Origin of the sequence: Faecalibacterium sp. An58 (assembly GCF_002161515.1) — a bacterium.
Classification (GTDB): Bacteria; Bacillota; Clostridia; order Oscillospirales; family Ruminococcaceae; genus Faecalibacterium; species Faecalibacterium avium.
Genome location: NZ_NFHX01000007.1, coordinates 56630 through 109995 on the forward strand (window position 1 = coordinate 56630; position 53366 = coordinate 109995).

The following is a 53366-nucleotide window of genomic DNA, read 5'->3' on the forward strand; positions in this document are numbered from 1 at the left end:
AGCTGGGGCAGCAGCCACATCAAACGCCGCTGACCGTTCCAAGAAAGCCCCGTCAGACAGCCTGTACTGTCCGGCGGGGCTTTCCTTGTTTGCTTCGTTTATTTCAGATCCAGCTTGGGCGGTACGTCCAGTTCGTCCGGCGCATATTTGCCGTTTTTCTTGCGCTGGCGCACGCACTCGGTCAGCAGATATTCGATCTGTCCGTTCACCGACCGGAAGTCGTCCTCGGCCCAGGCGGCTATGGCGTCGTACAGCTTCGCGGACAGGCGCAGCGGAACCTGCTTTTTAGGCTCGGCCATCAGTACAGGCTGCCCGAATTGACCACAGGCTGGGCGTCATGGTTGCCGCACAGCACCACCAGCAGATTCGATACCATTGCCGCCTTCCGCTCGTCGTCCAGCTCCACTACGTTGTTCTCACTCAGACGCTCCAGGGCCATTTCCACCATGCCCACGGCGCCGTCCACGATCATCTTGCGGGCGTCGATGATGGCCGACGCCTGCTGCCGCTGCAGCATCACCGCAGCGATCTCAGGGGCATAGGCCAGGTAGGTGATCCGGGCGTCCACGATCTCCAGTCCGGCGTCCTCCACCTTTTCCTGGATCTCGGCGCGGATCCGCTGGGCCACCACCTCGCTGGAACCCCGCAGGCTGCCGTCGTCGGGCTTGCCGTCGCCGGTGGTATCGATGCCGGGGGCTACGTCATAGGGATAGATGCGGACCACGTTCCGCAACGCGCTGTCGCACTGCAGGGACAGGTATTCCTTATAGTTGTCCACATTGAAAACGGCCTTGGCGGTGTCTTTGACCCGCCAGATCACCGCAATGCCGATCTCCACCGGGTTGCCCAGACAGTCGTTGATCTTTTGGCGGGCGTTGTTGAGGGTCATCCGCTTGAGGGAGATCCGTTTGCCGCTGCCGTCGCCCCCGGCGTTGATCTGCACCTGCGCGCCGTTTTCTCCTTTTAACGATACCCCTGTCCCGATCTGGACGTCGTTGCTCTGGCCCAGACGGGTGCCGGCGGCCGGATTGACCGCGGTGCAGAAGGGGTTGACCCAGTAAAAACCTTCCCCTTTCAGGGTGCCGATGTAATTGCCGAACAGGGTCAGCACCAAAGCTTCCTGGGGCTTGAGGACCTTCAGGCCGCACAGCAGGATCCACCCCAGACAGAGGTATGTGATGGTCACCACCATGACCGCCCCGCCCAGCACCCCGTGCACGTCGGCCATGATATTCGCCACCAGCGCGGCCGCTGCGATGATGTAGCCCAGCAGGACCAGCAGCAGTACAAACATACCGTTCTTTTTGGTTTGCAAGATCGTCTCAGTCATATGCATCAACCTCCCAGTGATTTCCGGACTGTATCTTGTTGATATCAAAATTATATCACATTGCGGGAGAGATGTCAAGCGCGCACCCTCACTTTGCCCGGGTCAGCTCGTCCAGGTTCTGGGTGTAGCAGGGCAGGCAGTGCTGGATGAACCAGTCCGCCTCGGGGCAGTGCATCTGGCGAAGGGCTTCCTGCTGCTGGGCCAGCGCGGCGTCAAATTCATGGTTGCCGCTGCGGGCCTCCTCCATGCATTTGATGAGGGCGGACAGACGGTCGGCGGCCTTGAGCAGGGTGCGTTCGGTGTCGGTGAGCAGGTCCCCGGTGATGTAGGGGCTGATCTCCTCCTCCAGCTCAGGGGGCAGCATGGAGGCCATGGCGGCGGCGCTCTCCCGCTCGATGGCCTTGTAGGCGTCCCGCAAGGTGGCGCTGCGGTATTTTACCGGGGTGGGCATATCCCCGGTGACGATCTCGGGCGCGTCGTGATAGAGGGCCGCCACAGCCACCGTCTTGGGGCGGCAGGGGGTGCCGGTGTACCGCCGGGCGATCAGACAGAGGGTGTGGGCCAGCAGCGCGGTGTCGCAGGTGTGCTCGCTGAGGGACTCGGCCCGGGTGGAGTGCATCAGGCTCCAGCGGGTGATGTATTTCATCCGGGCCAGCAGTGCATTGAACGGATAGACCATCGAAACAACCTCCCAAACCGGCAAAGCCGGCGTTTTCCAGGGCGTATGGACAGAATGAAGCGGCCCTGGGTATGTTCAGATCCACTCTATCAACATACCCGTCTTGGGGCCGGTTGTCAAGGGCGGCCGGCGGGATGGCAAAGTTCGCCCTTTCCATGCGGGGCCGGGCATGGTATACTAGGGTGTATCTGAGAAGGGCGTTTCGCCCGGGCGCCGCGCCTGCGCGGCGAGAATACCAGACCAGCCTATTGGGCGGAGAAAAGAGGATATGATGGATGCAGTGAATCTGTCCCGGCGGCCGCAGCTGCGGCGGAAACGGGATCGCTTTTGGCTGACGGTGGGGCTGTGCGCCCTCACGGCGGCTTTGATCTTTCTGCCGTTCCAGATCATCGACGGCGGTTTTTTCCATTATGCCGGAGATTTCAACGGCCAGCAGATCGGCTTTTACCGGTATATGAACGGCTTTGTGAAGGGGATGGGCTATCCCGACGGACTGACCTCGGTCAACGGCCACAGCCTGCCCTCCAATACCTTCTCGTGGGCCACCGACCTGGGCAGCGGCGTCATGAACGCCTATTCGTTCTATCTGTACGGGTCGCCCTTTTTCTGGCTGTCCACCCTGTTTCCCCAGAGCTGGCTGCCCTATCTGATGTGCCCGCTGCTGGTGTTCAAGTTTGCCGTGGCGGGGGGCGGCGCCTACCTGTATATGCGCCGCTATGTGAAAAACCTGGACTATGCCGTCCTGGCGGCCTGCCTGTACACCTTTTCGGGGTTTGGCATCTACAACATCTTTTTCAACCACTTCATTGACGTGGTGGCCCTGTTCCCCTGGATGCTGTGGGCCCTGGACGAGTGCATCTACAACGGCCGGCGGGGCCTGTTCGCTTTCTTTGTGGCGCTCAACCTGCTCAACAACTATTTCTTTTTTGTGGGGCAGGTGGTGTTCCTCATCATCTACTTTGTCTGCAAACTGACCACCGGGGAGATCAAACTGACCCGGGGCCTGTTTGGCACCCTGGCTTTTGAAAGCCTGCTGGGAGTGGCCATGGGCTGCTTGCTGGTATGGCCGGCCTTTTTGTCCTTGCTGCAAAATCCGCGCACCACGGACATTTCCTCCGGGTGGGGCTTTTTGACCTACTCTGCGGTGCAGCAATACCTGGCCATCCTGGTCAGCTGGATCCTGCCCCCGGATTCCCCCTATATCGTCTCGATCTGGTCGGAGGGCACCATCAAGTGGACCAGCATGACCGCCTATCTGCCCCTGTGCAGTCTGGCGGGCGTAGTGGCCTACTGGCGGGCCCGGCGGGGGGACAGCCGCAAGCGGATCGTAGCGGTGTGCGCTGTCTTTGCCCTGGTGCCGGTCCTGAACAGCGCCTTTTATGCCTTCAATGCCAGCTACTATGCCCGGTGGTACTATATGCCCCTGCTGATTATGGCGGCCATGACCGTCAACGCCTGGGAGGACCCCGACACCGACCTGGAGCGCCCCACCGGAGCGATCGCCTGGGCCATGCTCGCCACCCTGGCGTTTGCCCTGGTGCCAGTGAGCGAAGGGGAGGACGGCTGGAGCCTGGGCGTGATGGAGAACCCAGAGCAATACCTGGCTGTGCTGGCTTTTGGACTTGGCGGGCTGATCCTGTACCAATGGCTGGCCCGGGGCCGGGCAGAGCAAAAGCAGTTCTGCCGCCGGATGCTGGCGGCGGTGCTGGCCTTCAGCTGCGTGTTTGGCATTGTGCACATCGGTATCGGCAAGTTTGGCCAGTGGAACTACGACAGTGACCTGGTGGAGCAGTACCAGGACTCCATCGCCCTGCAGGAAGCCTTCCCGGAAGGGGACTGGCGGGTGGACACCTACAACGCCCACGACAATCTGGGACTGTGGATGGACAAGAGCTGCCTGCAATTCTTTGACAGCACGGTAGCCCCCAGCATCCTCAGCTTTTATTCTTCCCTGGGCTTTGTGCGGGATGTGCGCAGCAATCCCGACGCCTCCTATTACGCCCTGCGGGGGCTGCTCAGCGTGCGGTTCACCATCATGCCCGAGGATGAGCGGCAGAACTTTGAGTCCGCGGTGGGCTCCGGATGGACCTACTACGACAGTGTAGGCGGGTTTGCCCTTTATGAGAACGACAACTATCTGCCTATGGGCTTTACCTATGAGTATTACGTCCCCGAGGACACAGTGGAGAGTATGTTCACCGGGGACGCCTGCGCTCTGCTGGTGCGGGCTCTGGGCCTGTCCGAGGAGGATATCGCGGCCTACGGCCAGTACCTGACCCCGTTGCCCGAGGAGATGCAGCAGGAGTTTACCTATGAGCAGTACGTCCAGGATCTGGCTCTCCGGCGCCAGAGCGCCTGCAGCAGCTTCCGGATGACCAACAACGGATTTGGCGCGGAGATCCAGCTGGAACGGCCCAACCTGGTCTTTTTCTCGGTGCCCTATGACGACGGCTTCACCGCCTATGTCAACGGGCAGGAGACCGAGATCCTGCGGGTGGACAACGGTCTGATGGCGGTGCTGTGCCCCGAAGGACAGAGCACCATCGACTTCGTCTATGTCCCGGCGGGCCTGTCCCTGAGCCGGACGGTCACCCTGGCCGCCCTGGTCGTATGGGCGGCGTATACCGGCTTCTTTGTCTGGCGCCGTCGCAGCCGGTAAGGCTGTGCCGCGGGACACAACAAAATAGAACGGCCGCTCCGAGCTCTGCGCCCGGGGCGGCCGTTTTAGCGTTAGGATGGGTCGGCTGCCCGGGCGGCGCCCAGGCGGGCCAGGCCGTATGCCAGGGCCAGTCCGGCCGGTGCGCTGACAAAAGCGGCCAGATAGAAGCCGTCGTATCCCAGCCAGGGGACCAGCAGCACGCAGGCGGTCAGGTCGATGAGGGTGGAGCCGATGTTGGATGCCAGATACAGCCCCATCCGCTGGCGGCCCCGCAGGCTGGCCTCCTGCAAATGGCGCATGGCGGTAAAGGCAAAGACCAGCGCCTGGCGGCTGAGCAGCAGGGCGCCATAGCGGATGGCGCCGCCGTCGGCAGTGAACAGCCGCAGCAGGGGCCCGGCAAACAGCACGCACCCTGCCGTCACCAGCAGGGCATAGGCCAGCAGGATGCTTCTGGCCTGGCGCGCCCCCTCCCGGACGCGGTCGGGCTGCCGGGCGGCGGTGTTCTGGGCCACGAAAAACACCAGAGCCTGCACCAGACCGGCCACCGGCATCAGCAGCAGGCTGTGCAGCTTGCTGGCGCAGGAAAAGCCTGCAATGGCCGTTACCCCGATGCCGCCCAGCAGCCCCTGCTTGACCATGCTGCTGACCGGGGCGCTGGCCTGCTGCACGGCGTTGGGGGCCGACAGACGAAAGACGTCCCAGACATACTGCCGCTTGAGTTCGGACAGGCGGAAAGGCCCGGTCAAGAGGCCGCGGCGCAGGTAACCCAGCATGAACAGGCAGCCCGCCGCCTGGGAAACGGAGGTGGCTGCGGCAGCTCCTGCCACCCCGAAAGGTCCCACCAAAGCCAGGTCCAGCACGACGTTGAGAAGTGAGGTGGCCAGGACCGCCAGCAGGGGGGTGCGGGAATCGCCGCAGGCCATGGCCAGCTGCTTGGACAGGTCGTACACCATTAGGAAGGGCAGGCCGATCAGGTAAAAACGGGCATAGGCCATGGCCTGAGGCTGGATCTCGGCAGGGGTCTGGATCAGGCGCAGCAGTCCGCCCATCCCGGCAAGGCCCGCCGCCGTCAAAGCCAGACTGAGGGCAGCGTCGATGAACAGCAGGTTGTAGATCAGGGCCGACCGTTCCTGCGGGGTGGCGGTGGGACGCCGGGAGGCCAGCAGCAGCCCGCCTCCAAGCTCCATCCCTCCCGACACGAACAGAAAGGCCAGCAGCACCGTGGAGGCGTTGGACACGGCCGCCAGGGCTCCGGCGTCCAGGCACAGGCCAATGATCATGGTATCCACCACCGTATAGAGCTGGGTGGCCACCATGCTGAGGATGACAGGCCCCGCAAAGCGCAGCAGCGCCGGACGCACCGGCCCCGCCAGCAGGGCGTTTTGGGTTTGGGATGGGGGTTGACGCATCTTGGTTCACCTTCCAGTTGCAAAGCGCAGTGTTTTTTGGTATCCTGTCTCTATCATAAAGTATCCAGCAGCTGGATAGTCAAGGGGGATTTTGCGTTGGAAATGCAGTATCTGACCACGGCAGCCTTTGCCAAACTGGCGGGGGTGAACAAAAAGACCCTGCACTACTATGACGAGATCGGCCTGTTTCGTCCGGCCAGGGTGAACGAAAAAGGCTATCGGTTTTACTCGCCCGTACAGCTGGACCGGCTGGCCCTCATCGTGACCCTGAAAGATCTGGGGGTGCCCCTGAAGGAGATCGGGGCATATCTCTGCTGCGGGGACCTGGCCCAGGTGGACGAGATCCTGGCCCGCCAGAGTCGGGAGCTGGACCGCCGCATTGCCCTGCTGGCCCGGCGCAGGGAGATGCTGGAGGCCCTGCGGCGCCAGAACCGGGCCTTCCTGGACGGGTGCGGCAAGGGTCCGCAGCGTCTGCTGCGGGAGCCGGAGCGGATCGCCGTCCTGATGGGGCGGGAGGAGATGGAGCGCAGCCATGTGGTCATCGTCAACTACCTCACCGACGGCCCGGGCACCGGACTGTGCGTGGAAGGGGAGGACCGCTTCCTCTACCAGAAACAGGCGGACGGGCCGATCCTGGTGCCCGGCGGGGCCTATTTGTGTCTGTACGAAATGGCCCGGGGCCACCATCCCTGGGACTGGCTGGCCAGCCGCCGCGAGCAGCTGCAAAGCTATGCCGGGACCCGCGGCTGGCGGCTGGATGGGCGTGCATTCGTTGAATTCGGAGAGCTTGCGGTGGGGGATACCAGTGAGGACGGCGCCGAACCGCGCTGCATCCGAATGCGCATTCTTGAAGAAAATTGAATGCACGATGCAGAAAGGTGAAAATTTGTATCTTGACTTTACAGCGTTAAAGTGTATAATGCAATCAAACCGATGAGGCGAAAGAGACTCTGTACCGCATACCTCCAGAGAGCCCGGCGCGATGGAAACGGGCGGTGTGCCGCAGCAGTTATGGGTCGCCGAGGGCCGGGCGAACGGGGGTTCCTCAGTAGCTTAGGACGGGTGTCTCCCGTTACAGGGCAGGGAAGTGTTGGCTTCCCGTGAGAGGCTCTGCAGAGAAGCAGGGCAAACAAGGTGGCACCGCAGAATCGAATTTCCGATCCTGTCCTTGTGGTAAAACACAGGGACGGGTCGTTTGATTGTATGGCCCGTTCCGCAAAGCAAGGCGGGGCGGGCCTTTTCTTCTGCCCCGCCCGCAAGAAAGGGGTTATACCATGAAACGTACCATGAACAGCTCGCGCATGATCTCCCGCCGCAATTTCCTGCAGGCAGCCGCCCTTTCCGCAGCGGCCCTTTCGGCCATGGCCCTGACCGGCTGCGGCTCCTCCGGTTCCGGCACCGCTTCCTCGGCGGCCGCCGGCAGCGGCGCAGCCTCGGGAGGCGCCACCTACAAAGTGGGCATCGTCAACTATGTGGACGACGCATCCCTGAACCAGATCGTGGCCTCGGTGGAGGCTCGCCTGGACGAGGTGGGGGCCGAGCGCGGCGTCACCTTCAACTACGCAGACTATTATTCCAACGCCCAGGCCGACCAGTCCAACCTGAACCAGATCGGCGCCGACCTGGTGGCCGACGATGTGGATGTGATCGTGGCGGTGGCCACCCCCTCCGCATCCACCATGCTGGCCGCTGTGGAGGATACCGATATCCCGGTCATTTACTCGGCGGTCACCGATCCGGTGGGTGCAGGCTTTGACACCCTGACCAATATGACCGGCACATCCGACGCTTTGAACACCGAGGCCATCATGAACATGATCCTGGCGGTCAACCCCGGCATCACCGAGATCGGCCTGCTGTACGATCTGGGCCAGGATTCCTCCACCCAGGCCATCGCGGATGCCAAGGCGTTCTGCGACGAGAACGGCATCTCCTATGTGGAGAAGAACGGCACCACCACCGCCGAGGTGCAGATGGCGGTGGAAGCCCTGGCCGCCAGCGGAGTCAAGGTGGTGTTCACCCCCACCGACAATACCATCATGACCGCCGAGCTGGCCATCTACGAGACGATGATCGAGTCGGGCATCCAGCACTTCACCGGGGCGGACAGCTTTGCGCTGAACGGCGCCTTCATCGGCTACGGCGTGGACTATGTCCAGCTGGGCGCGGCCACCGCCGACATGGTGGTGGAGCTGCTGTGCGACGGCAAGACCATCGCCGATATGCCCTACCGCACCTTCGACAATGGCATCGCCACCATCAACACCGAGACCTGCGCGGCCCTGGGTCTGGATCTGGAGACGGTGAAGGCCGCCATCCAGCCCTACTGCACCAGCGTCGAGGAGATCACCACCGCCGAGGAATTCGAATAACGGGCCGGGGCGCCGCCCTGCCGCCCAGTGACAAATAGGAGTTATGGTTTATGCTGGCTAGTATCTTTTCCATCAATGTGTTGCAGACCGCGCTGGAGCTCGGGTGTATCTACGGGCTGGTGGCGCTGGCCCTGTTCCTCAGCTACTCGGTGCTGAACATCGCAGACCTGTCCACCGACGGATGCTTCACCCTGGGGTGTGCGGTGTGCTGCCAGGTGGCGGTGGCCGGGCACCCGGTGCTGGCCCTCTTTGCGGCCATGGCAGCGGGGGTCGCTTCCGGTTTTATCACCGCCTTTTTGCAGACCAGGCTGGGGGTGGAGAGCATCATGGCCGGCATCATCGTCAACACCGGCTTGTACACCATCAACCTGGCGGCCATGGGCTTTTCGTCCAATATGAGCCTGGTCAAGGTGGACACCGTCTTTTCCCTCTCCAAGGACGCCCTGGCCTTTGCGGGCGGCTGGTATCAGCTGGTGGTGGCGGCCGTCATCATCCTGGCGGCCTGCGGGCTGATGGTGTGGTTCCTCGGCACCCGGCTGGGCCTGTCCATCCGGGCCACCGGCGACAACGCCGCCATGGTGCGGGCTTCCAGCATCAACCCGGCGTTCACCATCATGGTGGGGCTGTGCATCTCGGGCAGCCTGACCGCCCTGTCGGGCGGGCTGCTGGCCCAGTATCAGAAAAGCTGTGACATCAATGTGGGCACCGGCATGGTGACCATCGCCCTGGCCTCCCTGATCATCGGCGAGACGCTGCTGGGCAAGCGGACCATGGTGCTGCGGGTGCTGGGCGTGGTGTTCGGCAGCTGCCTGTACCGCTTCATCGTGGCGGTGGCCCTGCGGTTCGATGTGCCTGCCGCCGCCATGAAACTGGTGTCGGCCATCATTGTGGCCGTGGCCATCTCGATGCCCGCGATCCGTCAGAAGATCGCCTTTGAAAAGCGCAAACAGGAGGCCCGGATGCGTCACGCCCAGGTCCACGGCAAAAAGGAGGCAGTCTGATGCTGATGCTGGAAATGAAGGGGGTCCGCAAGACCTTCAACCCGGGCACCGTCAACGAGAAGGTGGCCCTGGCCGGGGTGGACCTGGCTCTGCAAGAGGGGGACTTCGCCACCATCGTCGGCTCCAACGGGGCGGGCAAATCCACCCTGTTCAACGCCATCACCGGCGGCTTTATTGCCGACGAAGGCTGCATCGTGCTGGGAGGCGAGGATATCACCTTCACCCCGGAATACCGCCGCAGCCGGGTGATCGGCCACCTGTTCCAGGACCCCCTCAAGGGCACCGCCCCCAACATGACCATCGAGGAAAATCTGGCCCTGGCCTATCTGCGGGCGGGCACAGCCCAGCGGGCCTACTTCTCCCGTATTTCCCGCAAGGACAAGGACTTTTTCCGTGAACGCCTGGCCCTGCTGGATATGGGCCTGGAGGACCGGATGAAGCAGCCGGTGGGGCTGTTGTCGGGCGGCCAGCGCCAGGCGCTGACCCTGCTGATGGCCACCCTGGTCACCCCCAAGCTGCTGCTGCTGGACGAGCACACCGCCGCTTTGGACCCTGCCACCGCCGACAAAGTGCTGGACCTGACCCGGCACATCGTGGCGGAGCAGCACATCACCTGCCTGATGGTCACCCACAATATGCACCAGGCCCTGGAACTGGGCAACCGCACCCTGATGATGAACGGGGGGCGCATCGTCTTTGACGTCCAGGGAGAGGAGCGGAGCAAGATGACGGTAGACGACCTGCTGGAGCGCTTCCGCCAGTCGGCCGGCGAGGAGCTGGACAACGACCGCATCCTGCTCAGCAAGGTGGAAAAACCGTAAAGGGACCTTATATCCAAACCAAAAACCGCCGTCGGCCTTTCATAGCCGGCGGCGGTTTTAGCGTGTCGAAAAACGACGTTACTTCACATACTCGATGGTATACTCGAAGCCATACTCCTCCTGGAGCTTCTTGACGGCGGGTTCGCAGTCCTCGATGAAGGTGGGGGAGTAGACCGAAGCGCCGTTGTGGGCTTTCTTGTAGTCCTCCACGATCTGAGTCAGCTTGTTCCAGCCCTCGCTGGCCTTGGCCTGATCCACGCTCTCGGGGAAATTGATGATAAATTCGCGATGCTGCGGAATACGAGCTTTCATAAAAACATTCTCCTTTTTTCTGACAATCTGAATCCTATCAGCAGCCCATGGGGGCTGCGGGTCAGCGGTTATGGTTCCAGATGGAAGACCCGGCGGGCGTTGGCGGCGGTCTGGGCAAAGACGGTTTCCGGGTCCAGCCCCTTGCGCTGGGCGATGTACTCGCCCACATAGGCGATCAGGGAACTGTCGCACCGGGTGCCCCGCACCGGCTCAGGGGCCATGTAAGGGCAGTCGGTCTCCAGCAGGATGGACTCCAGGGGGAGTGCATCGATGACCTTGGCGGCCCGCTTGGCCCCCTTGAAGGTGGCCGCGCCCCCAAACCCGATCAGGATACCCTGCCGGGCCAGCCAGACCGCATCCTCGGCACTGCCCGAATAGCAGTGCAGGATACCCTTGGGCTTGTACTTTTTCAAAAGGGCGTAGACGTCGGCGTGGGCCTCCCGGTCATGGACCACGATGGGCTTATCCAGCTCGAGGGCCAGACGGATCTCCGCCTCAAACAGGGCCTGCTGGGCCTCTTTGGGGACGGGCCAGTGATAGTCCAGGCCGCATTCTCCCACGGCCACCACCTTGGGATCGTCGTAGAAGGGGGCCAGGGCTTTCATCTCGGCGGCCCAGTCGCCGCCATACACCGAAATGGTGGGGGCGGGGGGCGCCGAGCCGCACTTGTCGGCGGGCAGCAGGCTTTCAGGGTGGATGCCAATGGCTGCCCAGACCCAGGGATAAGCATGGGCCAGAGCGAGGCAGCGAGGGGCGTCCCCCGAATGGGTGGCCTGTTCACAGACCCCCACCACTCCTTTGGCGGGAAGGTTATCCAGCACGGCCTCCCGGTCGGCGTTGAAGGCCCCCGAGGAATAGTGGGCGTGGGTGTCAAAAATAGGCCCCTGGGAAGGGTAGATGCTCATGCGCGGACCTCCTTGCCTCTGCGGTTGACCAGCCAGATGCCCACACACACCAGCGCCAGCGCGGCCAGGTACTGCCACTCAAAAAGGGGCTCTCCGTTCAGCAGGGCGGACAACAGGACGTTGACCACCGGGTTGACCAGCCCGAACACGCTGATCCGGCTGACGGGGTTGTTCTTCATCAGCAGGGCCCACAGCACATACCCGGCCCCCGATACGAAGGCCAGATACAGCAGCACCGGGATGCCCATGGGGCTCTGGGGCGCCAGGGAACCGCCCATGGCCAGCCCCAGGACCAGCAGCGCCAGGCCGCCCAGACCCAGGTTGATGCAGCAGACCATGAAGCTGTCCGCCTTGCGGGTGACCGATTTGTTCCACGGCCCGGAAATGGTAAAGATGACGGTGGCGGCCATCATGCAGAAGATGCCCCAGCCGCTGCCGCTGCCATGGTTGCCGATGGTGGCCACCAGCACCCCGCCGAACCCGACGGCGCAGCCCAGGGCCTTGGCGGGGGTCATCCGGTCGGAGCGGTAGAGGAAATGGGCCAGAATGACACCCAGGAAACTCTGGGTGCTGTTCAGGATGCCGCCGAACGCGCCGGTGAGCAGAGCAACGGCCGCGTAATAAAAAGCGTACTGGGTGGTGGTCTGCCACAGGCCCAGAGCGCAGCACTCGGCCAGCACTTTGCCCCGGGGCACAGCGGGCAGCCGCCCTTCCAGCAGGAGGCTGGCCAGCAGCACCAGCAGGCCCCCCAGCATGAACCGAACCCCTGCAAAGCAGAGGATGGAGGCGGTGTCGGCGGCGTCGATGGCGAACAGCCTGTACCCCAGCTTGATGAAGGGGAAGGCCGAGCCCCACAGGCAGTTGCAGATGACTGCAAAGGCCACTGCAAAGGCGGGCGTCCCGAACAGGGCGTCCAGCCGGGCCGTGCGCGGGGCGGGGTTGCTTGGATGCGGCACGGGTCTAGCCTCCCTTTCTCAGTGGATGCGGCTGCCGGCGGGGACGCTGTCGGGGTAGAATGCGATGGCGCAGCCGCCGTCGGCGGTGTCCGCTGCCACGATCATGCCCTCGCTGGTGTACTTGCCCTTCATCATGGGACGGGGGGCCAGGTTGGCCACGATGCCCACCTTTTTGCCGATCAGGTCCTCGGGCTTGTACCACTTGGCGATGCCGGAGAGGATGCACCGCTCCCGCTCACCGTCGAACACAGTGAGGTGCAGCAGCTTTTTGCTCTCCTTCAGGTTCTCGCAGGCACGCACCTCAGCGACCCGCATCTCCACTTTGCAGAAATCGTCAAAGTCGATCTCGGCCTCATGCTCGATCGCGGCGGCAGGCTGCTGGGGCTGTGCCTCGGCAGCCTCCTTGGCTTTCTGGGCGGCCAGAGCTTCGGCCCTGCGCTTTTCGTCCTCCGCCTTCAGGTGGGCGATCTCCTTGGCCACATCGATGCGGGGGAACAGGGGATCGCCCTTGTGGACGGTGTAGCTGTCCTGCTTGCCGTAGGCGGCCAGTTCCAGCTGGAGGCTGCCGGCATCCAGGCCCAGCTGCTCCATCATCTTGGGCGCAGTGGTGGGCAGGTAAGCGTTCAGCAGGATGGCGCAGACCCGCAGCGCCTCGCACAGATGGTAGAGCACGCAGGCCAGGCGGTCCTTGTTGGCCTCATCCTTGGCCAGAGCCCAGGGTGCGGTCTCGTCGATATACTTGTTGGCCCGCTGCACCACCGCAAAGATCTCGGTCAGGGCCTGGGGGATGGTCAGGTTATCCATATCCTCGGCCACCTTGGCGGGCAGGGCGGACAGCATCTGCTCCAGCTCGGCGTCGATGGCCTCGGTGCCGTCGGCTTTGGACACCGTGCCGCCGAAGTACTTTTCGCACATGGCCACTGTGCGGCTGAGCAGGTTGCCCAGGTCGTTGGCCAGGTCGCTGTTGATGCGGTTGATCAGGGCTTCGTTGGTGAACATACCGTCGTTGCCAAAGGGGATCTCACGCAGCAGGAAGTAGCGGATGGCGTCCACGCCGTAGCGGTCGCAGAGGATGACGGGATCCACCACGTTGCCCACCGATTTGGACATCTTGCCGCCGTTCATCAGCAGCCAGCCGTGGCCGAACACACGCTTGGGCAGGGGCAGATCCAGGGCCATCAGCATGGCGGGCCACAGGATGGTGTGGAACCGCAGGATCTCCTTGCCCACCATATGCAGGTCGGCGGGCCAGTATTTGTCGTAGTCGTGGTAGGTGTCGTTGCCGTAGCCCAGGGCGGTGATATAGTTGCTCAGGGCGTCCACCCAGACATACATGGTGTGCTTGGGGTCAAAGGGGACAGGGATGCCCCACTTGACCGAGGTGCGGGACACGCAGGTATCCTGCAGGCCCTGCTTGATGAAGGCAATCATCTCATTTTTACGGCTCTCGGGCTGGATGAACTGGGGGTTCTCCTCGTACAGCTTGAGCAGCCGGTCGGCGTATTTGCTGGTACGGAAGAAATAGGCCTCCTCATGGGCGTCATAGACCTCGCGGCCGCAGTCGGGGCATTTGCCGTCCACCAGCTGGCTGTCGGTCCAGAAGCTCTCGCAGGGCTTGCAGTAATGGCCCACATACTCGCCCTTGTAGATGTCGCCCTTCTCATACAGGGTGGTGAAGATCTTCTGGCAGGACTGGATGTGGTAGTCGTCGGTGGTGCGAATGAAGCGGTCGTAGCTGACATCCAGCAGCTTCCACAGGTCCTTGACGGTGGCCACGATGCGGTCCACATACTCTTTGGGCTGGACGCCGGCGGCGGCAGCCTTGTCCTCGATCTTCTGGCCGTGCTCGTCGGTGCCGGTCAGGAACATCACGTCGCAGCCCTGCATCCGCTTGAAGCGGGCCAGCGCATCACAGGCCACGGTGGTGTAGCTGTGGCCGATGTGCAGCTTGTCGCTGGGGTAGTAGATGGGGGTGGTGATGTAAAATTTCTTGCGCTCAGACATATTGAAACAAATCCTCCCTTTTCCCGAATGAAGAACTGTAAAGAAAGCAAAAGCTCCCGTCTTTGCCCGGGCATAGGCCCTGCAAGGACGGGAGCAGAATACTTCCGTGGTACCACCTTGGTTTGCCGCCCCTTTGCAGGGCACGGCCTCAAAGCTGCGGCAGGGGAGACCCGCTGCATACAGCCGGACGCGGTAACGGGCGCACCCGGCGCAGGCTTGGGGTGCGATGCCCTTCGCCTGCGCGGCTCCAAGACCATTTTCGGCGCCGCGATGCCTGCCTGCTTTCCACCACCGCAGGCTCTCTGCAAGGATCGTATGGCGCTTACTCTTCTCTTCACAGCCGGTTTGGATATCGTGACTATTATAGAGGAAGCCACCCGGTTTGTCAACCGCCCGGCGAAAGTTTTTGCCGCAAAGCGTCCGGGCCGGCCCGGGAGCCAAACCGGAAAAGGACAGGAGGACCCGGCGGCAAACAAAAAAACCTGGCGGATGAGAGCGGTTGCAAGCCTCTCATCCGCCAGGATGCTTACTTCTTCGGAGTCATTGCCTCATTACCTCGCATTACCTATTTTTCGGTCTTGACCTTGCCTTTCATAAGATTTGGCCTTTCCTTTAGGAAATGGTAGGGTAGTGGTTTGCTGATTTAACTAGTACATTGGTGTCAAGCCTCATCCGAATCGTTGGATTGCGTCTTACGAAGAACCTTCATAGGAAACACATTCTTTCGATTGAATCACTCCAGGGCACAAGCTACCTAAATCATTGGAGTACTCCCTCCGTGTTACTCAAATATCTGCATCCATACAGGGATTTTCATCGGAGATCATCCTTTCTGGCCTGCTCTTTATTTGAATGACCGTTGCGCGGACAAGTTGTGCTCGGAACATCTGCCTCTTGCTTTGGGGATCTTCTGATCTTGGGGAAGTGGTGCTTTGCAGCTCTTTCAGCTTCCGGTACATTGTACTTCGGTCCCGCCGATATTTGAGGAGGTACATCACCATCGCTCAAACCAATGGATCTTTCTTCTGTGTGCAATTTCCAGATATATGCAAAATCCGTACAGCAGTTCTCGTAAGAATTACCTTTTACAGCTTCTGGCTTATCCAAATCGACATCTTACAGAAGAACGATCTGCCATCTGCCCTTGGCATCTGGCCCTTTTGACCGATCGAATGCAGGTCCAGCTTACTGCTGCTGTCATCAGTTCCGATCCGATCCTGCCTCTGCTTGTGAGGCCGCGACTACTTAAATCATTGGAGTAGCTCCTTCCATGCTATTCAAATACTTGCATCCGTAACAAAGCTTTCATAAGGATCACTTCCTGCGGATCTATTTGAATCGCCTGAGGGGTATCTCGACAGACTGCTCGTTCATCGCTTATTTATCGCTAAAGACAACGCTTTTAAAATCTCTCAGATCATCTATACGGGGGAAACATCCCGTCCTGTTAAGCGGCTTTTCGCTTTCAGCGACTCCCGACAGTCTGTCCGAACTGTGCGGGTGTCATATCAACCATCGGTCTTCGCTCCTTTCTCCCTTTAAGTCAGCGGGATTGGATCTCCTTTGATCCTCTGCTGTACTTTCTTGGTTTCTGGCCTTATTATATACGAGAAATCGCCCGCTGTCCATTCGCAGAATCGCCAACGATTATCTTGTGATTTTGTATAGTTTTGAGCAGAGATGTGATGATTTATTGTGCTGAATGTGAACGAACTGTGGCAAAGGCCCCGCCGGTAAAAAATTCCCCGGCCCAAGGCCGGGGAGAGGGTCACATCTTGTTGGGGACGGTGATCTTGAACATGGTCAGTACATTGCGGATGACGTTGCGCACGCCGATGCACAGGGCGATGCGGGCCTGCTGCAGGGAAGGCTCCGCCTCCTGGATGCGGCAGCTGCCGTAGAACCGGTGGAAGGCGCTGGCCAGGTCGATGACAAAGCGGTTGATCCGGCTGGGATCGTACTTCTCGGCGGCCAGGACGATCTCCTGGGGGAAGGCGGCCAGCATGCGGATCAGGTCCTGCTCGGTGGGATCGGTCAGCAGGGTGGCGTCGGTGTTCTCCACCCCCAGGAAGTGGACCCCGGTGCCCTCCAGCTTGCGCAGGATCGAGCAGATGCGGGCGTGCGCATACTGCACATAATAGACGGGATTGTCGTTGTCGGTCTTGACGGCCTGGTCCAGGTCGAAGTCGATGCTGCTGCCCGACTCGTGCATATTGAACAGGAAACGTGCGCTGTCGATGGGCACTTCCTCCAGCAGGTCGGTGAGGGTGATGGCGTTGCCGGTGCGCTTGGACATCCGCACGGGCTGGCCGTTCTGCATCAGGTTGACCATCTGCATCAGCACGATGTCCAGGCGGCTGCCGTCCAGGCCGATGGCATCCATGGCGCCCTTCATGCGGGCCACATGGCCGTGGTGGTCGGCGCCCCAGACGTCGATGGCCTTGTCAAAGCCCCGGGTGGCCAGCTTATTGTAATGGTAGGCGATATCGGCGGCAAAGTAGGTGGGGATGCCGTTGGCGCGCACCAGGACCTCATCCTTGTCCTCCTCGGCGCCGTCCTCGCTCTTTTTCTTGTTGGCGGCGCCGTACTTGGCGGCGTACTGGGCGCTGCGGTACATGATGGCGCCGTCCTCTGCCTTGTAGCAGGCCCCCTTGGCCATCAGCTCATCCACGACGTGGCGCACCGCACCCGACTCATGCAGGGTGCTTTCGGGGAACCAGACGTCGTACTCGATGCGGTATTTGCCCAGGTCGGTCTTGAGGTTGGCGATGTTCTTGGGCAGGGCATAGGCCACCAGAGCGTCCTTCAAAGCGGCAAAGGCTTCGCTCTCGTACAGGGCGTCCTCCTGCAGGCCCTGGCAGGGCTTTGCGTATTGGTCGCCCTCTTTGGCGGCAAACTCCAGCGCCAGCAGGGTGATGTCCCCGCCCTGGTAGCACTCCTTGGGCAGGGGGTAGGTGCTCTCGTCGTAGTAGTGCTGCAAATAGCGGATGGCCAGGCTCTTGCCGAACTTCTGGATCTGGTTGCCCGCGTCGTTGATGTAGAACTCACGGGTGACGTCATAGCCGGCCCACTCCAGGACAGCGGACAGGCAGTCGCCCAGAGCGCCGCCCCGGGCGTTGCCCATGTGCATGGGGCCGGTGGGGTTGGCCGAAACAAATTCCACGTTGTACCGCTTGCCCTGGCCGTGATCGGTTTTGCCGTAGCGGCTGGAAGCGCAGGCGGCCATCACCACGCCGGCCCAGTAGGCCGGGGAGAGGAACAGGTTGATGAAACCGGGGCCGGCAGTCTCGGCCCGGGCAAAGCAGCTGCCCTCCAGGGCGGGCAGGTGGGCCAGGATGGCGTCGGCGATCATCTTGGGGGCCTTGCGCCAAGTGCGCGCACCAGCCATGGCGATGTTGGAGGCGATGTCGCCGTTTTTGGTGTCGGCGGGCACCTCCACGATGAAGGCGGGCAGCGGAGCCGCGGGCAGGTCCCCGGCGTCCATGGCGGCCTGGGCGGCCTGGCCCAGCAGGGCGCGGGCCTCGTTCAGGGCGGCCTGCCGGGGGTTGTAATTCTCAAATGCGGGATAGTTGGTGTTGCTCATTCTGATTCCTTTCTATTCTCTCTGCCATCGGGCCGCTGTCAGTTGACATGGGTCACGGTGACTTCCAGGGAGTTTTTGCTGATGACGGTGGACACGTCCCCGTCCAGCAGGTAGCTGAAGCGGGCGGTGCCTCCTTTGGGGCTGAGGCCGCACTGGATGCCGTCGGCGGTCACCCCGAGGGTCACCGAACCATAGCCGGTCTCATAGTGGCACAGGTTGCGCCGGCCCTTCTCAATGACCAGCTGGCTGGCCTGCGGGCCGAACCGCAGCATAGCCACCCGGCTGGAGTCGGCGGCGATCTTCAGGGTGGTCACGTTGCCCTCATAGCCGGTGGTCTCGGTCTCCCGGTAGGTGATGTAGTAGCTGCCGCCCCGCAGCGCAAAGCTGCCGCGGGTCATCAGCTCCACCTGTTCGGTCTCGCCGTCCTGCTCGATGCGGCTTTTGATGCGGATGATATAGTTTTCCTTTAAGGTTTTGTTCACAGTCTTTGATATCCTCAGTATTGGTCGATGCAGATCTGCTCGGCGGTGCCGCCCCGGTATTCCCCCAGGAACAGGTCTGCCGTCTGGATAAAGCTGTCGGGCACATCGCTGACGAAAAAGTGGGTCTGTCCCTGTTGGCGGTTGGCCCGCAGGCCCTTGCTGCTCAGCAGCTGGCCCAGGTCGTCGGCGGCGGCCCGTCCCGGGTCGATGAGGGTGACGCCGGGGCCCATATAGTCGCCGATCATGCCGGCCAGCAGGGGATAGTGGGTGCAGCCCAGGATCAGGGTATCGATGCCGGCGGCCCGCACTTCCTCCAGGTACTGGCCGATCACCAGCCGGGTCACCTGCTGCATCTGGGGCGGCGCGCCGTCCACATAGCCGTTCTCCACCAAAGACACGAACAGGGGGCAGGCTTTGGCGGTGATCTCGGCCCCCGGCACCAGCCGGCGCAGTGTCAGCTCATAGCTGTGGGAGCGGATGGTGGCGGAGGTGCCGATGACCCCGATCTTGCGGCTGCGGGTGGCGCGGGCCGCCCGCCGGGCCGCCGCGTTCACCACCCCCATGTAGGGCACCGGCAGCCGGGCGGCCTCCTCGGTGGGATAGGTGCTGGACACCGTGCCGCAGGCGGCCATGATGCACTTGACGTTCCGGGACAGCAGAAAAGCGATGTCCTGGCGGGCGTATTGCAGGATGGTCTCATGGCTGCGGCTGCCGTAGGGCACCCGGCCGGTGTCCCCAAAGTAGACGATGTCCTCCCCGGGCAGCTGCCTGCGCAGCTCCCGCACCCCGGTCAGGCCGCCCAGGCCGCTGTCAAAGACGCCGATGGGGCGGTTATCCATGGCGGGCCACCGGCCTTTCCATCGCCAGGGCGATCAGTCGGTCGATCAGCTGGGGCACAGGGGTGCCCTCGTGCTCCATCAGCTTGGGGTACATGCTGATGGGGGTGAAGCCGGGCAGGGTGTTGATCTCGTTGATGAGCACCCGGCCGGTGCCGCGCTCCACAAAGAAATCGCAGCGGGCCAGGCCCTGGCAGCCCAGGGCGGTATAGGCCCTGGCGGCCCAGTCGCGCACCTCGTCCAGTTTGGCCTCGGACAGACGGGCGGGGATGACGGTCTCGCTGATGCCGTTCTTGTATTTGTCGTCGTAGGTGTAGAATTCGGCCCCGGCCAGGATCTCGCCGGGACGGGTGGCGGCAGCGGGCTCGGAACCGATCACCGCGCACTCCACCTCCTGGCCATCTACAAAGGACTCGAACACCACTTTGCTGTCGTTCTGCAGGGCCAGCTGCACCGCCTGGTCCAGCTCCACCGGGGTGGAAGCCTTGCTTACCCCCACGCTGGAGCCGGCGTTGGCCGGCTTGACAAAGATGGGCCAGCCCAATTTCTCTGCCAGCAAGGCGTAGATGCCCGCGGGGTCGGCCTGCAGCTCGGCCCGGGTGTAGGAAGCCCAGGAACAGTGGGGGATGCCGTAGAACTGGAACAGCGCATTGGCCACCGCCTTGTCCATGCAGACGGCGCTGGCCAGCACGCCGCATCCCACATAGGGGATGCCTGCCAGCTCCAGCAGGCCCTGGACGGTGCCGTCCTCGCCCCAGAGCCCGTGCAGGGCGGGGATCACTACATCTATATATAGCTTTTCCACATGGCCGGCCGGGGTGAACAGGATGGCGCCGTGGTCCGACCGGTCAGGGCTGATGGCGCAGGGCATATTGCCGGGCAGGTCCTCCCAGCTGCCGTCCGCCATCTGGGCGGTGGTGGCCTCGGTGTACAGCCATCGGCCCTCCTTGGTGATGCCGATCTTGACCAGATCGTATTTCTCCGGGTCCATGTTGTCCGCAAAGGTGCCGGCGGATACCCGGCTGACCTCGTGTTCGCTGGACAGGCCGCCGAACAGCAGCGCCACGCAAAGCGGACGCTGGGCGGAAGTTCCATCGTGATTCATATGTGATTGCCACTCCCTCTATTGGATCTAAGCCCCCGGGCGGGGGCGTTCAATCATAATTACGACAATCATACCATAAAAATGCGCCGGTTTCCATACACAAAGGCAAAATGCCGGCCATGAAACATAAAAAATCGAAAAGAAAGCAAAATTGATGCTTGACGCGCAGGACAAAGCGTGATAGAATGATAGCACCTCTTTTGCGGGATTATTCAGTGCGCCCCTTTTTCGGGGGCCGGCCCGGCGAACGAGGGAGGTTCGATAACCGTTATATATGGAGGTGTCAACAAATGACAGTGAAAATCACTCTGGCCTGCACCGAGTGCAAGCAGCGCAACTACAACACCACGAAGAACAAGAAAAACAACCCTGACCGCCTGGAGATGAAGAAGTACTGCCGCTTCTGCAAGAAGCACACGGTCCATCGCGAGACCAAGTAAGAAAGGCGGAGCACAATGGCAGACAAAACCGATAAGAAGCCGGGCTTTGTGGCCAGAGCTAAGAACGCCGTGAAGAATTTTGCCGCAGGCGTGGCCAAGTTCTTCCGCGATACCAAAAGCGAGCTGAAGAAGGTCGTGTGGCCCAGCAAGGAAGACACCAGGAAGAATACCATCGTCGTGCTGGTGGTGGTGATCATCGCGGCAGCGGTGCTGTTCATCCTGGACGCCATTTTTGGCGGGATCCTGGGCCTTGTCATCGGAGGCTGACCAAATCTTGTATGGAAACGGAGGCTGACCATAGATGGAAGATCAGTCCAATGAGGCTTTGTGGTATGTGGTCCATACCTACTCCGGCTATGAGAACAAAGTGGCGACCGATCTTGCAAAGATGGTGGAGAACCGCCGCCTGCAGGATCTGATCTGCGAGATCAAGGTGCCCACCGAAATGGTGCCCGAGATCAAGGACGGCAAGGAAAAGATGGTGGAGCGCAAGCTCTTCCCCGGCTATGTTCTGGTCAAGATGGTCATGAACGACGATACCTGGTATGTGGTGCGCAATACCCGCGGCTGCACCGGATTCGTCGGGCCCGCATCCAAGCCGGTGCCCCTGACCGCCGAAGAAGTGGAAAAGATGGGCGTGGAAGCCAAAGCGCCCCTGACGGTGGATTTCGCCGTGGGAGACAGCGTGCAGATCACGTCCGGTCCTCTGGAAGGCTTTATGGGCGTTGTAGAGGAGATCAACACCGAGACCTTCAAAGTGAAGCTCAAGGTCAACATGTTCGGCCGGGAGACCCCCGCAGAGGTGGATATCGCCCAGGTCGAGCGGCTGTAACAAGCCGCGAAAGCAGACAAATCATCATCAAGGTAAGACCGCGTGCGGTTCTTATAGAGCGCGCCGGACAAAGGCGTGCTCGTGGGAGGTTCGCAGACAGCGGGCCGCAACTCACCACAGATTTTTGGAGGTGCATTTATCATGGCACAGAAAGTAACTGGCTACATCAAGCTGCAAATCGAGGCCGGCAAGGCAACCCCGGCTCCTCCTGTCGGCCCGGCCCTGGGCCAGAAGGGCGTCAACATCATGGCGTTCACCAAGGAGTTCAACGAGCGTACCAAGAACCAGATGGGCTATATCATCCCCGTCGTCATCACCGTGTATGCTGACCGTTCCTTTAGCTTTATCACCAAGACTCCCCCGGCTGCTGTTCTGATCAAGAAGGCTGCAGGTCTGACCACCGCTTCCGGCAAGCCCAACAAGGAAAAGGTCGGTTCCCTGACCGCCGCCCAGGTCGAAGAGATCGCAAAGACCAAGATGCCCGACCTGAACGCCGCTTCTCTCGAGGCTGCGTGCAGCATGATCCGCGGCACCTGCCGCAGCATGGGCGTCACAGTCGAAGGCTGAGACATAAACAGTGGGAGGGCGCAGCGCCCGCAAGACCACATAGGAGGATAAACAATGAAACACGGCAAGCATTATATCGACGCTGCCAAGCAGGTCGATTCCACCAAACTGTACGATGTGAACGAGGCGCTGGAGCTGGCCTGCAAGATCGCTTCCGCCAAGTTCGATGAGACCGTCGAGCTGCACGTCCGTCTGGGCGTTGACGGCCGTCACGCTGACCAGCAGGTCCGCGGCGCCGTCGTGCTGCCCAACGGCACCGGCAAGACCGTCCGTGTGTGCGCCATCGCCAAGGGCCCCGCTGCCTCCGCTGCTGAGGCCGCTGGCGCCGACATCGTGGGCGACGAGGAGCTGATCACCAAGATCCAGGGCGGCTTCATGGACTTTGACGTTGTGGTCACCACCCCCGACATGATGGGCAAGGTCGGCCGTCTGGGCAAGATCCTTGGCCCCCGCGGCCTGATGCCCAACCCCAAGGCCGGCACCGTGACCCCCGACCTGGGCAAGGCTGTCAAGGAAGCCAAGGCCGGTAAGATCGAGTACCGCCTGGACAAGCAGAACATCATCCATGTCCCCGTGGGCAAGGCATCCTTTGGCGCTGAGAAGCTGTACACCAACCTGGATACCGTCATGGACGCCATCGCCAAGGCAAAGCCCGCCGCCGCCAAGGGCACCTACTTCAAGAGCGCTACCATCGCCACCACCATGGGCCCTGGCATCCGCCTGAACACCCTGAAGTACGGCGTCTGATTTTCTGAAATATTTCAGAAAAACGCTTGACAAAGCCGCATCCGTGCGGTAAAATATTCATGCTGTTTTTAAGACAGCAGGCGCTGGAGTCCAGTGTAAAGTGTATCCGCCTGCCGAGAAACGCGTAACGTAGTTTTATGCCTCTCTCTCGGCCTGTGTGCGCGGGAGAGAGGCTTTTTCTATGGCTCCGGCTTCCGATGTAGTTTTGAAACGAGGTGAAACCGAAATGCCCAGTGCAAAGATTCTTTCTGAAAAGCAGGCTTATGTCGCTGATCTGAAGGCAAAGTTTGAGAATGCGGTTTCCGGCTGCGTGGTCGCTTACGGCGGCATCAACGTCGAGAACGACACCAAGCTGCGCAAGGAGCTGCGCGAGGCCGGCGTTGAGTATATGGTCGTCAAGAACACCATGCTGCGCCTGGCCGTCAAGGATACCTCTTTTGAGGGCCTGACCGCTATGTTCACCGGCGACACTGCCGTTGCTTTCGGCAACGAAGAGGACCCCATGGCTGCTGCCCGCATCCTGTGCAAGTACCAGGACGGCGACCGCTCCAAGAAGTTCGTCGTCAAGGGCGGCTTCCTGGAAGGCAAGGTGATGGACGCTGCTGAGACCAACGTCATCGCCAAGCTGCCCGGCCGCGAAGGCATGCTGTCCATGTTCGCAGGCGCGCTCACCAGCACCCTGTCCGGTCTGGCCGTTGCCATGCAGGCTTATGCCGACAAGCAGGAGGAGCCCGCTGCCTAATGGCAGGGCCGCCGCCTGACACAAACAGTTTTTCGACACAACTGCAACAAAATTTGATTGAAATTGGAGGGTTACTACCATGGCTTCTGAGAAGATTACTGCCATTATCGAGTCCGTCAAGGGCCTGTCCGTCCTGGAGCTGAAGGAGCTGATCGACGCTTACTGCGAGGAGTTCGGCGTTTCTGCTGTTGCTGCTGCTCCTGTTGCCGCTGCCGGCGCTGCTGCTCCCGCTGAGGAGGAGAAGACCGAGTTCGACGTCATCCTGACCGACGTGGGCGCTACCAAGATGCAGGTCATCAAGATCGTCAAGGAGATCACCGGTCTGGGCCTGAAGGAGGCCAAGGCTATCGTTGATGGCGCTCCCAAGGCCATCAAGGAGAAGGCTTCCAAGGCTGACGCCGAGGACATCAAGAAGAAGCTGGAAGAGGTCGGCGCTAAGGTCGAGATCAAGTAAGTTTCTGCCTCAACAACAAAACAAGAGCCAGGGGTTTCCCACAAGGGAGGCCCCTGGCTTTTTTGCTGCGCATGATCCTGCCTGCATCGGCCCGCCGCAGGCAGCCGTCATGCAGCGTCTCCTTCTCTCAGGAACACATCCGCCTGGGGCGGGACGGGGGAGCCCCGTTTTGGGAGGGCAGCAATTCCTCCAGCTTTTTGGCCAGCTCCTGGACAATGGCGTGGCAGGGGCGTTTATAGCCTGGAATTTCCAGACTTTGCAGCCCGGCGCATTGAAGGGTCTCATACTGACGCAGCATAAACAGGGTCAGTTCTGAGATGAGCCGGTATCCCTCTAGATTGTCCGCGTCGGTTTGGCCTTCCCGGGCGGTCATCAGGCCGATGACCCCCACTGCCACGGTGAAAGCCCCGCAGCAGGACTGTTCCGTCTGCATCCCAATGCCCATCACCGAGAACATCTTGCGGGTCTCCTCGGACAAATGGAGGCCGTAGTATTCGTTGCAGGCTCGGAACATAGCTTCGGCGCAGGTCAAATCGGTGTCGATGTGGTAAAAATTGACCAGTTCATAGAGTCTCATGATTCCTATACCGCACTCCAATCGCATAGCATTTCATTCTGTGTCACTCGGCGCAGCTCATCCCGCACCTCCATCAGTGCAAAGCCCAGCAGGTTCTGTCCCCGCCACTTTGCCGGGTCCCGGGCCTCGGGAGAGCTGGCCGCGAGGCGGATGCCCCAAATGTTGTCATAGGGACTGGCCTCCGCCAGCACGCTGTCCCCGGTGGAGAGAAGGAACTCCCGCAGGCCGCGGTTCTGGCTGAATTTGCACCAGTTGCCGTTCAATACAATGGCGTATTTGAACCGGTCCCACACTTTCTGGTCAAAGCCCCGCACCTTGCGGCCCAGGGCCTTGATCTGCTTGGGGTCGCTGCATTGCAGGATCTTTTCCCGGATCTCGCCATCACCAAAGAGTTCGGCTTTGCCCGCCATCATATACTGCTCCATGCAGAGATAGACGTCAGCCATAGCATGGAAGTCCTCCATCCACCACTGACTGAGGCAGCTCTGCGTCATCCTCCCATCAGGGGCGGGATGATGGCCCCAGAATAGGCAGAATTCCCGCTGCCGTCCGGCGGCAAACTCCTGCTGGAGCCACTGGCGGGTGTACCTGGGCCGGCCCTCCGGCTGCCACGCCTGGACGATGAAACCGCCGTGCTCCAGTGCCTCGCCCGTGTCGTTGTCGTCCCACCAGCCTTTCCAGGTCACCGGCTCGGGAAAGAGGCTGCGGTATTCCGTCCGCTCCTCCGGCGAGAGGGTGTCCAGCCAATGGCCGAACCGGTCTATGTAATCCTCCCCATAGCCCATCCGCCAGCCAATGGAGTATCGCTCGACCTCAGGGAAGGCCAGCCAGGGGGGAGGCATGATTTTCTTATGTTTCAGTGCCATAGAGCTCATCCTCATTTCTTTTCGTGGTTTTGGTGACGATTTCACATTTGCAGCTCCGTAAAATTCCAGACAACGTGCATTTTAGTCTGGAATGGCGATCTCGCTGACCGGTGCTGCTTTTCAAAAGTTGTACATTTCCTCAAACTGCGCCATCGCGGCAGCTTTCGAAAAGATGCTGCCCTGTATGATCCTATGATAGTAAAAACCGGGGCAAGTTGTCAACAGCAAGGGGCGCTTGGGACCGGCTTGGAAAGCGGGATCTTGGATGCAAGGTCGGGCGGCCGGGGCGCTTTTGGAAAGATAACGCAAGCGGATTGTAACAGACAGAAAAATATGTTATGATAACCTAAAATGGAACCGATCCATGGGGTGTATCCGGTATTTTGACGTACCCCAAGCTCCGTGCAAGCTGCCGGAGGGCTGCACAGCAGGCTCTTCGGTCAAGATGAACTGAGGTGACCGACATGAACAAGACGATCCTGCGCCCTACGGCGGAACAGCGTTATAAAGAGGAACTGGACGCACTGCGCCTGTGGGACCAAGACAACCGCAAGCCGGAAAACTGGCTGCTGTCTCCCAAGGCCGTGCGCCTTTTTATTTTAGGCAGCCGCACCCCGCTTGACTGCGGCGGGCAGAAAATCGCCATCCAGAAAAAATACCTGGGCAACGACGCTCTGGTGGAACGGTGCATCATCACCCTGGCGGGCAACCGCGGCCTGATGCTGGTGGGGGAGCCGGGCACCGCCAAGACCATGCTGTCCGAGCTGCTCAGTGCGGCCATCAGCGGGTGCAGCACCAACACGGTGCAGGGCACGGCGGGCACCACCGAGGAGATGATCAAATATGGCTGGAACTATGCGCTGCTGCTGGCCAAAGGCCCCAGCCGGGAGGCCCTGGTGCCGGCACCCCTCTATGTGGGGATGGAAAAGGGCATCCTGACCCGGTTTGAGGAGATCACCCGCACCCCTGCCGAAGTGCAGGACTGTCTGATCAGCGTCCTGAGCGACAAGGTGCTGAATATCCCCGAGCTGGGGGAGGAGGGACTGCTGTTTGCCCAGGCGGGGTTCAACGTCATCGGCACCGCCAACACCCGTGACAAGGGGGTCAACGAGATGTCCAGCGCCCTCAAGCGCCGCTTCAACTTTGAAACTGTGCAGCCGGTGCGGGATGTGGCCCTGGAAAAGCGGATCATCCTCAACGAAGTGGGTGCCCTGGCCGCCGCCGCGGGCATCGAAGCGCCCTTGGACGAGGACGCCGCCGGCCTGCTGGCCACCACCTATCACGAGCTGCGGGAAGGGATCTCGGCAGAGGGACTGCGGATCGAAAAGCCTGCCGCCGTGATGAGCACCGCCGAGGCCATCTCGGTGTACTATCAGACCATGATGAGCGCCTGGTACTACGGGGACGGCAGCGGCCGGCTGGACGAAGGCGCCCTGGTGGAAAACCTGGTGGGCGCCGTGGCCAAGGAATCGGACGAGGACCTGAAAAAGATAGCGGGGTATTTTTCCACCGTTGTGAGAGAGAAGGCCAGACGGGAGGGCGGCGCATGGACCAGATTTTACGAGGCAAAGAGCCGTCTGAAGTGATCCCGTTTGGCTGGGAAGACCCGGTGCTGTATTATCCCGTGCGCCATCACAGCCCGGCCTGCGCCTGGCATTTGCAGCGGGTCATCCGGCGCTATCGTCCGGACTGCATCCTGATCGAAGGACCGGAGGACGCCGGTCCTCTGCTGCCCCTGCTGGCAGACCCGCTGACCCAGGCTCCGGTGGCTCTCTACTGCTCCTACCGGGACGACACCCGGCTGCTCGAGACGCCGGAGGAAGGGAACGACGACCCTGCGGCCCCGGTGGGGACCTATGCCTGCTACTACCCGTTTTTGGACCAGTCCCCCGAGCTGGCGGCCATCCGGGCCGCGGCGGCGCTGGGAGTGCCGGCGCAGTTCATCGACCTGCCCTACGCAGAAAACCTGCTGGCCACCCGGGCGGGGCGGGCTTTGCGGCAGGAGGGACGGCCGGAGAACTATCTCAACGACCACTACCTGTGGCAGAATGCCTTTTGGCAGCGGGTATGCGAAAAGACCGGGATGCGCAGCTTTGAGGAGTTCTGGGAGAAATATTACGAGACCGCCGGCTTTGCCATGAGCGACGAGGCCTTTGTGCGGCAGATGAACGCCTGGTGCGTGCTGGCCCGTCAGGCCACCCCGCAGGAGGAGATGGAGGCCGACGGCTGTCTGGCCCGGGAGGCCCGGATGGCCGTCCGGATCGCCGCTGCTGCGGCCCGGTATCAGAGGGTTCTGGTGGTGGCGGGCGGCTTCCATCTGTGGGGGCTTATGCATCCCCGGCCGGAGCAGACGCGCCCTGCCGTCCCGGCGGACAGCCAGGCCGTATACCCGGTCCGCTTTTCCTTTGAGGCGGCGGACGCCCTCTCGGGCTATGCCAGCGGGATGCCCGCCCCGGCCTTTTACACCGCAGTATGGCAGGCGGCGCAGGCCGCTCCGGCAGATGCCTTTGACCCTGCGGCCCTGTGGGACCAGACCGTGCTGGGATTTCTGGTCAAGTGCGGACGCCGCCTGCGTCGGGAAGGGGAGGTGCTGTCCGCTTTCGATGAGATGTGCGCCATGCAGCAGGCCCGGGGCCTGGCGGCCCTGCGGGACAAAAAGGCCCCCGGCCTGTATGAGATGCAGGACGCGGTGCTGAGCAGCTTTGTCAAAGGGGAGGCGAACCTCTCGGGCTGCCAGCCTTTGCGGGTGCTGCGGCAGCTGACCACCGGCAATGGGGTGGGCCAACTGGCTCCCAACAGCCTGGTGCCGCCCCTGGTACAGGACTTCCAGGCCCAGTGCCGGCGTTACCGTATCCGTTCGGACAAGACCAGCCTCCAGGAACTGACCCTGGAGATCTTCGCAAAACCCGCCCACCGGGGGGCCAGCCGCTTTCTCTACCAGACCGAATTTCTGGGCTGCGGCTTTGCCCGCCGAACCAAAGGCCCCGACCTGCGCCGGAACAAGGACAAGAACCTGATCCGGGAAAGCTGGGAGTACCGCTGGACGGCCTCGGTGGAGGCCGCGCTGGTGGAGCGCTCGGTCGCCGGGTCCACGGTGCGGGAGGCCTGCGCCCGGGAACTGCGCCAGCGGATGGCCAGGGCAGGCCGGGCCGGGGAAGGAGCGGACCTGCTGCTGCAGGGCTTTCTGATGGGCATCGGAGAAGACGCCGGCAGCTTTGCCCGCCGGCTGGAGGAACTGCTGCTGGGGGACGGGGATTTTTCCTCCCTCTGTCAGGCGTGCCGGGCCCTGGCCAGCCTGGAGGAATGGCAGGTCCAGTATGGCGAGGCGGGCCGCTGCGACGCCGCCGGGCTGCTGGGCCGGTGCTTTGACCGCATTTTGCAGCTGCTGCCCGCCATGGGCGCAGCGGATGACCGGGGCGCGCCGGAGGTGCAGCGCTGCTGTTTGCTGCTGTACCAAATCACCCAGCGGGATGCCTTTGCCGGGATGCGGCCCCGGCTGCTGGCCGCCCTGGAGGAACTGGCCGGGCAAAATCCGGTCCAGCCCGCGCTGCATGGGACTGCGCTGGGCCTGCTCTATGGTGCGGACCCCGGCTGGAAGGCCCGGATCGACACCGCGCTGCGGGGCTATCTCCAGGGCACCCGGGGAATGATGCTGGCTTCGGCGGCCTTTTTGCAGGGCCTGTTCTATACGGCAAAGGACCTTTTGCTGGTGGACCCGGGCTTTCTGAAACAGGTGGACGGGCTGCTGTGCGCCCTGTCCGACCAGGATTTTGACGCTTTGCTGCCCGAGCTGCGGCTGGCGTTCAGCTACTTTGTGCCCATGGAGACCGACCGCATTGCCCGGCAGGCGGCGGCCCTGCACAGAGGAGCGGCCGGTACGCTGCGGCAGGCCGGGATCAGCCCGGCGGAATACAGCCGCAATGAGCAGGTGGATGCCTGGGCGGCAGCCCGGCTGGCAGAGGAGGCGATACCATGAACGGACCGCAGCGGAGCGACGGCGCCGCCCTCAACCGGTGGAGGCTGGTGCTGGGCAAAAACGCCCAGGACCAGATGCCTCTGGAGGGCGGACCCAAGCTGGCGCGGATGGACGACGCGCTGGACTTTCTTTACAGCAGGGAGGCGGGCCCCGATGTGCGGGACGATATCCCCCGGGAACGCCAGGGCGGCAGCGGCGCCAGCCAGCTGACGGTGGCCCGCTGGCTCAGTGAGGTGCGCCAGCTGTTCCCGCAGGAGACGGCCGAGGTCCTCCAGCGCCACGCTTTGGACCGCTACCATCTCACCGAACTGCTCACCGACCGGGAAGTGCTGGAAAAGATGGAACCGGACCAGGCACTGCTGGAGACCATCCTCAGTCTGAAAGGGATGATGAAGGGGGACGTGCTGGAAGCCGCCCGCCGCATCGTGCGCCGGGTGGTGGAGGAACTGACCAAAAAGATGCGCAGCCAGGTACAGCGCTCGGCGCTGGGCAAGCTGGACCGCAACAGCCGCAGCAACGTGCACTCGCTGCGCAATCTGGATATACGGCGCACCATCCGCAAAAATCTGGCCCACTACGACCGGGATCAGCAGCGTCTGGTGCTGGAACAGATCTATTTCAACGGACGGGCCAGGCGCTACAATCCCTGGAGGGTGATCCTGGCGGTGGATGAGAGCGGCTCGATGCTGCCCAGCATCATCCACAGCGCCGTGATGGCGGGCATTTTTGCCGGGATGCCCATGCTGGACACCCGTCTGATCATCTTTGACACCGCTGTAGTGGACCTGAGCGGCCGGGTGGACGACCCGGTGCAGACCTTGATGAGCGTCCAGCTGGGCGGCGGCACCAACATCGCCGGGGCGCTGCGCTACTGCGAGAGCCTGATCACCGCGCCGCATCACACCATGGTGGTGCTGGTCAGCGACCTGTGCGAGGGCGGTCCCCGGCAGAACCTTTACGGCGTCTGCCGGGACATCATCGAGAGCGGCGCCCGGCTGATCGCCCTCACGGCCCTGAACGAGAATGCCGCCCCGGAATACGACCGGGACACCGCCCAGGCCCTGGCAGACCTGGGGGCCCATGTGGGGGCCATGACCCCCGAAAAACTGGCCGACTTCATGGCCGGGGTCATGCGGGGATAGAAGGGGGACTGCACTGTGAAACTGCCTGAAAGCCTTGCCGCGGCCCTGACCGCCGCCGACGAGGCCTACCTCATCGCCCTGTGCAACAAGGGGACCTACAACCGCGCCAAAAAGGACCTGGCCGCCCTGGCATCCCCACCCCAAGCGGAATGTACCCCCGATGGGGTGCAGGTGCAGCTGGGACAGGTCACCTGCCTGATCCGGGCCCCTCTGGGGGACAGCCGGTGCTCCTGCCCCAGCAGCGCGGTCTGCCGCCATCGAATCAGCGTGATCCTGTGGCTGCAAAGCCAGCTGGAAGGACCTGGGTACGGGCAGGCCCCGGACCGGGAAGCGCCGCCGCCCCAAGAGGCGGAGCCGGATTTCCCCTCCCTGCGGGCCTATCCGCCCGAAAAGCTGGTCCGGCAGCTGGGGGCCCGGCGCCATGCCGCCGACCTGGTGCGCTGGCAGAGCGGCCAGGGGGCGAAGATCACCACCGGCGGCTCGGTGGTCACGGTGGAGCTGCCCTGGGCGGCGGCCTCCGTCCGTCTGCTGGAGCCGCTGGAGCACAGCACCTGCAGCTGCCACAGCAAGAGCTTCTGCGTCCACAAGGCTGAGGCGCTGTTCTTCTGGCAGCTGGAGCAGGGGCTGGTCCCTGCCGCCCTGCAGGAAGCCGCCCCGGCGGCGGGCAGCGGCTGGGATCCCGAGCAGGCCAGAGGCGTCTGCCAGGGGGTCCGGCAGGCCCTGGCCGCCCAGATGGCCACCGGTCTGAGCCGGCTGCCCCCATCGGTGTGCGACACCACCGAGCGTCTGGCCGCCCTCTGCCACACCGGGCGCCTGCCCCGGCTGGAGCGGGCCCTGCGCCGCCTGCAGGAGGAATACGCAGCCTACTTCCGCCGGTCGGCCACCTACCGGGATATATCCCTCTTGGCCCGCTTTGGCCAGGCCTGGCGGCTGGCTCAGGCCATCGAGGCTGCCCCGGAGGACCGCATCCTGCAGCTGGCAGGCACCTTCCGGGACGAGTACCGCCCCGCCGGGCCGATGCAGCTGTATCTGCTGGGCCTGCGCCAGGTGACAGGGCGGAACAACAGCGGCTATGAGGGGACCGTCTATTATTTCTGGGATACGGAAGGGCGCTGCTTTTATACATACAGCGACCTGCGCCCCGCGTTTTATGAAAAGCCCCGCCGCCGCAGCCCGCTGCAGCTCTGGGGGATGCCCTGCACTTTGGACCAGGCCTGGAACTGCGTCCTGCGGCTGCACGGCGCCCGGGTCAACGGGGAAGGGGGATTGTCGGGCACCAGCAGCTGCCATGCCGATCTGGGCCAGCGGGTCCTGCCGGGGGAGATCCTGCCCCCCGAGGCCCTCTGCACCGATTTTGAGCAGCTGCTGCAAAAGCACAGCGCCGCCGGCCTGCCCGAACGGGAGCGGCTGGCGGTGGTGCGGCCGGCGCAGTGCATCCCGCAGCCCTATGACCGGGTGCAGCAGCTGTTCCAGATGCGGCTTCTGGACGCCGCCGGCCGGGATCTGTGGGTCACGGTGCGGTACGACCAGACCGAACAGCCGGTCATCGACGCGCTGGAACGGCTGGAAGCCGGTCTGCGCAAAGACCCCGCCCGGATGCCGGTCTTTTTTGGCACGGTCTACCGGGACAAGGACCTGCTGCGGCTGTATCCCATCGAATACTTCGGGCCGGACGGCTGGCAGGCCGCGCCCCCAGAGGAGGAATGCCCATGAACGAGCTGCTGGATGAGATGGAACTGGCCCTGTCCGACCTGCTGCAGGCGGGACTGGCCAGCGCAGGCCCGGAGGCGGCCGGCCGGCTGCGGACCCTGGCCCGCCAGGGAGAACAGGCCGGCCTGCACACCGGGGCGCAGCTGCTGGAGGAGGTGGCTGCGGACCTGGAGGCCCGGGCCCACCGGATGCAGAAGGATGACCAGGCCCTGACGGACCGGATCTGCAGGGCGGGGCGGTATCTGGCCCTCTGCCGCCAGCGCTGGCAGGAGGAAGCCATCCGCCTGCGGTGGCAGGGACGATCATAGAAAAAGCGGGACCCTCAGGGCCCCGGCATCCGATCAAAAGGAAAGGACGATTCTGTATGAACACGAACCGACACAATGCTCCCCATATCCAGGATCAGACCAGCTGGCTGGACAAGCTGAGCAAGCTGCTGTCCCTGACTTCGGCCAACGTCCAGCTGGCCAAAGACTATCTGCTGAACGATGAGGCCGGCGATGAGCTGCTGCAGCAGGCGCAGCTCCAGATCCTGCCCCAGCTGAGCTGGCCGGAAAGGGAACCTATCTCCACCCTGTTTGCCGCGCTGACGGCAGGGGACCGGGAGCGCGCCTGCCGCACCGTCCGGTATCTCTGGGCCGTGGGTCAAAGCAGCGCCGAGAACGCCCTGCGCTGCCTGTACAAGGTGGCTTTCACCAGGGGCAAGGGGAACTCCGACGAGATAGCCGTCCGCCGCGTCGTGTGGGATGAGCTGCTGGGCCTGCCTGCGGCCGCAGCTCTGGAAGGCCAGGCCGTTGTGTATCACTACATAGGGAACAAGCAGATCGCATCCTGGCTGCAGGAGCTGGCGCAGACCCAGCCGGACGTACTGGTCCAGGCCCAGACCCTGTGTCCCGCAGGGGAGACCATGATGCCCGCCTTCCTGGCAGGCATCCTGCTGCAGAACGCCCGGGCCGGCCAGGACCCAAGGCCCGGCCTGCTGGCCCGGGTATTCGGCGTCAAAAGCGAACCGGTAAGGTGGACCGAAAACCAGGTGGACATCCTGCTGCGCGGGGTGATGGATTACCTGAAGCACGGCAGGGCGGGCATCACTGCCAGCGACTGCCGGCAGCTGGAACAGTACATCCAAAGCGGCCGACCCGCAGACCCGGTGCCCCGGCTCAGCGTGGGAACCGGATGGGATGTGCAGCCCCAGAACGTGCTGAAGGTGCACATAGGAGCAGACAGCGACCGGCTGTCCCGGCTGGCTCTGGCGGCTTTTGAGGGACAGGCGGCAGACCCCCGGCTGCGGTGCGCTTTTAAAGTGCTCAGCGGGCTGCGCCCCGGCAATGTGCTGGATGAGCTGAAAGATGCGCTGGGCTTTGAGGAGATCGTCCGGCAGGCGGCCGTGCTGAAGCAATGCGTGCCCGGAGGCGGTGTGGTGCTGCTGCTGTACATGGGCGGCAGAGGCTATGCCAGCCAAAAGGAGGCGATCAGGCTGGCGCAGCTGTGCAGCGACGAGATGGAACAGGCGCTGAAGCTGGCCAACGATGACCAGTACGCGGGCCTTTGCTCCCTGCTGCCGGAGGACAGCGACCTGTACCTGGAATGGAAGCGGAAAAAGCAGGACAGGGCCGCTGCCATGCAGGACCGGATCATAAGGCAGTTCCGGAACGCGCTGGGTACAGGCGGTGCGCCCGGCGCAGACGGCGACGCCATGGAAGCGTACCTGACGGACCAGGGAACGATGGCGGGCAGCGCCGCCCGGCTGGCGCCCTTCGCTGACCGCCAGATGAGAATGTACGATGCGCGCAGTATTTTGCAGGCATACCACAAATCGATGGGCTGGGACCGGTTTTTCTGCCGCAGCATGGTCGCGCTGGCCCTGGTGAACCAGGGATGGGTCGTGAACGGCCTGCCGGACCAGTATGAAAAATTTGCCAATGCGCTGAACACCTTTGGGATGCCTCCGCATGAGATCCTGGATGTGCTGGGCGCCATGTACGCCGGATCCTATCCGGGAGAGCAGGAGAACATCCGGAAAGCCGGGGACACAGTCTGCGCCCGGAGCGGCGTCGGGGAGCTGGCCATCGCCGCCCGGGAGGGCTGCAGCTTTGCCCGCAGTGCAGCCGTCAAAGGGCTGGGGGCGGTGCCGGCCGGTGCGGACGACGCCCCAAAAGCCAGGGAAGTCCTGCTGGACTGCGCCAATGAGACGGCCAAGATGGTGCAGAAAGAACTGCTGGAGGCGTACTGCGGCCACCCGGAGTGGAAGGAAGACTATGCCGCCCTGCTGGCCGGCAAAAAGCAGGGGGCGCGGATCATGGCGGCCCGCGCCCTGGCCGAGGTGGGCGGCCCGGAGGCGGTGCCGATCCTGAACGCCGCTCTGGAAAAAGAAAAGAGCGCCAAGGCCGCCGACGTCATCCGTGAGGCCCTGGCAGCGCTGGGCGCGGCCCGGGAGGGCAAACAAGAGGAAAAGCCCCAGGACGCCGCAGAGCTGGCGGCCCAGATCCTGAAGGGGGGCAAAAAGCGCAAGGTGCAGTGGCTGCTGGACAAGCCCCTGCCCACGGTCCACTGCACCGGCCCGGACCGCGCCCCTGCCGGCGAGGACCGCATGGCCGCTATCCTGGTGTGTTATGCGGATCTGGGACGGATCGGCCGCAGCCCGGCTGCCGAACAGCTGGCCCAGGGGCTGGACGCCGCAGAACTGGCGGCCTACGCCTGCGAGGTGTGGGACCACTGGATCGAAGCGGGAGCCCAGAGCAAGACCAAGTGGGTGCTGGCCTTTGCCGCCCGGTGCGGAGGGGAGGCCATGACGCCGCGCCTGACCCAGGCGGTCAAGACCTGGCCCGAGCACGCCCGCGGCGCCATCGCCTGCGACGGGGTACAGGCCCTGGCCATCAGCCCCGACCCGGCGGCGCTGATGACGGTGGATGCCATCAGCCGCAAATTCAAGTTCCGGCAGGTCAAGACGGCGGCGGGCCAGGCCCTGGCCAACGCCGCCCGGGAGCTGGGCATCTCCTCCGAGGAGCTGGCCGACCGCATCGTGCCCACGCTGGGCTTTGGCCCCGACGGGACGCAGGTGTTCGACTACGGGCCCCGGCAGTTCACCGTCCGGCTGACGGCGGCGCTGGAACTGGAGATCACCAACGACGCGGGCAAGCAGCTGAAAAACCTGCCCGCCCCCGGCAAGGCCGACGACCCCGAAAAGGCCGGTGCGGCCAGCGCCGCCTTCAAAAACCTGAAAAAGCAGATCAAAACGACGGTCTCGGCCCAGAAAGGCCGGCTGGAGTCGGCCCTCTCGGTGCAGCGCTGCTGGACCCCGGAAGCCTGGCAGGCCCTCTTTGTGAACAATCCCATCATGCATCGGTTCGCCATCAGCCTGATTTGGGGCGTATACACCGACGGCAGGCTGGGGGACACCTTCCGCTATCTGGAGGACGGCAGCTTTACCACCGCAGATGAGGAGGAATACACCCTGCCTGCGGAGGATGCCGGCGTACGGATCGGTCTGGTGCACCCCATCGAGCTGGACCAGGAGGCCCTGTCTGCCTGGCGCCAGCAGCTGGAGGACTATGAGATCACCCCGGCCATCGACCAGCTGGACCGCCCCGTCTACCGCCTGCAGCCCGACCAGGCGGGCCACACCGCCCTGGAGCGGTTCGGCGGCAAAAAGATCAGCGACCTGTCCCTGACCGGCAAACTGCTGGGGATGGGATGGTATCGCGGCAGCGTGCAGGATGCGGGCGGATTCTACTCCTTCTACCGGGAAGACCAGGCCGTGGGCCTGTCGGTGCAGCTGAACTTTTCGGGGGCCTTTGTGGGAAGCGGCGAGAGCGAGACGGTCACCGTCTACGACGCGGTGTTCTACCGCGCAGGCACGGTCGAGCACGGCAGCTACGTCTACGATGAACCCAAGAAAGAGGATATCCTGCCGCTGGACCAGGTGCCCGCCCGCTATTACAGCGAGGTGGTGTACCAGTTGGAAAAGGCCACCGCCTCCTCCACCGAGACGGACCCCTTCTGGAAGGCCACCCGCTGACCGGCGCCTTTATCGGGGCTGGTAGGTCAGTTCAACGATGCCGTTGCTGTGGGTGACGCCGGTCAGCCGCAGCTTCTGCTCCCGGGCCAGGGCGGGGAACAGCCGAACCCCCTGTCCCAGGAGGGTGGGGATGACCGAGATCTGCAGCCGATCGATGCGGTCCGACAGCTGCCGGATCAGCTGGGCCCCGCCGCAGATCCAGATGTCCCGGCCTGGCCTGGCCTTGAGCTGATCCACCAGGGCGCAGGGGTCGCAGGAAACAAAGCGGACCCCCGGCACGGGAGACGCCTGTCGGTGGGTAAAGACATAGCAGTCCAGCCCTTCGTAGGGCCACTGCCCCGGGGAGAGCTCTGTGACCACCTGATGATAGGTGTTCCAGCCCATCAGCACCGTGTCGATGGTGGGGACGAACGCGCCGTAGCTGTCGGCGGCCTCGGCGGCGCTGTCCTGGCCGGTCAGCCAGTCCACCCCGCCGTCCGGGGCGGCAATGAAACCGTCCAGGCTCATGGCGATGAACAAAACGACACTTCGCATACGAAAACCTCCTTCGGAAAGATCCTGTAAAGAGATTGTACCACGCGGCAGCCCCCCTATCCACCCCAAAACAAAAACCGGCAGCCTCCACACAGGAAGCTGCCGGTCCAATCGAATCTATGATAATAACAGGTCCCGGTCAGATGTAAAGTTCGCACTCTTTGCGCACCAGGCAGGCCTTTTTGATGGCCAGGGCCGGCACGCGGCCGCCAAAGGAAGGAACTGCGATCAAAACCAGGTCCTGGGAGTCAAGCTGCAGCTCGGTGCAGCCGGCAGCCGGGTCGGACAGATCGAACTGGGTGACGGGCAGTCCCCAGGCGCCGGTGATGAGGTCGGCCACCCGCTGGGTGCCCCCGGTGGGGCTGAAAACGATTTGTACGATGCGCATGATGCGGTCCTCCTGTCTTGGGACGATCGGAATGGATCAGAATAGATGGGTTATATACCCGCAAGGGGTGTTTGTCAACCTTGACCGCCGGCCAGCATGGCCCCCATCCGGGCCATATCCATGGCGGGCAGCACCAGATCGGCAGGGGGCAGGGGTTCCTCGGGGGAGAGGTTGGAGTGGACATACAGGGTGGCCAGACCCGCCTGTTTGGCCCCGGCGATGTCGCACAGGCCGTCGTTGCCCACCATGATGCTGTGGGCGGGGTCCAGATGGTGCTGATGCAGCAACAGGTCAAAAAAGCGGCAGTCGGGCTTTTTGCAGTCCCAGTCGGAGGAGAGGTACACCGCCTCGAACGAATGGTCCAGGCCCAAAGCCTGCATCTCGTAGGCGGTGAAGATCCGCTGGGCGTTGGAGAGCAGGTAGAGATGGCCGCCTTTGGCCCGCAGCATCTCCAGCATCTCCAGGGCGCCGTCGTACAGGCGGAGGTATCGTGTGGTCATGGCCCGGAAAAACTGGCCCGCATGGACCGCCAGAGCCGGATCGGCCTGGGCGCCCCTGGCCTGAAAAAGCGCCTGGAACACTTCTTCCAGCCGGATCTCGGGATGGGCCTCGTGGCTGTCCTGGCGCAGGGCGGCCCGGCCCGCCGTACGGGCGGCTACCTCCTGCTGGTAGGCCGCGCGCAGCGCGTCGGGTGCATAGCGCGCGCCGTAATAGCTGTAAAACCGGGCCAGAGCGGCCCAGGCGGCGGGGTCCTCCTCGTTGGTGTGGATATCCACAAGGGTGCCGTACAGATCAAAGATGTAATTGCGGTAGGGAAGAGCTGCCATGATAAGACCTCCTGAAAAGGGCAGGACGGCCCGGCACGGCTTGCAGTCCGGGGCCGCCTGCGGGTGGGATAACAGCCTCGCGCGGCGGGGCCGCCCTCCCAAAAAAGCAGGGGGCCTTGCGCAGCGGCGGCAAACGTGGTATCTTTCAGATAAAGACGGCGCGGGAACCTTCCCGCAGCAGACAAAACAAAGAGAGAAAGGCGGACACAATGGAACACATGGCATGGAAAGGCCGGGTCAAGCCCGGCTGCAAAGAGGAATACCAGCGGCGGCACGATGCGATCTGGCCCGAAATGGTCCAGGTGCTGAAAGAGGCCGGCATCTGCAACTACAGCATTTTTTATGTCAACGGCGAGCTGTTCGGCTATTATGAGTGCGCCAAAGGGGTGGCCTACGCCGAAAAGGTGCAGGCGGAGAGCCCGGTGGTGGCCCGCTGGAACGAGTACATGAAGGATATCCTTGAGCTTGAGATGGACCCCGAGACGGGGGCGCAGCCCAAGCTGGAGCAGGTGTTCCGCTTAGACTGACCGGCCTGCCCGGTATTCGGCAGGGGAACAGCCGTATCGGGCCCGGAAGCGGCGGTAGAAATAGCTGCTGTTCTCGTAGCCGATGTTCTCCAGGATGGTCTCCACCGGCAGAGGGGTATGGCTCAGCAGGTAGGCCGCCTGCTGCAGCTTGCGCTGCTGGAGCAGCTGGCGGAAATTCTGGCCGGTATGGCGGGTCAGCAGACGGCTGACGGTGTAGGCGGGCCGGTGCACCAGAGCGGCCGCGTCGGCCAGGGTGCCGTCCCGGTAGTGGGCTTCGATGTATTGCAGCACCGCAAAGACGGTGTTCTCGTCCATGCGGTCGGGGCCGGCCTGGTTGATGTCCTGTGCAAACAGGGACAGGTTGAGCAGCAGCAGGCCCATGGTGGTCTCGTTCAGGTCGTTGACGCCCCGCTTGTTCTCCAGCAGCGTCCAGATCATGTTCTCCAGCAGGTTGTGCACCGGCAGGATGTCATGGGCGCGGATGTGCAGATAGCCTGCAAAGGCGGACTCCCCCGACAGAGTGGAGACCAGAAAGTCCCGCAGGACGTTCTCCTGCTGGAGCATGGCAAAGCTGCGGTCGAAGAACTGGGGCAGGATGATGAAGTTGACTGCGACATCGTCCTGGGCGGCGGGCAGGATCTCATGGTACACCGCCTGGTTGAGAAAGAGCAGGTCCCCGGTCTGGAGCACCACCTTCTGGGTGCCGTTGATGATGTGGGTGGTGGAGCCGCTGCACATATAGATCAGTTCCACATAGTTGTGCCGGTGGCGCGGAAAATGAACGAACCGGGTGTGGGGGCGTATCTCGATCAGTTTGCCCTTTTCCAGCAGGCGGGCGCTGTCCACCACAAACTCGTGGCGGGTGGTGTACAGGCTGCGCTGGACGGTGCCGTCCCCTGCAAGGATGGCGCGTTCCTCATCGGTGATCTGGCGCAGCCGGGCCAAAAGAGCCTGGTTCATGGCGGTCTCCTCCTTCTGGCTACAAGCATACCACAGCCCGGCCGCCATTGCAAGAAAGGTCCCTGTTTTTATCCCGGCGGCGTCCTTACAAAGAATGCTCCGAACCGCTATACTTGCAGCAGATGAGACAAAGCTGCAAGGAGGCGGTTCATTTTTTATGGGCAATTATCATCTGGCCATCGACATTGGGGCGTCCAGCGGACGGTGCATCCTTGGCTGGCTGGAAGGGGACAGAATGGTCCTGGAGGAGGTGCACCGGTTTGCAAACCGGCAGGTGCGCCGAAACGGCCACGACTGCTGGGATCTGGAGCTGCTGTGGCAGGGGATCCTGGCGGGCCTGAAAGCCTGTAAGGAGCGCGGGAAGATCCCTGCCACCATCGGCATCGACACCTGGGCAGTGGACTTTGTGCTGCTGGACCCGGAAGGACGGCTGCTGGGGGACGCGGTGGCGTACCGGGACAGCCGTACCGAGGGGATGGACGCCGTGGTGGAGCGCTTGATCCCGGCGGCGGAGCTGTACGCACACACCGGCATCCAGAAGCAGAGCTTCAACACCATCTATCAGCTGGCGGCCCTTCAGGCCGAACACCCGGACCAGCTGGCCCGGGCCGGAAGCCTGCTGATGATCCCCGACTATTTCAACTACCTGCTCACCGGGGTGAAAAAGCAGGAGTACACCAACGCCACCAGCACCGGCCTGGTCAACGCCAGGGACTGCTGCTGGGACGGGGAGCTGCTGGACCGTCTGGGGCTGCCCCGGGCGCTGTTTGGACCGCTGTCCATGCCGGGAACGGTGGTGGGTCCGCTGGCGCCCGCCATCGCCGCCCAGGCGGGCTTTGCATCGCAGGTGGTGCTGCCGGCCACCCATGACACCGGCTCGGCCTTTCTGGCGGTGCCCGCGCGGGATGACCGGGCGGTCTACCTCTCAAACGGCACCTGGTCCCTGCTGGGGGTGGAAAACCCCGCTCCCATCACCACCGAGGCCAGCCGGGCCTGCAACTTCACCAACGAGGGCGGGGCCTGGCGCCGCTACCGCTACCTGAAAAACATCATGGGTCTGTGGATGATCCAGTCGGTGCGGCGGGAACTGAACGGCGAGGGCTATGTGGCGGGCAAGGCCGCCGCGCCCTGGCAGCTGGATGTGGAAGCAGGGCAGCGGCAGTGGTCCTTCCCCGACCTGATCGCAGCGGCCGAGGAGGCGGCGGATTTCCCCTCGGTGGTGGACGTGAACGACAGCGCTTTTCTGGCGCCGGACAGCATGATCGCGGCGGTGCAGGACGCCTGTACCGCCAGCGGCCAGCCCCGGCCCGGCACGGTGGGCCAGCTGATGCAGTGCCTGTACCGCAGCCTGTCGGCCTGCTACAAAGAGGCCGTCCGCAGCCTGGAGGAGCTGACCGGCACCCGGTACACCAGCATCAACATTGTGGGAGGCGGCTGCCAGGATGGCTACCTGAACCGGATGACCGCCCGGGCCACGGGCCTGCCGGTCTATGCCGGGCCGGTGGAGGGAACTGCCATTGGCAATCTGGCGGTGCAGCTGATCGGCGCAGGGGAGCTGGCAGACCTGGCCGACGCCCGCCGCTGCATCCGCAGGAGCTTTGATATCCATGAGATACTGCCCGGACAGGCAGTGTGATAGAACACCCGTACAAAGGAGGAAAACTTGATGCATTATTCCGAAGCACGAGAGAAGTACATGGCCCTGGGCGTGGACACCGAGGCCGCCATCGAGACCCTGAAACAGGTCCCTGTCAGCCTGCACTGCTGGCAGGGGGACGACGTCCGCGGCTTTGACGGCGACCCCTCCAAGCCCCTCACCGGCGGCATCCAGACCACCGGCAATTACCCCGGACGGGCCCGCACCCCCCAGGAGCTGATGGACGACCTGGATCAGGTGCTGGCGCTGATCCCCGGCAAGCCCAAGATGAACCTGCACGCCAGCTACGCCATTTTTGACAAGGACAACGGCGGCTGGGCGGACCGGGACAAGCTGGAGCCCAAACACTTTGAAAAGTGGGTGCAGTTCTGCAAAGAGCGGGGTCTGGGCTGCGACTTCAACCCCACCTTCTTCTCCCATGACAAGTGCGACCCCCTGACCCTCACCAGCCCCAACGAGGAGACCCGCCGCTTCTGGATCGAGCACGGCCGCGCCTGCATCCGGATCAGCCAGTATCTGGCCGAGCAGCTGAACGACGTCTGCGTCATGAACATCTGGACCGGCGACGGCTTCAAGGACGTGCCGGGCGACCGGATGGGCCCCCGGGAGCGCTACCGCGACTCCATCGACGCCATCCTGGCCCAGCCTTATGATTTCAGCAAGGTCAAGCCCTGCGTGGAGAGCAAGGTCTTTGGCATCGGAGTGGAGGCCTACACTGCGGGCAGCGGGGAATTCAGCCTGCTGTATGCGGCCATGCACAAGGATAAATGCATTCCGCTGATGGACAACGGCCACTATCACCCCACCGAGGTGGTCAGCGACAAGATCCCTGCCCTGCTGACCTTCTTTGACGAGATCGCCCTCCATGTCACCCGGCCCATCCGCTGGGATTCCGACCATGTGGTGCTGTACGACGACGAGACCCGGGAGATCGCCCGGGAAATCGTGCGCTGCGGCGGCCTAGACGGACGGGTGCACATCGCCCTGGATTACTTTGACGCCTCCATCAACCGCATCTCGGCCTGGGTGACCGGCTACCGCAACCTGCAAAAAGCCCTGCTGTTTGCCCTGCTGCAGCCCGGCTCCCTGCTCAAGCGGCTGCAGGACGAGGGGGACTTCACCCGGCTGATGGTGGAACAGGAGCAGCTCAAGACCATGCCTCTGGGCGAAGTGTGGGACGAGTACTGCCGCCGCTGCGGCAAGCCTGTGGACGGGGAATGGTTCCCCCAGGTGCTGGAATACGAAAAGAATGTGCTGAGCAAGAGAGGTTGAGACCATGAAAGACATCCTGACTGCCCCCTTTGTGGAGGAAATGAAACAGACCACCGCCAATATGTACCGCCTGGGCTGGGACGAGCGCAACGGCGGCAACATCAGCTACCTGCTGCGGGAAGAGGAGGTGGCGGAATACCTGGACACCACCAGGGTGATCCGCACCATCCCCACCGGCTTTGACGCAAAGCCCCTGATCGGCAAATACTTCATCGTCACCGGCACCGGCAAGTATTTCAAAAATGTACAGAATGACCCCGAGACCAACCTCGGGATCATCCGCATCGCCGCCGACGGCACCACCGCCGAGCTGCTGTGGGGGTACAGGGACGGAGGCAAATTCACCAGCGAGCTGCCCGCCCATCTCATGAGCCACATGGCCCGGCTGGAAGTGGACCCCGAAAACCGTGTGGTGATGCACAGCCATCCCACCTACACCCTGGCCATGAACTACGTCCACGAGCTGGACGAAAAGAAATTCACCCACACCCTGTGGGAAATGTGCACCGAGTGCATCGTGGTGTTCCCCGACGGCGTGGGCGTGCTGCCCTGGATGCTCTGCGGCACCAACTCCATCGGGGAGGTCACAGCCGCCAAGATGAAGGAATTCCGGCTGGTGATCTGGGGGATGCACGGCATCTATGGCGCCGGCAAGACCCTGGATGAGACCTTCGGCCTCATCGAGACGGTGGAGAAGGCCGCTCAGATCTATATGCTGACCGCCCATCTGCCCCGGGTGAACACCATCAAGGACAGCGAGATGCAGCAGCTGGCGGAATACTTCGGCGTCAACTACCGCAGGGACTTCCTGAACCTGTGAAAGAAAAAACCGGAGAGTGTTCCAGTCTGAAACAACCTCCGCTTTTTTCGGGGAAAACGTTGTGTTACTATAAAAATATACCAGGCGGGGCCGGACGGCCCGGCCCGCCGAAACGAGCAAAGGAGAGTTATTACCATGGCTGACCGCATCGTTCTGAACAGCATTTCCTACCATGGCCACGGCGCCATTGAGAGCATCGTCCCCGAGCTGACCGCACGGGGCTGCACCAAGGCCTTCGTCTGCTCCGACCCTGACCTGCTCAAGTTTGGCGTTACCGGCAAGGTGACCGCCCTGCTGGACGCTGCAAACTTCCCTTACAGCGTGTACAGTGAGATCAAACCCAACCCCACCATCCAGAACGTCCAGGACGGCGTGGCTGCTTTCCAGGCGGCCGGCACCGACTGCATCGTGGCCATTGGCGGCGGCTCTGCCATGGATACCGCCAAGGCCATCGGCATCATCATCAATAACCCCGAGTTTGCCGATGTGCGCAGCCTGGAGGGCGTGGCCCCCACCAAAAAGCACGCGGTGTTCACCATCGCCGTGCCCACCACCGCCGGCACCGCCGCCGAGGTCACCATCAACTATGTCATCACCGATGTGGAGAAGAAGCGCAAGTTCGTCTGCGTGGATACCAACGACATCCCCGAAGTCGCTGTGGTGGACCCTGATATGATGGCTTCCATGCCCAAGGGCCTGACCGCGGCCACCGGTATGGACGCGCTGACTCACGCCATCGAGGGTTACATCACCAAGGGCCACTGCGTCATCTCGGATATGTTCCATCTGGAGGCCATCCGTTTGATCAGCCGCAGCCTGCGGGGCGCCGTGCAGAATACCCCCGAAGGCCGGGAGGGGATGGCTCTGGGCCAGTACATTGCGGGCATGGGCTTTTCCAATGTGGGCCTGGGCATTGTCCACAGCATGGCCCACGGCCTGAGCGCCCTGTATGACACCCCCCACGGCGTGGCCTGCGCCATCCTGCTGCCGGTGGGCCTGGAGTACAACAAGGAGGTGGCCGGCGAGCGCTACCGCGCCATCGGCGAGGCCATGGGCGTGATGGACATCGATAAGATGAACGACGCGCAGGCTGCCGACGCTACCATCGCCGCCGTCAAGCAGTTGTCGGCGGATGTGGGCATCCCTGCAAACCTCCACGGCATCCTCAAGGAGGAGGACATTGAGTTCCTGGCCCAGAGCGCCTATGCCGACGCCTGCCGTCCCGGCAACCCCCGCGATACCAGCGTGGAGGAGATCGTGGAGCTGTACCGCAGCCAGCTGTGATGGCCGCAAAATAAAGGCCGCCCGTCCGGGCGCAGAAACATAGAAGGGGCGCGCCGCGGGATCTGCGGCGCGTTCTTTTGTCATATGGTTGCCTGCGGGGCCGTTTTGGGGTATGATAGGAGTATCCGGAACATCACGGCACAGCGCGCCGTTCATCGGGAAAGGAGCACACCATGCAGGAAAAAGAAATTGCGGGGATCGTCCGCAGGCAGAAAGCTTACTTTGCGGAGGGGCGCACCTTGCCGGTGCCCTGCCGTCTGGCCGCTCTGGGACGGCTGGAACGGTCGGTCCGGGCCCATCAGGAGGACATTGCGGCGGCGCTACAGGCCGACTTGGGCAAAAGCCCCCAGGAAAGCTATATGTGCGAGACCGGCCTGGCCCTGGCCGAGCTGCGGGACCACCGCGCCCATCTGCGCCGCTGGGCGCAGCCCAGGGTACGTCTGGCCGGGGCGGCCAACTTTCCGGGGCTGGCGGCCCGGGTGCCCGAACCCTATGGGGTGGCACTGATCATGGCCCCCTGGAACTATCCCTTCCTGCTGACGCTGGAGCCCCTGATCGGGGCGGTGGCGGCGGGCAACTGTGCGGTGGTCAAGCCTTCGGCCTACGCCCCCGCTTCCTCGGCGCTGCTGGCCAGGATGATCCGGGAATCTTTCCCGCCGGGCCATGTGACGGTGGTGGAAGGGGGCCGGGCCGAGAACACCGCCCTGCTGGACCAGGCGTTTGACACCATCTTTTTCACCGGCAGTGTGGCGGTGGGCCGGATGGTGATGGAAAAGGCCGCCGCCCATCTGACCCCCGTCACCCTGGAACTGGGAGGCAAAAGTCCCTGCATCGTCACGGCCGACGCAGACCTGGCCCTGGCCGCCCGGCGGATCGTCTTTGGAAAGCTGCTCAACTGCGGGCAGACCTGTGTGGCGCCCGACTATCTGCTGGTGGACGTCCGGGTGAAAGAGGAGCTGACGGCCCGGATCAAGGCGGAGATCCGGCGGCAGTACGGGCCGCGCCCGCTGCAGAACCCCGCCTATGGCCGCATTGTCAACCAAAAGCATTTCCGGCGGCTGTGCGGGCTGCTGGATGGAGCGTCCCAGGTCTGGGGCGGGGAACGGGACGCAGACGCATGGCGCATCGCGCCGGCGCTGCTGGAGGACGCGTCGCCCCGGGAGCCGGCCATGCAGGAGGAGATCTTCGGCCCGCTGCTGCCGGTGCTGTCCTACCGCCGTCTGGAGGAGGCCCTGGACTTTGTGCGCAGCCGGCCCAAGCCCCTGGCCCTCTACCTGTTCACCCGCAGCCGCGCGGTCCGCAGCCGGGTGGTGCGCACCGTGCCCTATGGGGGCGGCTGCGTCAACGACACCATCATGCACCTGTCCGACCCCTTCCTGCCCTTTGGCGGAGTGGGACAGAGCGGAATGGGCAGCTACCACGGCAAGCGCAGCTTCGACACCTTCACCCATGAGAAAAGCGTGCTGGTGCGGGGCAGCCTGGATCTGCCCATCCGCTACCAGCCCTACACCCCGCTGGGGGACAAGCTGGTGCGGGCTTTCCTGCGGTGAGCCGAAACGCATACCAATATTTACAGACCTGCTGTGAAAGAGGTGGAAGGCATATGAAAAAGATAAGCCGCTTTTTTGCGGCCCTCGCGATCCTGCTCTCCGACATCCTGTGTGCGGTGGTCGCATATAACTATTGTGCTTTGCAGTGGGGCGGACGGTACGCCGGGTACAGCGCGCCGCCCAGCACGGCGTTCATCTACGCTGTCCCTTTTGGGATCGGCATTTTGTGCTGCATCTTTCTGGCGCGCTTTTTCCGGAAGGCGGGAAAATAGGAGACCGGTCTGCCTTTCTAAAAAGAGCGCGGTGAAGCGGCGTATTGACAAACTGCACGAAACCTGCTATCTTTATTCTGTCTAAATGCATTGAGGGAGAGTGTACGCCCCATCCGCCCTTTCAGAGAGCCGGGCCAGGTGCAAGCCGGCAGGGTCGGGGGGCGGGCTGTCACTCCTGAGCAGGGACGGTGAGCGGGCCGGCTATGGGCCTTCGGCAGCTGTCCTCGGGCCTGCCCCACGTTACCGGGGCATCAAGAGGCGGCCCATCATGGAGATGGGCGCAATTTGGGTGGTACCGCGGCTCGAAGTTCAGCCGTCCCATGGTTCGCCGTGGGGCGGCTTTTGTTGTCCCCACAAGCTCGGATTTTTGATGATACTCTGGAGGTTGCTTGATGAAAGAACTCGCAAAACAGTACGACCCCAGCCAGGTGGAGGACCGGATCTACCAGTTCTGGCAGGATGGGGGCTACTTCCACACCAAGGCTGACCCCGACAAAAAGCCTTATACCATCGTGATGCCGCCCCCCAACGTCACCGGCCAGCTGCACATGGGCCACGCGGTGGACAACACCATGCAGGATATCTTGATCCGCACCAAGCGGATGCAGGGGTATGCGGCCCTGTGGGTGCCCGGCACCGATCACGCATCCATCGCCACCGAGGCCAAGGTGGTGGAAGCCATGGCCAAAGAGGGCCTGACCAAAGAGATGGTGGGGCGGGACGGCTTTTTGGAGCGGGCCTGGGACTGGAAGGTCCGCTATGGCAACCGGATCGTCAGCCAGCTGAAGAAGCTGGGCAGCAGCTGCGACTGGCAGCGGGAACGCTTCACCATGGACGAAGGATGCTCGGACGCGGTGCGTGAGGTGTTCGTCCGGCTGTACAAGGAAGGGCTGATCTACCGCGGCAACCGGATGGTCAACTGGTGTCCCCACTGCAATACCTCCATCTCGGACGCCGAGGTGGAGTACACCGAACAGGACGGCCATTTCTGGCACCTTCTGTACCCGGTCAAGGAGACCGGGGAGATGCTGGAGCTGGCCACCACCCGCCCCGAGACCATGCTGGGCGATACCGCTGTGGCCATCAACCCCGATGACCCCCGCTATGCCCATCTGCACGGCTGCCACGTCATCCTGCCGCTGCTCAATAAGGAGATCCCCATCGTCTGCGACGAGCACGCCGACATGACCAAGGGCACCGGCGTGGTCAAGATCACCCCGGCCCACGACCCCAACGACTTTGAAGTGGGGCTGCGCCATGACCTGCCCATCGTGCGGGTGTTCACCTACGACGGGCACATGACCGGCGCCGCCGACAAAGCCGCTGCGGACGCCCTGTTCGAGGCGGGCAAGAACACCGTCAACGAGCCCCGGGTGCTGGACTGCGGCAAATACGCCGGCATGACCACCCTGGAAGCCCGCAAGGCCATCCTGGCCGATCTCGAGGCCGGCGGCTACCTCAAAGAGGTGGAGCCCCTCAAGCATGAGGTGGGCACCTGCTACCGCTGCCACACCACCATTGAGCCGATGGTGTCCCGTCAGTGGTTCGTCAAGATGGAGCCCCTGGCCAAGCCAGCCATCGAGGCGGTGGAAAAGGGCAGGATCCGCTTTGTGCCCGAGCGCTTCACCAAGAACTATATGAACTGGATGAAGAACACCCGGGACTGGTGCATCAGCCGCCAGCTGTGGTGGGGCCATCAGATCCCCGCCTGGTACTGCGACGAATGCGGCGAGACCGTGGTGGCCAAGGAGGCCCCGGCGGCGTGCCCCAAGTGCGGCAGCACCCATCTGACCCGGGACCCCGATACCCTGGACACCTGGTTCTCCTCGGCCCTGTGGCCCTTCAGCACCCTGGGCTGGCCGGAGGAGACCGAGGACCTGAAATACTTCTATCCCACCGACACCCTGGTCACCGGCTATGACATCATCGGCTTCTGGGTCAGCCGGATGATCTTCTCGGGCCTGGCTTACACCGGCGAAGCCCCCTTCCACACCGTCTGCATCCACGGCATCGTCCGGGACAGCCAGGGCCGCAAGATGTCCAAGAGCCTGGGCAACGGCATCGACCCGCTGGAAGTCATCGCCCAGTACGGCGCCGATGCGCTGCGCTTCATGCTGGTGGACGGCTCGACCCCCGGCAACGATATGCGTTACAGCGAAAAGAAGGTGGAGGCCGCCCGCAACTTTGCCAACAAGCTGTGGAACGCCACCCGCTTTGTGCTGATGAACCTGCCCGAGGACTTTGTCCCCGGCCTGCCCGACCGCGCGATGCTGGATATGAGCGACAAGTGGGTGCTGACCAAACTGAGCCAGGTGGCCGGCGCCATGACCGACAACATCGACCACTATGAGCTGGGCCTGGCTGCCGCCAAGATCAACAGCTTTATCTGGGACGTCTACTGCGACTGGTTCATCGAGATCGCCAAGCCCCGTCTGAACTCGGGGGATACGGCCCAGGCCGACACCGCCCGGCGGGTGCTGGTGTATGTGCTGGACCAGGCTCTCAGACTGCTGCACCCCTTCATGCCCTTCATCACCGAGGAGCTGTACCAGGCCCTGCCCGGCAGCGGCGAGACCATCATGACCGCCGCCTGGCCCACCGCAGACCCCGCCCACAGCTGGCCGGAGGAGGAAGCCGCCTTTGAAAAGGTGATGGACTACATCAAGGCGGTCCGCACCATGCGCACCGAGATGAACGTCCACCCCGCCAAGCGCACCAGCATGGTGATCGAGACGGCGGATCCCGCCCCCTTCCAGCAGGCCAATGTGTATCTGGCCAAATTCGCCTTTGCCACCGACGTCACCTTCACTTCCAAATACGAGGGCAGCACCGACGGCATGGTGCAGGTGTCCACCCACGCGGCCCGCGGCTTCATCCCCATGATGGAGCTGATCGACCGGGACAAGGAGCTGGCCCGGCTGAACAAGGAGCTGGCCAAGGCGGAGAAGGAGCTGGCCATGTTTGAAAAGCAGCTGGCCAATCCCAAATTTGTGGAGAAGGCTCCCGCCGCTCTGGTGGAGGAGACACGCGCCAAAGCTGCCCGCAGCCAGGATAAGCTGGCCAACATCCAGCAGAGCATCCGAGCGCTGGGCTGAGGAACAAGGCTATGACCATCAAACGCAAGCAGCTGTGGCAGCTGATCATAGGGGGACTGCTGCTTTTGGCCCTGGCGGGGACGATCTGGTTCATCTTTTCCAACTCGATGCAGCCCGCCCGCGTCTCATCGAACTCCAGCCAGCGGGTGCTGCGCACCCTGCAGGAACTGCTGCGGCGCCTGGGGCATCCCGGCGCTGCCGCCAGCCTGACCGAACACGCCGTCCGCAAGGCGGCGCACTTCTGTGAATACAGCCTGGAAGGATTCCTGCTGCTGCTGACCACCCGGGCGGTCACCGGACACGCCTGGCGGTTCATCAGCTGGCCCGCGCTGGCCGGCCTGCTGACGGCTCTGACGGATGAGACCATCCAGCTGTTTTCGGGCGGGCGCAGCAGCCAGGTGACCGATATATGGATCGACTTTGGCGGGGTAGTGACCGGCATGGCTCTGGCCCTGGCCCTGCTGTGGCTGATCGGGCTGCTGCTGGGGCGGCGCAGGCCTGCGTCCCGCCACGGCTGAACAGGCCAGAAAGGAACACACCATGTCCACCATCCACACCATCCCCGAGGCAGACGCTTTCTTTGCCTCCCTGCCCGAAGGATTCGATACGCCCCAGGACTTTGGGGCGGCCCTGCCCCAGGCGGGGCGGGTGCAGTACCTGCCGGTGGCGGGCACGGCCGGCAAGACGGCGGTGGCCTGCCTGACGGCGGGCATCCTGACAGCGGCGGGCTTTGCTACCGGTCTGTACCAGGCGGGCGCCCGGCCGCTCTCACAGCGGATCACCCTGGACGGCCGCCCGGCCGCGGACGTCTGCCCCGATGCCTACACCGAGGCGGCGGACCGCATCCTGGACACTACCCTGCTGTCCCGCGGAGCGGCGGAGCTGGCGGCTGCCTGCGCCTGCTTTGAGGCGGCGGACTGTACCTTTGCTGTGGTGGAGGCGGCCGACGGCGCCCTGGCCGGCGCGCTGCCCCAGGTGCCTGCCTGTGCGGTGACGCACATCGGCCCCGACGGCACTGGGCGCAGCATCGAGCGGCTTGCCCACGACGCGGCCGCCGTCATGCGCAAGGGGGCGGTCTGTGTCACGGCCCCCGGCCAGCCCAAGCCCGCCCTGACCGAGATCATCGTGGCGGCGGGCAAAACGGACTGCGAGCTGGTGGTCCCGGAGGAAGAAGATATCACCATCCCCGAGGGCGGGGAGGGGACTGCCGCCCAAATGGATTATGGCGGCTATCAGATCTCCCCGGACTTCCCGGGTCTGCACGCCGCAGGCAACGCAGCCATTGCGGTGGAACTGGCTCTGGCGCTCTGGCGCAGGGGCTGCGATATCCAGGATGAAGCCATCCTGGCGGGCCTGGCCGGGGTGCGCAACCGCAGCAGCATCCGGATCATGGCCCAGCGGCCCTTGATGATCCTGGATGCCTGCCGCACGCCCCAGCAGGCGGCGGCCCTGGTGCGGGTGCTGCAGCTGGCCAAGGTGCGGCACCTCAACGCGGTCATCGGACTGCGGGGAGAGGAAGGCGCAGCGGACTTTTTTGCCACTCTGGAAAACGGCCTGCTGCCCGACGAACAGACCAGGGACAAGGCAAAGATGCCCGGCATGTCCGAGGGCGGCCCCATCGACAAGCTCTATGTGACGGTGCCCGGCGGGGCCGACCCCGGCCTGGCCCAAAAACTGGCCGATCTGGCGCGCTTTCATTTTGAGGTGGAAGTGTGCCCCGACCTGTCCGAGGCGATGGAACAGGCCCAGGCCGCAGGAGGCCGCGGCATGCTGGTCTGCGGCAGTGAGGAACTTGCCCTGGAGGCGGAACAGCTGCTGGAAGCCCGGGCGGAGCGCCGGATCTGAGCGTATCGACATACTTCACTAAAAACAGAACCGAAGATCCCGTACACTGGTAACAGAGTGTATGGGATCTTTTCTTTTTTTGAAAAGGAGTGTGAAATGCGATGGCGAATGTGAGCTTGAGCGCGGCAGGGGATACCCTTTATGCCTATCTGTCAGGCGAGATCGACCACGACGCAGCCCAGTACCTGCGGCTGCGCATCGATGACGCCCTGGTCTGCCGCAGCCCCCGGGTCCTGGTGATGGATTTTGCGGGGGTAGGGTTTATGGATTCCTCGGGGGTGGGGCTGATTTTGGGTCGGCAGCGGCGGGTCAGGGCTCTGGGCGGCAGGCTGCAGGTCCAGCACGCGCCGCCCCAGCTGCGGCGGGTGCTTTCCCTGGCGCAGATCGCCTGCACCAGCTCCAAGGAGAATGCAAAGGAAGAAGGAGGCGTCCAGTCATGAAAGCGGAGAATACCACCCGCATCCAGTTCGATTCCCTCAGTGTCAACGAAGCATATGCGCGCGGGGCGGTGGCGGCCTTTTTGGCCCGCTATGACCCTACCGTTCCCCAGCTGGCCGACATCAAGACGGCTGTATCGGAAGCGGTGACCAACTGCATCGTGCACGCCTATCCCGACCGGGTGGGACAGATCGTCCTGACGGTGTCGGTCTACCCCGACCGCAGGGTGCGGATCACGGTCGCGGACAAGGGTGTGGGCATCCCTGATATCGCCCAGGCCATGGAGCCTCTCTTTACCACCGGCGACCCCGAGGAACGGTCCGGCCTGGGCTTTGCAGTGATGCAGAGCTTTATGGATGGCGTGCGGGTGGCTTCCCATCCGGCGCGGGGCACCCGGGTGACCATGACCAAGCGTCTGACCGCCAAAGGGGAGGATACATAATCTATAAAAGAGAGGCGGCCATTATGGTATCGGACAAGACCCGGCGCAGCGCGTTCATTGAAAAGAATCTAGGACTGGTGCACTCCTGTGCAGGCAGATTCCGGGGGCGCGGGATCGAATACGACGACCTGTACAGCGCCGGCTGTATGGGACTCATCAAGGCCTGCGACGGCTTTGATGAGAGCCGGGGCGTATGCTTTTCCACATACGCGGTGCCGGTGATTCTGGGGGAGATCAAGAAGCTGTTCCGGGATGGGGGGACGGTGAAGGTCAGCCGTTCCATCAAGGAGCTGGGGTTGCGGATCAATGCCGCCCGGGAGCACCATATGAAATTGTTTGGTACTGAGATGACGGTGGGGCAGCTGGCCCAGGAACTGAACGAAAGTCCGGAAGCCGTGGCGCTTGCCATCCGGGCCTCCATGCCCGCCATGAGCCTGACCCCTGAAAACGATGACGGGGAGGAGCGGCAAATGGATATCCCAGTGGATTCTCCTGAGGAGGAATTGGCGGACCGGATCAGTTTGGAGGAGGTGCTGGCAGCTCTGCCGGAAGAAGATCAGCAGCTGATCCGGCTTCGGTTTTATGGCGGGCGAACTCAAAGCGATACCGCCAAACTCCTGCACACCACCCAGGTGCAGATCTCACGGAGAGAACGGAAAATTTTGAAGCTGATGCGTGAAAAACTGCTGGATGGATGATTTTTTGAGAAAAAATGTAAATTCCCCTTGTAATTTGATGCAACTTGTGATAAAATAATTTCCACGGCGGACAATGCCGCCGCACAGCTGCCAGGCTGCGTCAAGAAGAAATGAAAAAAGAGCTTGACAAGCAAAGACGGATGTGGTAAAATAAATGGGTCGCCGGTCGAGAGACAGCGCGGCGCAGGACCTTGAAAATTGAACAATATCGAATACTTGTAACGGAACCTTT

General features: G+C 62.9%; 50 protein-coding genes and 1 other annotated feature (1 of these 51 cut by a window edge). Of the genes, 31 read left to right on the forward strand and 19 right to left on the reverse strand.

Going from position 1 to position 53366, the window contains the following annotated elements; all coding sequences use genetic code 11:
* On the forward strand, positions 1-33 hold the final stretch of the coding sequence (locus B5G12_RS06850; protein WP_087324371.1) for a D-alanyl-D-alanine carboxypeptidase family protein. Its footprint begins 1317 nt before the window's first position; the window shows 33 of its 1350 coding nt (coding positions 1318-1350); its start codon lies beyond the left edge, outside the window; its stop codon occupies positions 31-33.
* A gap of 65 nt (positions 34-98) precedes the next feature.
* Here the strand turns inward: B5G12_RS06850 and B5G12_RS06855 are convergent, their stop codons facing one another.
* The 3 genes from B5G12_RS06855 to yfbR form a co-directional block, all read right to left on the reverse strand.
* Positions 99-299 (reverse strand): type II toxin-antitoxin system antitoxin, encoded by a 201-nt coding sequence (locus tag B5G12_RS06855; RefSeq protein ID WP_087230123.1) that lies wholly within the window; start codon positions 297-299, stop codon positions 99-101.
* Positions 299-1330, reverse strand: a complete 1032-nt coding sequence (locus B5G12_RS06860; RefSeq protein WP_087230121.1) for an SPFH domain-containing protein — start codon at positions 1328-1330, stop codon at positions 299-301. The genes B5G12_RS06855 and B5G12_RS06860 overlap by 1 nt, the downstream gene beginning before the upstream one ends.
* An 88-nt stretch (positions 1331-1418) precedes the next feature.
* On the reverse strand, positions 1419-2009 hold the full coding sequence (gene yfbR, locus B5G12_RS06865; RefSeq protein WP_087230119.1) for a 5'-deoxynucleotidase: 591 nt from the start codon (positions 2007-2009) through the stop codon (positions 1419-1421).
* A gap of 268 nt (positions 2010-2277) precedes the next feature.
* Here yfbR and B5G12_RS06870 point away from each other — a divergent pair, with 268 nt between their 5' ends.
* On the forward strand, positions 2278-4668 hold the full coding sequence (locus tag B5G12_RS06870) for a YfhO family protein (protein WP_087324372.1): 2391 nt from the start codon (positions 2278-2280) through the stop codon (positions 4666-4668).
* Positions 4669-4739: 71 nt separating this feature from the next.
* On the opposite strand, the gene B5G12_RS06875 is transcribed toward B5G12_RS06870, so the two are convergent.
* Positions 4740-6077: an MATE family efflux transporter gene (locus B5G12_RS06875; protein ID WP_087324373.1), complete on the reverse strand. Its 1338-nt coding sequence runs from the start codon at positions 6075-6077 to the stop codon at positions 4740-4742.
* 102 nt (positions 6078-6179) lie between these two features.
* On the opposite strand from B5G12_RS06875, the gene B5G12_RS06880 reads away from it, so the two are divergent.
* The 4 genes from B5G12_RS06880 to B5G12_RS06895 all read left to right on the forward strand — a co-directional run bounded on the left by B5G12_RS06880 (position 6180) and on the right by B5G12_RS06895 (position 10271).
* Positions 6180-6938, forward strand: a complete 759-nt coding sequence (locus B5G12_RS06880) for a MerR family transcriptional regulator (protein ID WP_242955966.1) — start codon at positions 6180-6182, stop codon at positions 6936-6938.
* A 413-nt stretch (positions 6939-7351) separates the two neighbouring features.
* Positions 7352-8449, forward strand: a complete 1098-nt coding sequence (locus B5G12_RS06885) for an ABC transporter substrate-binding protein (RefSeq protein WP_343286624.1) — start codon at positions 7352-7354, stop codon at positions 8447-8449.
* Positions 8450-8499: 50 nt separating this feature from the next.
* Positions 8500-9450 (forward strand): ABC transporter permease, encoded by a 951-nt coding sequence (locus tag B5G12_RS06890; protein ID WP_087324375.1) that lies wholly within the window; start codon positions 8500-8502, stop codon positions 9448-9450.
* Positions 9451-9455: 5 nt separating this feature from the next.
* Entirely contained in the window at positions 9456-10271 is an 816-nt protein-coding gene (locus B5G12_RS06895) for an ATP-binding cassette domain-containing protein (RefSeq protein ID WP_164474865.1), read from the forward strand.
* A 78-nt stretch (positions 10272-10349) separates the two neighbouring features.
* On the opposite strand, the gene B5G12_RS06900 is transcribed toward B5G12_RS06895, so the two are convergent.
* The 8 genes from B5G12_RS06900 to B5G12_RS06935 form a co-directional block, all read right to left on the reverse strand.
* Positions 10350-10583: a methylenetetrahydrofolate dehydrogenase gene (locus tag B5G12_RS06900; RefSeq protein ID WP_087230101.1), complete on the reverse strand. Its 234-nt coding sequence runs from the start codon at positions 10581-10583 to the stop codon at positions 10350-10352.
* A gap of 68 nt (positions 10584-10651) precedes the next feature.
* Positions 10652-11488, reverse strand: a complete 837-nt coding sequence (locus B5G12_RS06905; protein ID WP_087324376.1) for a TatD family hydrolase — start codon at positions 11486-11488, stop codon at positions 10652-10654.
* Entirely contained in the window at positions 11485-12444 is a 960-nt protein-coding gene (locus B5G12_RS06910) for a DMT family transporter (protein WP_087230094.1), read from the reverse strand. Before B5G12_RS06910 ends, B5G12_RS06905 begins: the two co-directional genes overlap by 4 nt.
* Positions 12445-12462: 18 nt before the next feature.
* Positions 12463-14448 (reverse strand): methionine--tRNA ligase, encoded by a 1986-nt coding sequence (gene metG / locus B5G12_RS06915; protein WP_087324377.1) that lies wholly within the window; start codon positions 14446-14448, stop codon positions 12463-12465.
* Positions 14449-14528: 80 nt separating this feature from the next.
* Positions 14529-14795: a binding site (T-box leader), on the reverse strand.
* A 1421-nt stretch (positions 14796-16216) separates the two neighbouring features.
* A complete protein-coding gene (argS, locus tag B5G12_RS06920; RefSeq protein ID WP_087324378.1) occupies positions 16217-18031 on the reverse strand; it encodes an arginine--tRNA ligase in 1815 nt (604 codons plus the stop codon).
* A gap of 38 nt (positions 18032-18069) precedes the next feature.
* Positions 18070-18513: a YwiB family protein gene (locus tag B5G12_RS06925; protein ID WP_087324379.1), complete on the reverse strand. Its 444-nt coding sequence runs from the start codon at positions 18511-18513 to the stop codon at positions 18070-18072.
* Between the two features lie 14 nt (positions 18514-18527).
* Positions 18528-19352 (reverse strand): glutamate racemase, encoded by an 825-nt coding sequence (murI, locus tag B5G12_RS06930; RefSeq protein WP_087230081.1) that lies wholly within the window; start codon positions 19350-19352, stop codon positions 18528-18530.
* The gene (locus B5G12_RS06935; RefSeq protein WP_087230079.1) at positions 19345-20454 is read right to left on the reverse strand and encodes a D-alanine--D-alanine ligase family protein; all 1110 of its coding nucleotides are present in this window, start codon (positions 20452-20454) and stop codon (positions 19345-19347) included. Before B5G12_RS06935 ends, murI begins: the two co-directional genes overlap by 8 nt.
* Before the next feature lie 290 nt (positions 20455-20744).
* Here B5G12_RS06935 and rpmG point away from each other — a divergent pair, with 290 nt between their 5' ends.
* From rpmG to rplL, 7 genes are all read left to right on the forward strand, one after another.
* Positions 20745-20894, forward strand: coding sequence for a 50S ribosomal protein L33 (gene rpmG, locus B5G12_RS06940; protein WP_005920501.1), 150 nt, complete (start codon positions 20745-20747; stop codon positions 20892-20894).
* Between the two features lie 15 nt (positions 20895-20909).
* Complete coding sequence (secE, locus tag B5G12_RS06945; RefSeq protein ID WP_087230076.1) at positions 20910-21161, forward strand: preprotein translocase subunit SecE; 252 nt, start codon at positions 20910-20912, stop codon at positions 21159-21161.
* A gap of 34 nt (positions 21162-21195) precedes the next feature.
* Complete coding sequence (gene nusG, locus B5G12_RS06950; protein ID WP_087230073.1) at positions 21196-21726, forward strand: transcription termination/antitermination protein NusG; 531 nt, start codon at positions 21196-21198, stop codon at positions 21724-21726.
* 141 nt (positions 21727-21867) lie between these two features.
* The gene (gene rplK / locus B5G12_RS06955) at positions 21868-22293 is read left to right on the forward strand and encodes a 50S ribosomal protein L11 (RefSeq protein WP_087230070.1); all 426 of its coding nucleotides are present in this window, start codon (positions 21868-21870) and stop codon (positions 22291-22293) included.
* A gap of 54 nt (positions 22294-22347) precedes the next feature.
* Positions 22348-23040 carry a 50S ribosomal protein L1 gene (gene rplA / locus B5G12_RS06960; protein ID WP_087230067.1) on the forward strand — a complete coding sequence of 231 codons (693 nt, stop codon included), beginning with the start codon at positions 22348-22350 and terminating at the stop codon, positions 23038-23040.
* Between the two features lie 226 nt (positions 23041-23266).
* Positions 23267-23782 carry a 50S ribosomal protein L10 gene (rplJ, locus tag B5G12_RS06965; protein WP_087230064.1) on the forward strand — a complete coding sequence of 172 codons (516 nt, stop codon included), beginning with the start codon at positions 23267-23269 and terminating at the stop codon, positions 23780-23782.
* 79 nt (positions 23783-23861) lie between these two features.
* Complete coding sequence (rplL, locus tag B5G12_RS06970) at positions 23862-24236, forward strand: 50S ribosomal protein L7/L12 (protein ID WP_087324380.1); 375 nt, start codon at positions 23862-23864, stop codon at positions 24234-24236.
* Between the two features lie 127 nt (positions 24237-24363).
* Here rplL and B5G12_RS06975 read toward each other — a convergent pair whose 3' ends face one another.
* Both B5G12_RS06975 and ybiA read right to left on the reverse strand, forming a co-directional pair.
* Positions 24364-24813, reverse strand: coding sequence for a C-GCAxxG-C-C family protein (locus B5G12_RS06975; protein ID WP_087230058.1), 450 nt, complete (start codon positions 24811-24813; stop codon positions 24364-24366).
* Between the two features lie 5 nt (positions 24814-24818).
* Positions 24819-25679, reverse strand: coding sequence for a riboflavin biosynthesis intermediates N-glycosidase (ybiA, locus tag B5G12_RS06980; RefSeq protein WP_087324381.1), 861 nt, complete (start codon positions 25677-25679; stop codon positions 24819-24821).
* A gap of 464 nt (positions 25680-26143) precedes the next feature.
* On the opposite strand from ybiA, the gene B5G12_RS06985 reads away from it, so the two are divergent.
* From B5G12_RS06985 to B5G12_RS07010, 6 genes are read left to right on the forward strand one after another with little or no spacing between them, the layout of a single operon-like run.
* On the forward strand, positions 26144-27265 hold the full coding sequence (locus B5G12_RS06985) for an ATP-binding protein (protein ID WP_087324406.1): 1122 nt from the start codon (positions 26144-26146) through the stop codon (positions 27263-27265).
* A complete protein-coding gene (locus tag B5G12_RS06990; RefSeq protein WP_144064111.1) occupies positions 27226-29655 on the forward strand; it encodes a DUF5682 family protein in 2430 nt (809 codons plus the stop codon). The genes B5G12_RS06985 and B5G12_RS06990 overlap by 40 nt, the downstream gene beginning before the upstream one ends.
* On the forward strand, positions 29652-30797 hold the full coding sequence (locus B5G12_RS06995) for a VWA domain-containing protein (RefSeq protein WP_087324383.1): 1146 nt from the start codon (positions 29652-29654) through the stop codon (positions 30795-30797). Before B5G12_RS06990 ends, B5G12_RS06995 begins: the two co-directional genes overlap by 4 nt.
* 15 nt (positions 30798-30812) lie before the next feature.
* Positions 30813-32510: an SWIM zinc finger family protein gene (locus B5G12_RS07000; protein WP_087324384.1), complete on the forward strand. Its 1698-nt coding sequence runs from the start codon at positions 30813-30815 to the stop codon at positions 32508-32510.
* On the forward strand, positions 32507-32815 hold the full coding sequence (locus B5G12_RS07005; RefSeq protein ID WP_087324385.1) for a hypothetical protein: 309 nt from the start codon (positions 32507-32509) through the stop codon (positions 32813-32815). The genes B5G12_RS07000 and B5G12_RS07005 overlap by 4 nt, the downstream gene beginning before the upstream one ends.
* A gap of 56 nt (positions 32816-32871) precedes the next feature.
* Entirely contained in the window at positions 32872-36525 is a 3654-nt protein-coding gene (locus B5G12_RS07010) for a DUF4132 domain-containing protein (protein WP_087324386.1), read from the forward strand.
* Between the two features lie 9 nt (positions 36526-36534).
* On the opposite strand, the gene B5G12_RS07015 is transcribed toward B5G12_RS07010, so the two are convergent.
* From B5G12_RS07015 to B5G12_RS07025, 3 genes are all read right to left on the reverse strand, one after another.
* Positions 36535-37059 carry a dihydrofolate reductase family protein gene (locus B5G12_RS07015; protein WP_087324387.1) on the reverse strand — a complete coding sequence of 175 codons (525 nt, stop codon included), beginning with the start codon at positions 37057-37059 and terminating at the stop codon, positions 36535-36537.
* Between the two features lie 139 nt (positions 37060-37198).
* Positions 37199-37447, reverse strand: coding sequence for a hypothetical protein (locus B5G12_RS07020; protein ID WP_087324388.1), 249 nt, complete (start codon positions 37445-37447; stop codon positions 37199-37201).
* A gap of 74 nt (positions 37448-37521) precedes the next feature.
* The gene (locus B5G12_RS07025) at positions 37522-38274 is read right to left on the reverse strand and encodes an HAD family hydrolase (protein WP_087324389.1); all 753 of its coding nucleotides are present in this window, start codon (positions 38272-38274) and stop codon (positions 37522-37524) included.
* Between the two features lie 209 nt (positions 38275-38483).
* On the opposite strand from B5G12_RS07025, the gene B5G12_RS07030 reads away from it, so the two are divergent.
* Entirely contained in the window at positions 38484-38801 is a 318-nt protein-coding gene (locus tag B5G12_RS07030) for an L-rhamnose mutarotase (RefSeq protein ID WP_087324390.1), read from the forward strand.
* Here B5G12_RS07030 and B5G12_RS07035 read toward each other — a convergent pair.
* Positions 38793-39761 (reverse strand): AraC family transcriptional regulator, encoded by a 969-nt coding sequence (locus B5G12_RS07035; RefSeq protein ID WP_087230028.1) that lies wholly within the window; start codon positions 39759-39761, stop codon positions 38793-38795. The two genes, B5G12_RS07030 and B5G12_RS07035, sit on opposite strands and share 9 nt — an antisense overlap.
* A 157-nt stretch (positions 39762-39918) precedes the next feature.
* On the opposite strand from B5G12_RS07035, the gene B5G12_RS07040 reads away from it, so the two are divergent.
* The 11 genes from B5G12_RS07040 to B5G12_RS07095 all read left to right on the forward strand — a co-directional run bounded on the left by B5G12_RS07040 (position 39919) and on the right by B5G12_RS07095 (position 53134).
* A complete protein-coding gene (locus B5G12_RS07040; protein ID WP_087324391.1) occupies positions 39919-41397 on the forward strand; it encodes a rhamnulokinase in 1479 nt (492 codons plus the stop codon).
* A 30-nt stretch (positions 41398-41427) separates the two neighbouring features.
* On the forward strand, positions 41428-42690 hold the full coding sequence (locus tag B5G12_RS07045) for an L-rhamnose isomerase (protein ID WP_087324392.1): 1263 nt from the start codon (positions 41428-41430) through the stop codon (positions 42688-42690).
* A 4-nt stretch (positions 42691-42694) separates the two neighbouring features.
* A complete protein-coding gene (rhaD, locus tag B5G12_RS07050; protein WP_087324393.1) occupies positions 42695-43510 on the forward strand; it encodes a rhamnulose-1-phosphate aldolase in 816 nt (271 codons plus the stop codon).
* Positions 43511-43645: 135 nt separating this feature from the next.
* Entirely contained in the window at positions 43646-44794 is a 1149-nt protein-coding gene (gene fucO / locus B5G12_RS07055) for a lactaldehyde reductase (protein WP_087324394.1), read from the forward strand.
* Positions 44795-44967: 173 nt separating this feature from the next.
* Entirely contained in the window at positions 44968-46344 is a 1377-nt protein-coding gene (locus B5G12_RS07060; protein WP_087324395.1) for an aldehyde dehydrogenase, read from the forward strand.
* Between the two features lie 664 nt (positions 46345-47008).
* Positions 47009-49711, forward strand: coding sequence for a valine--tRNA ligase (locus B5G12_RS07070; protein WP_087324397.1), 2703 nt, complete (start codon positions 47009-47011; stop codon positions 49709-49711).
* Positions 49712-49722: 11 nt separating this feature from the next.
* Positions 49723-50229: a VanZ family protein gene (locus B5G12_RS07075; protein WP_087230003.1), complete on the forward strand. Its 507-nt coding sequence runs from the start codon at positions 49723-49725 to the stop codon at positions 50227-50229.
* Positions 50230-50251: 22 nt separating this feature from the next.
* The gene (locus tag B5G12_RS07080; RefSeq protein WP_087324398.1) at positions 50252-51556 is read left to right on the forward strand and encodes a folylpolyglutamate synthase/dihydrofolate synthase family protein; all 1305 of its coding nucleotides are present in this window, start codon (positions 50252-50254) and stop codon (positions 51554-51556) included.
* Between the two features lie 101 nt (positions 51557-51657).
* Complete coding sequence (locus B5G12_RS07085; protein ID WP_087324399.1) at positions 51658-51996, forward strand: STAS domain-containing protein; 339 nt, start codon at positions 51658-51660, stop codon at positions 51994-51996.
* Positions 51993-52436, forward strand: a complete 444-nt coding sequence (gene spoIIAB, locus B5G12_RS07090) for an anti-sigma F factor (RefSeq protein ID WP_087229993.1) — start codon at positions 51993-51995, stop codon at positions 52434-52436. Before B5G12_RS07085 ends, spoIIAB begins: the two co-directional genes overlap by 4 nt.
* Positions 52437-52459: 23 nt before the next feature.
* Positions 52460-53134 carry a sigma-70 family RNA polymerase sigma factor gene (locus tag B5G12_RS07095; RefSeq protein WP_087324400.1) on the forward strand — a complete coding sequence of 225 codons (675 nt, stop codon included), beginning with the start codon at positions 52460-52462 and terminating at the stop codon, positions 53132-53134.
* Here the strand turns inward: B5G12_RS07095 and B5G12_RS14785 are convergent.
* On the reverse strand, positions 53078-53366 hold a 289-nt coding region (locus B5G12_RS14785; RefSeq protein WP_204245664.1), incomplete at its 5' end, for a hypothetical protein. The two genes, B5G12_RS07095 and B5G12_RS14785, sit on opposite strands and share 57 nt — an antisense overlap.

Coding starts and splice junctions, on each gene's coding strand:
- fucO (WP_087324394.1), top strand. CDS start 43,646: ATGGCTGACCGCATCGTTCTGAACAGCATTTCCTACCATGGCCACGGC.
- spoIIAB (WP_087229993.1), top strand. CDS start 51,993: ATGAAAGCGGAGAATACCACCCGCATCCAGTTCGATTCCCTCAGTGTC.
- B5G12_RS06900 (WP_087230101.1), bottom strand. CDS start 10,583: ATGAAAGCTCGTATTCCGCAGCATCGCGAATTTATCATCAATTTCCCC.
- B5G12_RS07095 (WP_087324400.1), top strand. CDS start 52,460: ATGGTATCGGACAAGACCCGGCGCAGCGCGTTCATTGAAAAGAATCTA.
- B5G12_RS06880 (WP_242955966.1), top strand. CDS start 6,180: ATGCAGTATCTGACCACGGCAGCCTTTGCCAAACTGGCGGGGGTGAAC.
- rplJ (WP_087230064.1), top strand. CDS start 23,267: ATGCCCAGTGCAAAGATTCTTTCTGAAAAGCAGGCTTATGTCGCTGAT.
- B5G12_RS07080 (WP_087324398.1), top strand. CDS start 50,252: ATGTCCACCATCCACACCATCCCCGAGGCAGACGCTTTCTTTGCCTCC.
- B5G12_RS07020 (WP_087324388.1), bottom strand. CDS start 37,447: ATGCGCATCGTACAAATCGTTTTCAGCCCCACCGGGGGCACCCAGCGG.
- argS (WP_087324378.1), bottom strand. CDS start 18,031: ATGAGCAACACCAACTATCCCGCATTTGAGAATTACAACCCCCGGCAG.
- yfbR (WP_087230119.1), bottom strand. CDS start 2,009: ATGGTCTATCCGTTCAATGCACTGCTGGCCCGGATGAAATACATCACC.
- B5G12_RS07060 (WP_087324395.1), top strand. CDS start 44,968: ATGCAGGAAAAAGAAATTGCGGGGATCGTCCGCAGGCAGAAAGCTTAC.
- B5G12_RS06870 (WP_087324372.1), top strand. CDS start 2,278: ATGATGGATGCAGTGAATCTGTCCCGGCGGCCGCAGCTGCGGCGGAAA.
- B5G12_RS07085 (WP_087324399.1), top strand. CDS start 51,658: ATGGCGAATGTGAGCTTGAGCGCGGCAGGGGATACCCTTTATGCCTAT.
- B5G12_RS06935 (WP_087230079.1), bottom strand. CDS start 20,454: ATGAATCACGATGGAACTTCCGCCCAGCGTCCGCTTTGCGTGGCGCTG.
- B5G12_RS06975 (WP_087230058.1), bottom strand. CDS start 24,813: ATGAGACTCTATGAACTGGTCAATTTTTACCACATCGACACCGATTTG.
- ybiA (WP_087324381.1), bottom strand. CDS start 25,679: ATGGCACTGAAACATAAGAAAATCATGCCTCCCCCCTGGCTGGCCTTC.
- B5G12_RS06985 (WP_087324406.1), top strand. CDS start 26,144: ATGAACAAGACGATCCTGCGCCCTACGGCGGAACAGCGTTATAAAGAG.
- B5G12_RS06855 (WP_087230123.1), bottom strand. CDS start 299: ATGGCCGAGCCTAAAAAGCAGGTTCCGCTGCGCCTGTCCGCGAAGCTG.
- metG (WP_087324377.1), bottom strand. CDS start 14,448: ATGTCTGAGCGCAAGAAATTTTACATCACCACCCCCATCTACTACCCC.
- rpmG (WP_005920501.1), top strand. CDS start 20,745: ATGACAGTGAAAATCACTCTGGCCTGCACCGAGTGCAAGCAGCGCAAC.
- B5G12_RS06990 (WP_144064111.1), top strand. CDS start 27,226: ATGGACCAGATTTTACGAGGCAAAGAGCCGTCTGAAGTGATCCCGTTT.
- B5G12_RS06905 (WP_087324376.1), bottom strand. CDS start 11,488: ATGAGCATCTACCCTTCCCAGGGGCCTATTTTTGACACCCACGCCCAC.
- rhaD (WP_087324393.1), top strand. CDS start 42,695: ATGAAAGACATCCTGACTGCCCCCTTTGTGGAGGAAATGAAACAGACC.
- B5G12_RS07070 (WP_087324397.1), top strand. CDS start 47,009: ATGAAAGAACTCGCAAAACAGTACGACCCCAGCCAGGTGGAGGACCGG.
- murI (WP_087230081.1), bottom strand. CDS start 19,352: ATGGATAACCGCCCCATCGGCGTCTTTGACAGCGGCCTGGGCGGCCTG.
- B5G12_RS07025 (WP_087324389.1), bottom strand. CDS start 38,274: ATGGCAGCTCTTCCCTACCGCAATTACATCTTTGATCTGTACGGCACC.
- B5G12_RS06995 (WP_087324383.1), top strand. CDS start 29,652: ATGAACGGACCGCAGCGGAGCGACGGCGCCGCCCTCAACCGGTGGAGG.
- B5G12_RS07040 (WP_087324391.1), top strand. CDS start 39,919: ATGGGCAATTATCATCTGGCCATCGACATTGGGGCGTCCAGCGGACGG.
- B5G12_RS07030 (WP_087324390.1), top strand. CDS start 38,484: ATGGAACACATGGCATGGAAAGGCCGGGTCAAGCCCGGCTGCAAAGAG.
- B5G12_RS06860 (WP_087230121.1), bottom strand. CDS start 1,330: ATGACTGAGACGATCTTGCAAACCAAAAAGAACGGTATGTTTGTACTG.
- B5G12_RS07010 (WP_087324386.1), top strand. CDS start 32,872: ATGAACACGAACCGACACAATGCTCCCCATATCCAGGATCAGACCAGC.
- B5G12_RS07045 (WP_087324392.1), top strand. CDS start 41,428: ATGCATTATTCCGAAGCACGAGAGAAGTACATGGCCCTGGGCGTGGAC.
- rplK (WP_087230070.1), top strand. CDS start 21,868: ATGGCACAGAAAGTAACTGGCTACATCAAGCTGCAAATCGAGGCCGGC.
- B5G12_RS06875 (WP_087324373.1), bottom strand. CDS start 6,077: ATGCGTCAACCCCCATCCCAAACCCAAAACGCCCTGCTGGCGGGGCCG.
- B5G12_RS06885 (WP_343286624.1), top strand. CDS start 7,352: ATGAAACGTACCATGAACAGCTCGCGCATGATCTCCCGCCGCAATTTC.
- B5G12_RS06895 (WP_164474865.1), top strand. CDS start 9,456: ATGCTGGAAATGAAGGGGGTCCGCAAGACCTTCAACCCGGGCACCGTC.
- B5G12_RS07005 (WP_087324385.1), top strand. CDS start 32,507: ATGAACGAGCTGCTGGATGAGATGGAACTGGCCCTGTCCGACCTGCTG.
- B5G12_RS06890 (WP_087324375.1), top strand. CDS start 8,500: ATGCTGGCTAGTATCTTTTCCATCAATGTGTTGCAGACCGCGCTGGAG.
- rplL (WP_087324380.1), top strand. CDS start 23,862: ATGGCTTCTGAGAAGATTACTGCCATTATCGAGTCCGTCAAGGGCCTG.
- B5G12_RS07035 (WP_087230028.1), bottom strand. CDS start 39,761: ATGAACCAGGCTCTTTTGGCCCGGCTGCGCCAGATCACCGATGAGGAA.
- secE (WP_087230076.1), top strand. CDS start 20,910: ATGGCAGACAAAACCGATAAGAAGCCGGGCTTTGTGGCCAGAGCTAAG.
- nusG (WP_087230073.1), top strand. CDS start 21,196: ATGGAAGATCAGTCCAATGAGGCTTTGTGGTATGTGGTCCATACCTAC.
- B5G12_RS07075 (WP_087230003.1), top strand. CDS start 49,723: ATGACCATCAAACGCAAGCAGCTGTGGCAGCTGATCATAGGGGGACTG.
- rplA (WP_087230067.1), top strand. CDS start 22,348: ATGAAACACGGCAAGCATTATATCGACGCTGCCAAGCAGGTCGATTCC.
- B5G12_RS07015 (WP_087324387.1), bottom strand. CDS start 37,059: ATGCGAAGTGTCGTTTTGTTCATCGCCATGAGCCTGGACGGTTTCATT.